This is a genomic window from Salmonella sp. SAL04214 (genome assembly GCF_046550615.1).
Classification (GTDB): Bacteria; Pseudomonadota; Gammaproteobacteria; order Enterobacterales; family Enterobacteriaceae; genus Salmonella; species Salmonella enterica.
In genome coordinates, this window is the sequence record NZ_JBGDXT010000007.1 from 17489 (window position 1) to 75159 (window position 57671).

Below are 57671 nucleotides of genomic sequence, written 5' to 3' on the forward strand. Positions count from 1 at the left end.
GAGAACCTCCGGGGGCAAGAGGTTCGACCCGAGCGAAGCGAGAGAACGTTGCGTCAGCAACGGCCCGCAGGGCGAGCCATCCTCTATCACCGGCAGGTTGACGCTCGCACCACCAGTTCAGGCATGATCCCGTCGCTGTGGCTGACCTTCTTGCCCGCCAGCAAATCAAATAATAGCGTGATTGCCTGTCGCGCCACCTCATCAAGATGCATATTCACAGCCGTCAGCGGCGGCAGCGATTCGCGCGCGCGGATACCGTCATAGCGGGTGACCACGCGCATCCGCTCCGGGATAGCGACTGCCTGTTCCTGAAAAGCGCGTACCGCGCCGCTGGCAAAGGTGTCGATCAGCACCAGCACGCCGTCAACGTCGGGATGCGCCTGTAATAGCTGCTGCGCGGCCTGGTAGCCGGCATTTTCACCCTCGCTTTCATTGAGAGAGTAGACGACGGGGGCCTGGCGCCCCGCGCACCAGCGCTGGTAAGCCGCTTCGCTCTCCAGAACTGATGTTCGCCGAGTGTTACCGACAAATAACGCACATTTGCTGGCGCCGGAGGCCTCCAGATGCGTTAGCAGAAGCTGTGCTGTTGCCGCCGAGTGCAGCTCAACCCACGGCACAGGCGTGTCGGTGCCCGGCGTGCGGCCAATGGTGACGCAGGGAATGCCCGCTTGCGCCAGCGCCTGGAGCTGCGGGTCGTTCTCCGCCGGCTCAATCAGGATCGCCGCGTCAAAGCTGACGGCATCCAGTGGATTTGCCCCCGGCGGCACCAGAATCAGCGCATGCTGTTTTTCCAGCGCCATCATCGCGGACGTTAACGCCACCTCCATCATAAATCCCAGTCGTGACGCGCCGGAGGCAATCGCCAGCGGCACCGAAGAGAGCAAGGCAATGGTATTGGTTTTGCCGGTTCGTAACTGGCGGGCGCGAATATTCGGCGTGTAGTTGAGCGCAACAATGGCCTCTTCAATACGCCGTCGCGTCTGCGGCTCGACAAAGCGGGTGTTGTGCAATGCATTGGATACCGTCCCTGGCGATACGCCTGCATGGCGGGCAACATCAATCAACTTTGCGCGTTTTTTATTTTGAACAGCCATCTGCTTCCTGACCTGCGAAAATTTGCGCACAGGGTAGCATATTTACCAGACGGTAACGTTTGCTTTTTTTCGGTGAGGATCGTAAAAAACTCTTCATTAAAACGTTTTAATGGGGTATTTTGGCGCAAATTTATTCCTCAGGAGGCGATGTGGCACACTTAACTCAGGATTCGACTTTCACCCTTGGACGCCGTCTGGCGGGCCTTATCTACGCTGATAAAGCGAAGAGCTTTGGCGGCTATACGCTTTTTGCGCCGCAAACCGCCGAAGGGCGGGTTTATCTGGTGGACGAGCAGGGCGAAGTCGCGCATCAGTGGCAGCTTCCGGTTCGCGCCGGGCGTGATGCGGTGCTGCTGCCGAACGGTAATCTGGGTTATAACGGCAGCCACCGCACTTCAGCGAACCTCTATCCGGCGTGGGATCTCTGGCACGGCGGCGACTTCTACGAAGTGACGCCGGATAACGAAATCGTCTGGCATTACGAAGATATTTACCATCACCATGATGCGCAATGGTTGGCGAACGGTAATCTGTTGTATACCGCCGCGTCGCCGTTACCTGCCGATATCGCCGCCCGTGTTACCGGCGGCGACCCGCGCCGCGATGCGCCGGACGGCGTGATTCAGAGCGACGTCGTCAAAGAGGTCAATCGCGACGGTGAAGTGGTCTGGGAATGGCGTGCCTGGGAGCATTTGAATCCGGAAGATTTCCCGATTCATGATATTTTCGACCGCCGCCACTGGCCGATGATTAACGGCCTGTCCGTCACCCGTGATGGCCTGGTACTGATGAGCCTGCGTACCACTTCCGGCGTCATTGCCGTGGATAAAGAGAGCGGGAAGGTTATCTGGCATGCAGGGCCGGAAGTCGTAGCGCAGCAGCACACGCCGGTTGAGATGGAGAACGGGTCGATTCTGGTTTTCGATAACGGCAACCTACGTCCCGGCGTCACCTCGCCGCATTCCACGGTGCTGGAGTTCGATCCGCAGACCAAAGCGATTACCTGGCAGTATCGCGATATCTTCCCGCCGGCGTTTTTCTCGCCGTATATGGGGAGCGCGCAGCGGCTGGCGAACGGCAACACCTTTATCTGTGAATCGGCGTTTGGCCGCCTGTTTGAAGTCACCCCGGAAGGCGAAACGGTATGGGAATATATCATTCCGTTCTTTAATGAATATCCGGAGTACCTCAGTAAAGGCATTATTCCTGGAAAACAGAACAGCGCCTTCCGTGCGCATCGCTATGCCGCTGATGCCATTAGTTGGTTGAAATAATACAGACCGCCAGCCCGCGCTGGCGGTTATTTTTTTGATGTTTTATGGGAGTTAATCATGCCGCAACCTGGCCTTACTACGCCGGATAACGATGCATTACCCTGGCAAACCACCTTACTTTTGGCGCTTCAGCATGTGCTGGTCGTTGCCGCCACCCCCATTACCTCCGTCTTTCTGATCGCCAAAGCGCTCCACTTTACCGATACGGTGACCGCCTCGGTACTTAGCGCGACCTTTCTGATGTGCGGTCTGGGCGCTATTTTGCAAAGCCTGGGTGTGAAAGGGGTGGGCGCGCGTTTGCCGTTTATTATGGTACCGGGGGGCGCGCCGATTGCGATTTTCGTTGCGATCGCTTTACAGACCAATATCCAGACCGCGATTGGCGCCGTAATTCTGACCTCGCTGTTCTACTTTATCGCGTTGCCGATTTTCCGCCGCTGCCTGCACCATTTTCCCCCCTTTATCATTGGCATCATGCTGCTAATGGTGTCGATTAACCTTATTCGCCTGTACGGCGGGTTGATCATTGGCCAGCCAGGGAGCGCCGACTTCGCTCATCCAACCAGTATCATTTTATCGCTGGGGACTATCCTGATAACGCTGATTTTCGCGCTGGCGTTTAGCGGTATTTTGCGCCAGTTGGCGGTGATGTTCGGCCTTTTAGCGGGAACGCTGCTGGGAATGGCGCTGGGCAGCACCGATTTTAGCGGTGTTAGTCACGGGCCGCTGTTTAGTTTCCCACAGCTTTTGCCGTTCGGCTGGCCGATTTTTGATCTCTCCGCCTCGCTGCCGTTGCTGATTTACGCGGTCATCTCTATGGCTGAAGCAACCGGGCAAACGATTGCGACCGCGGAAATAGTCAATTCCACGCAAAATGTGCAGCAGGCGATTCCACGTACCATTCGTGGTGATGCGGTAATGTCGCTGCTGGGGGGGATTTTTGGCACCTCCTTAATTATCACCTCCGGCGAAAATATTGGGGTGGTACGCACCACTAATGTGAAATCGCGTTTCGTGACTGCGGCTGCCGGAGGATTGTTAATCCTGATTGCCATATTCGCGCCGCTGGTACGTCTGGCGACCTGTCTGCCAGGTTCGGTGGTGTGCGGTACGGCGGTGATTGTCTTCAGCATTATCGGGGTCATCGGCATTGATATGATTGCGCGTGAGCCACTGCATACGCCGGGTAAAACCTATGCGCTGGCGATGGGGCTGGCCATGGGAATGCTACCTATACTGGTACCCGGCCTGTATCAGAATTTCCCGGCGGGCGTACAGATGGTCTTTGGCAACGGCATGGCAGCGGGGACGTTGACGGCGATTCTGGTGAACTCGTTGTTTAACTGGAGCGAAAAGCGCACGCAGGCCAGGGTCAAAAGTTAGTTTTTGTGATCGCGGTAGGCCGCACGACGGCCTACTTATTTACAATTTTGTGACATATTCGATGGTGTTTTTCAATGTCCGTATAACTCTTTTTTGCACACGGCTTATGAATAACCTCAGCATTTTCGCCTGTGCGTTTTAGCGTTAGTGGTATTAATCGCTCAGATAATCAACATATCGAAAGAAATTTTTCAATTAATGTCTAATTGTTAATCACTAACTGTTGCAAAATATTAAGTGAATAACTCTGCCTTTCTGCCTATAGCACAAATTTCCCTGCTGAAAATACCCTTCTGAACTTTTTTTAATCTTTGTTTGTTAATTCTCACCGTTGTTGTAAAAGCTGGTTACCTGTATTGACGTTTTGACATTCTATTGACAGATTGTAGGGAATGAGGGGCATTTTATGGAGAATCCGCACTGCAACTCAGTCGATTATGCGAACGGAATCCCCACCTCTCACTACTGACCTGACCAGGTAAAAAACAAAAAAGGCCGGGCGGTAAAAGCCTTTGCAAAGGGCAAAACAACATACATCACAATTGGAGCAGAAGAATGAGTATTTCCTTGAAGAAGTCAGGGATGCTGAAGCTTGGTTTGAGCCTGGTGGCCATGACCGTTGCAGCAAGCGTGCAGGCCAAAACCCTGGTTTATTGTTCAGAAGGCTCGCCGGAAGGCTTTAACCCACAGCTCTTTACGTCTGGCACCACCTATGATGCCAGCTCCGTACCTATCTATAACCGTCTGGTTGAATTCAAAACCGGCACCACGGAAGTGATCCCGGGTCTTGCTGAGAAGTGGGATATCAGCGAAGACGGTAAAACCTATACGTTCCACCTACGTAAAGGGGTGAAATGGCAATCCAGCAAGGATTTCAAACCCACGCGCGAGCTGAACGCCGATGATGTCGTGTTCTCTTTTGACCGGCAGAAAAACGAGCAGAACCCGTACCATAAAGTGTCTGGCGGCAGCTATGAATACTTTGAAGGCATGGGGCTGCCGGATCTGATTAGCGAAGTGAAGAAGGTAGACGATCACACGGTGCAGTTTGTGCTGACGCGTCCGGAAGCGCCGTTCCTTGCCGATTTAGCCATGGACTTCGCCTCTATTCTTTCCAAAGAATATGCTGACAACATGCTGAAAGCCGGTACGCCGGAAAAAGTGGATCTGAACCCGGTCGGCACTGGCCCGTTCCAACTGGTGCAATATCAGAAAGACTCCCGCATTCTCTACAAAGCCTTTGACGGCTACTGGGGCACGAAGCCGCAGATCGACCGTCTGGTCTTCTCCATCACCCCTGACGCCTCTGTGCGTTACGCCAAACTGCAGAAGAACGAATGTCAGGTGATGCCGTATCCGAACCCGGCGGATATTGCGCGCATGAAAGAAGATAAAAACATCAACCTGATGGAGCAGGCTGGTCTGAACGTGGGTTATCTCTCCTATAACGTACAGAAAAAACCGCTGGATGATGTCAAAGTTCGCCAGGCGTTGACCTATGCCGTGAATAAAGAGGCCATCATCAAAGCCGTTTATCAGGGCGCGGGCGTTGCGGCGAAAAACCTGATCCCGCCGACAATGTGGGGCTACAACGACGATATTAAAGACTACGGCTACGATCCGGAAAAAGCCAAGGCGCTGCTGAAAGAAGCCGGTCTGGAAAAAGGCTTCACCATCGATCTGTGGGCGATGCCGGTACAGCGTCCCTATAACCCGAATGCGCGTCGTATGGCGGAAATGATCCAGGCGGACTGGGCGAAGATTGGCGTTCAGGCCAAAATTGTCACCTATGAATGGGGCGAATACCTCAAGCGCGCTAAAGATGGCGAGCACCAGACGGTGATGATGGGCTGGACCGGCGATAATGGCGATCCGGATAACTTCTTCGCCACGCTGTTCAGCTGCGATGCCGCCCAGCAAGGCTCCAACTATTCAAAATGGTGCTACAAGCCGTTTGAAGACCTGATTCAGCCTGCGCGTGCGACCGATGACCACAACAAGCGTATTGAACTCTATAAACAGGCCCAGGTCGTGATGCATGACCAGGCGCCAGCGCTGATCATCGCTCACTCCACGGTTTATGAGCCAGTGCGTAAAGAAGTTAAAGGCTATGTGGTTGATCCATTAGGCAAACATCACTTCGAAAACGTCTCTGTCGAATAATTAAAAGAGCGCTGCGCCCCGGTGTTGTGTAGGCCGGATAAGCGCAGCGCCATCCGGCGTAATGCTTTATCCGCGATGCAGTTTGCGTGGGATAAGATTTGTGAGCAATACAGACTTACGGTTCCAGGCCGTGGGTCATGAGAGAGAATTCGGGTTATGTTGCAGTTCATTCTCCGACGTTTGGGACTCGTTATCCCGACGTTTATCGGTATTACCCTTCTCACCTTTGCCTTTGTCCACATGATCCCCGGCGATCCGGTGATGATCATGGCGGGTGAGCGAGGTATTTCCCCTGAGCGTCATGCTCAACTGCTGGCTGAACTCGGTCTTGATAAACCGATGTGGCAGCAGTACCTCCATTATATCTGGGGGGTGATGCATGGCGATTTAGGCATCTCGCTGAAAAGCCGAATCCCTGTATGGGACGAGTTTGTGCCTCGCTTTAAAGCGACGCTGGAACTTGGCGTCTGCGCCATGATTTTTGCCGTCGCCGTGGGGATTCCGGTGGGCGTGCTGGCCGCAGTGAAGCGCGGTTCTATCTTCGATCACACTGCTGTTGGCCTGGCGCTGACCGGTTACTCTATGCCTATCTTCTGGTGGGGCATGATGCTGATCATGCTGGTCTCCGTCCACTGGAACCTGACGCCGGTTTCCGGGCGCGTGAGCGATATGGTGTTCCTTGATGATACCAATCCGTTGACGGGCTTTATGCTGATCGACACCGCTATCTGGGGCGAAGAGGGTAACTTTATTGATGCGCTGGCGCATATGATCCTGCCTGCGATGGTGCTCGGCACAATCCCGCTGGCCGTCATTGTGCGTATGACCCGTTCGTCGATGCTGGAAGTGCTGGGGGAGGATTACATCCGTACCGCACGCGCCAAAGGGTTGACCAGGATGCGCGTCATTATCGTCCATGCTCTGCGTAACGCCATGCTGCCAGTCGTCACCGTGATCGGCCTGCAGGTCGGGACGCTGCTGGCGGGCGCGATTCTGACAGAAACTATCTTCTCGTGGCCCGGTCTGGGGCGCTGGCTGATCGATGCGCTGCAACGCCGCGATTATCCGGTAGTGCAGGGCGGCGTGTTACTGGTAGCGACGATGATTATTCTCGTCAACCTGCTGGTAGACCTGCTGTACGGCGTGGTGAACCCGCGTATTCGGCATAAGAAGTAAGGGGCCATCATGTCACAGGTTACTGAAAATAATGTTAATGCCGCACCGGCGCCCATGACGCCATTGCGGGAGTTCTGGCACTATTTCAAACGCAATAAAGGCGCGGTCGTCGGGCTGGCGTATGTTCTCATCGTGATCCTGATTGCGGTGTTTGCCAACTTTATTGCGCCGTACAACCCGGCAGAGCAGTTCCGCGATGCGCTGCTGGCGCCGCCGGTCTGGCAGGAAGGCGGCAGTTGGGCGCATATTCTGGGAACGGATGATGTTGGTCGCGATGTCCTCTCGCGCCTGATGTATGGCGCGCGTTTGTCACTGCTGGTCGGCTGTCTGGTGGTCGTCCTGTCGCTGGTAATGGGGATTATTCTCGGCCTGGTCGCGGGCTACTTCGGCGGTCTGGTCGATAACATCATCATGCGCGTGGTCGATATTATGCTGGCCCTGCCGAGCCTGCTGCTGGCGCTGGTGCTGGTGGCGATCTTCGGCCCCTCCATCGGCAACGCGGCGCTGGCGTTGACGTTTGTGGCGCTGCCGCACTATGTCCGCTTAACCCGCGCGGCGGTTCTGGTAGAGGTGAACCGCGATTATGTGACTGCCTCCCGCGTGGCGGGCGCAGGCGCAATGCGTCAGATGTTCGTCAATATTTTCCCGAACTGCCTTGCGCCGCTGATCGTTCAGGCATCGCTCGGTTTCTCTAACGCCATTCTCGATATGGCCGCCCTCGGCTTTCTTGGCATGGGCGCACAGCCGCCTACGCCGGAATGGGGCACCATGCTCTCTGACGTATTGCAGTTCGCGCAAAGCGCCTGGTGGGTCGTGACCTTCCCGGGGCTGGCGATTCTGCTGACGGTACTGGCATTTAACCTGATGGGTGACGGTCTGCGTGACGCGCTCGATCCCAAACTGAAGCAGTAAGAGGTTCGAGATGGCGTTATTAAATGTAGATCAATTATCGGTGCACTTCGGCGACGAAGGGACACCGTTCAAAGCCGTCGACCGCATTAGCTACAGCGTGAAGCAGGGTGAGGTGGTCGGTATTGTCGGCGAGTCTGGTTCCGGCAAATCCGTCAGCTCGCTGGCGATTATGGGGCTTATCGATTACCCAGGCCGCGTGATGGCGGAAAACCTGCTCTTTAACGGACAGGATCTGAAGCGCATTTCCGAGAAGGAACGTCGCAACCTGGTGGGCGCTGAAGTGGCGATGATTTTCCAGGACCCGATGACCAGCCTCAATCCTTGCTATACCGTTGGCTTTCAGATTATGGAAGCCATCAAGGTACATCAGGGCGGGAACAAGAAAACCCGTCGTCAGCGAGCGATTGACCTGTTGAACCAGGTGGGTATTCCCGATCCGGCTTCTCGTCTGGATGTCTATCCGCACCAGCTTTCTGGCGGCATGAGTCAGCGCGTGATGATTGCGATGGCAATAGCCTGTCGACCAAAGCTGTTAATTGCTGATGAACCGACCACGGCGCTGGATGTGACCATTCAGGCGCAAATCATTGAGCTGCTACTGGAGTTGCAGCAAAAAGAGAACATGGCGCTGGTGCTGATTACCCATGACCTGGCGCTGGTGGCGGAAGCGGCGCACAAAATTATCGTCATGTACGCCGGGCAGGTCGTCGAAACCGGCGCTGCGCAGGATATTTTCCGCGCGCCGCGTCATCCGTATACCCAGGCACTGCTACGCGCGTTACCAGAGTTTGCGCAAGATAAAGCGCGTCTGGCGTCGCTGCCGGGCGTGGTGCCGGGGAAATATGACCGACCGACGGGCTGTCTGCTTAACCCGCGCTGCCCCTACGCCACGGACAGATGTCGTGCGGAAGAACCTGCTCTCAACCAACTGGACGATGAACGTCAGTCAAAATGTCATTACCCACTCGATGATGCCGGGAGGCCCACACTATGAGCACGCATGAGGCCACCTTGCAACAGCCGCTGTTGCGGGCTATCGACCTGAAAAAACACTATCCGGTGAAGAAGGGGATCTTTTCTCCGGAACGGCTGGTAAAAGCGCTGGATGGCGTGTCGTTTAATCTCGAACGCGGTAAAACGCTGGCCGTAGTGGGGGAGTCCGGTTGTGGAAAATCCACACTGGGTCGCCTGCTGACGATGATTGAAGTGCCAACCGGCGGCGAGCTTTATTACCAGGGGCAGGATCTGCTCAAACACGATCCGCACGCGCAGAAACTGCGGCGGCAGAAAATTCAGATTGTGTTTCAGAACCCCTACGGTTCCCTGAACCCACGCAAGAAAGTGGGGCAAATTCTGGAAGAGCCGTTGCTGATCAATACCAGCCTGAGTAAAGCGCAGCGTCGTGAAAAAGCGCTGGCGATGATGGCGAAGGTGGGGCTGAAAACCGAGCACTACGACCGCTATCCGCATATGTTCTCCGGCGGCCAGCGTCAGCGTATCGCTATCGCCCGCGGTCTGATGCTTGATCCGGACGTAGTGATTGCCGACGAACCGGTCTCCGCGCTCGACGTGTCGGTGCGCGCCCAGGTGCTGAACCTGATGATGGATTTGCAACAGGATATGGGGCTGTCTTATGTCTTTATCTCGCACGACCTGTCGGTGGTGGAACACATCGCCGATGAAGTGATGGTCATGTACTTAGGCCGCTGCGTGGAGAAAGGGACCAAAGAGCAGATTTTTAACAATCCACGTCATCCCTATACCCAGGCGTTACTCTCCGCCACGCCGCGGCTGAATCCGGACGATCGCCGTGAGCGGATTAAGCTGACCGGCGAGTTGCCGAGCCCGCTGAACCCGCCGCCGGGCTGCGCCTTCAACGCCCGCTGCAGCCGTCGCTTCGGACCCTGTACGCAGTTACAGCCGCAGCTTAAAGAGTACGACGGCCAGTTGGTGGCCTGCTTTGCCGTCGATCAGGATGAAAATCCGCAGAAACCGCTGAGTTAATTGCGTTTTATGCCGGATGGCGGCTGCGCCTTATCAAGCCTACACCGTACCTGTAGGCCTGGTAAGCGTAGCGCCACCGGGCATGGCTCTCCGGTACGACTTATTCAATCAATTTTAATAACGGCGACAGGCACAACAATATTCCATATAACAGAATAAGCCAGGTTTTCAGGCCGCGTAATTTTTCCAGTTGCGCTACTTTATAAATCAGGAAAAAGGGAATAATACACGCGACAATGCCATAAAGCGGACTGCCTAACTGGAAAAAGACCAATACTGAGACGCGAAACGAAACCCAGATAACCAGAGTCACCACGATAAAGACACAGATTCCAGATGTCAGTAACAGTGGGTTGACGTTTTTGACATCCATAATACGACTCAATACATTCAGTACAATACCTTTAAGCGCTTCGTGAAAACCTAAATAAATACCAAAGAACGCGGTAAGTACGGCAAAAATATTGAGGATGGTAGAGGTAATGTGGATGATATGGCCAGGGATTACCTGAGCTGCCAGCGCAAGGGCGGAAATATTCTGCTCGAACGCTGATACCGCCTCTTCATGGCTAATCGAAAAGGTAAACGAGAACGAGAAAAAGAGAATAATGGCAATCAGCGTAATATAGCTAATGCGATGCGTGCGAATCGCCATCCGGGTGGCCAGCACACGGTCAGGTTCGCGCTTACGATAGGCGATGTTCATTGGGTTTAGCACCTGAATGAAGACCGCAGAAAAGAAGCAAAATGGGATAGTGAGCAGTACGTCGCGAAAGAAAACCGATGCGGCGGGAAAGGCGGAAATATTATCAAGATTCCAGTGTGGGATCATCGCGAAACCGAATATCAGAATGATCCCGACTTTTACCACCACCATCGGGCCGGAAATTTTAAATAATAACTTTTCCCCGCCGGAGGCAATCGCCACCAGCACGGCGAAAATCGCGACTTTATAGATAATAGACTGCGAAAGATCGGCCTCAGTAAGGCCGAAGGTTTTGATATAGGAGGCGCTATCAAACACCACCGACAGGGAGTAAATAAACACCCCGTGGATAATCATAAGAAAATAGATTACACCGAGAAAAATGCCCCAGTTTTTGCCAAGATAGTGACTGATAATATCCGTATAATCGTCACAGGTTTCGCTTTCAGATAACGTTTTTAGATAAATATCCTGCACAATATAGGTAGCGGGATAGGCGATGATAAAAGCGGTAATAAATACCCAGATCCCCTTGAGACCTATTTGCACTGGCATTAAGACGGTACCTGCGCCGATCGCCATTCCGATACACAAGAGCACCCAGCCAAAATCATATTTTGTAAACGGTAATCTCGTTGAAAGCGGTGTGGTCGTAGCGTTACTGTTATTTAATGGTAATATGTCGTCCTGCATAGAGCCCCCTGCCCAAAATATAGGCAGCTCTCTCATAAAGAATGCTGCCTATAACCAGGCTATAGTGCCTTGATACCCGATGCGGCAAACCGGTGACAGCGGTTCGCCGAGCAATCTGGCAAAATCGGCTTTGCCGAGGCGAATAGCTGGCGTTTTAACCCAAGCTATCTGCCGCCGCAGTTGGCGCAATACTTTAGCCGTTTTGGCGCGCCGTGGTCGACGTTACGGGAAACCAATTTGCGGCTTTTGCTGGAAACCGCGCCGAAAGGTTTCTCGCCGGACTGGGTGCGTTATGAAAGCAAGCAAGGCTGGCAGTTGAAAGCGGAAAAGACGCTGATCAGTAGCTACGATGCGATTCGCGTCTATTTATGGGCGGGAATGATGCATGATGGCGATCCGCAAAAAGCGCGTTTACTGGCGCGATTTAAACCGATGGCGACGTTAACGATGAAAAACGGCGTTCCACCGGAGAAAGTGGATGTCGTCAGCGGGAACGCGCAAGGGACGGGGCCGGTCGGGTTTTCCGCCGCTTTACTGCCTTTCCTGCAAAATCGCGACGCCCAGGCCGTGCAGCGACAGCGGGTCGCAGACCATTTTCCTGGCAGCGATGCCTATTACAACTATGTGCTGACTCTCTTTGGACAAGGCTGGGATCAGCACCGTTTTCGCTTCACCGTCAAAGGTGAATTATTACCTGACTGGGGCCAGGAATGCGTAAGTTCACGTTAAGTCTCATGCACGCTTTTTTGCCGGCTGGCGGTCGAAATGCCTTACCTGGCAAAAGGGGCGTTTCTCGGGCATTGTTGGGTTTATCGCTTGGTATGGCGCTAACACCGCTTGCCGGCGCAGCGACCTCCGCGCAGCAACAGTTGCTGGAGCAGGTTCGGCTGGGCGAGGCCACGCACCGTGAGGACTTAGTCCGTCAGTCGCTCTATCGCCTGGAGCTGATCGACCCCAATGATCCACAGGTTATCGCCGCCCGTTTCCGCTATCTGTTGCGCCAGGGGGATAGCGATGGGGCGCAGAAGCTACTTGACCGGCTGGCGCAACTGGCGCCGGAGTCGACGGCGTATCAATCTTCCCGCACCGCGATGCTGCTCTCCACGCCGCAAGGACGTCAGTCTTTGCAGGAGGCGCGTTTACTGGCGACGACCGGCCATACTGAACAAGCGATCGCCAGCTACGACAAGCTGTTTAAAGGTTATCCGCCGGAGGGCGAACTGGCGGTCGAATACTGGACGACCGTGGCGAAATTGCCCGCCCGCCGTCACGAAGCGATTAACCAGCTACAGAAAATCAATGCCGTCAGTCCGGGTAATAACGCTCTGCAAAATGCGCTGGCGCAACTGTTGTTCGCCAGCGGGCGGCGCGATGAGGGATTTGCGGTGCTAAAACAGATGGCGAAATCCAGTACGGGACGCAGCGCGGCCTCCGCCATCTGGTACCAGCAGATAAAAGATCTCCCGGTGAGCGACGCCAGCGTAAAAGCGTTGCAAGACTATCTGACGCAGTTTAGCGAAGGCGATAGCGTGTCTGCCGCCCGCGCCCAGCTTAGCGAGCAGCAAAAACAGTTAGCCGATCCGGCGTTTCGCGCGCGCTCGCAGGGCATCGCGGCGGTTAATGCCGGAGAAGGCGGCAACGCTATTGCGCAATTGCAGCAGGCGGTGAGCGCCCGGCAGGACGACAGCGAGGCGGTCGGCGCGCTGGGGCAGGCATACTCACAGCGTGGCGATCGCGCCCGCGCCGTCGCGCAGTTTGAAAAAGCGCTGGCGATGGCGCCGCACAGCAGCAGCCGCGATAAGTGGGAGAGTCTGCTGAAGGTCAATCGCTACTGGCTGTTAATTCAGCAGGGCGACGCGGCCTTAAAAGCGAATAATCTGGCCCAGGCGGAGCGTTTCTATCAGCAGGCGCGAGCAGTGGATAACACCGACAGCTACGCGGTGCTGGGGCTGGGGGATGTGGCGATGGCGCGCAAAGATAATGCCGCCGCCGAACGTTATTATCAGCAGACGCTGCGTATGGATAGCGGTAATACCAATGCTGTACGCGGGCTGGCGAATCTTTATCGCCAGCAGTCGCCGCAAAAAGCCGCCGCGTTTATCGCTTCTCTTTCCGCCAGCCAGCGGCGCAGTATCGACGATATCGAACGCAGTCTGGAAAATGACCGTCTGGCGCAGCAGGCGGAAACGCTGGAAAGCGAGGGCAAATGGGCGCAGGCCGCAGAACTGCACCGTCGTCGGCTGGCATTAGATCCGGGGAGCGTGTGGGTGACGTACCGACTGTCACGCGATCTGTGGCAGGCCGGGCAGCACGCCCAGGCCGATGCGCAAATGCGCTCTCTGGCGCAGCAGAAGCCAAACGATCCGGAACAGGTCTATGCTTATGGACTTTATCTTTCCGGCAGCGATCGGGACCGGGCGGCGCTGGCGCATCTCAATACCCTACCGACCAGCCAATGGAACAGCAATATTCAGGAACTGGCGGGCCGATTGCAAAGTAACCAGGTGCTGGAAAGCGCTAACCGCTTGCGCGATAGCGGCAAAGAACGCGAAGCGGAAGCGTTGTTACGTCAGCAGCCGCCCTCTACGCGCATTGCGTTAACGTTGGCGGACTGGGCGCAGCAGCGTGGCGATAATGCGGCGGCCCGCGCCGCTTATGACGCCGTTCTGGCGCGGGAACCGGGTAATGTCGATGCCATGCTGGGGCGGGTGGAAATCGACATCGCACAGGGCGATAACGCTGCGGCGCGCGCTCAACTGGCGGCGCTGCCTGCGTCGCAAATCACCTCTATTAACATGCAGCGCCGCGTCGCGCTGGCGCAGCTCCAGCTTGGCGATATTACGGCGGCGGCGCGGACCTTTAACCGCATTACGCCGCAGGCAAAAGCACAGCCGCCATCAATGGAAAGCGCGATGGTATTGCGTGACGCCGCCGCTTTTCAGGCGCAAACGGGCGAGCCGCAGCGGGCGCTGGAGACCTACAAAGACGCAATGGTCGCCGCGGCGATTACGCCGGTTCGTCCCCAGGATAACGATACCTTTACCCGCCTGACGCGCAATGATGAAAAAGATGACTGGCTAAAACGCGGCGTGCGTAGCGATGCGGCGGAGCTGTACCGTCAGCAGGATCTCAATGTCACGTTGGCGCACGATTATTGGGGGTCGAGCGGGACTGGCGGTTACTCCGATCTGAAGGCGCATACCACGATGCTTCAGGTGGATGCGCCCTGGTCGGACGGACGGGCGTTCTTTCGTACTGATATGGTGAATATGGATGTTGGCCGCTTCTCTACGGATGCTGATGGAAAATACGATAATAACTGGGGTACCTGTACGCTGGAGAAATGCAGCGGACATCGTAGCCAGGCCGATACGGGCGCGAGCGTGGCGGTCGGCTGGCAGAATGAGACCTGGCGCTGGGATATCGGCACGACGCCGATGGGCTTTAATGTCGTTGATGTGGTCGGCGGCGTCAGCTACAGCGACGATATCGGGCCGTTGGGTTATACCCTGAACGCGCATCGTCGCCCGATCTCCAGCTCGCTGCTGGCGTTTGGCGGACAAAAGGACGCCAGCAGCAATACCGGCACCAAATGGGGCGGCGTGCGGGCCAACGGCGGCGGCGTCAGTCTCAGCTATGATAAAGGCGAAGCAAACGGTGTCTGGGCGTCGCTCAGCGGCGACCAGTTGAGCGGTAAAAATGTGGAAGATAACTGGCGCGTGCGCTGGATGACCGGTTATTACTATAAGGTGATTAACGAGAATAACCGCCGCGTTACCGTCGGGCTGAATAACATGATCTGGCATTACGACAAAGATTTGAGCGGTTATTCACTGGGTCAGGGCGGTTATTATAGCCCGCAGGAATACCTGTCGTTTGCGGTGCCGGTGATGTGGCGGCAGCGTACGGAAAACTGGTCGTGGGAGCTGGGCGGCTCGGTATCCTGGTCGCACTCCCGCAACCGTACCATGCCGCGTTATCCGCTGATGAATTTGATCCCGGCGGATTATCAGGAGGATGCGCGTGACCAGACCAACGGCGGCGGCAGCAGTCAGGGATTTGGCTATACCGCGCGGGCGCTCATTGAACGCCGGGTCACTGCCAACTGGTTTGTGGGTACGGCTGTCGATATTCAGCAGGCGAAAGACTATACCCCCAGTCATCTGCTGCTGTATGTCCGTTATTCCGCGGCGGGCTGGCAGGGGGATATGGATTTACCGCCGCAGCCTCTGGTGCCTTACGCTGACTGGTAATCATTGCGTCAGGCCTACGAATTGACAGGCGTCGTAGGCCTGAGAAGCGCAGCGCCATCAGACGCTATCATTAACCGTTATTCAGAAAAGTCCTTTTCAGATACAGCCTCTCTTAATGCCGCTGCAATCGGGTATACTCAGGCGGCAGTCCGGGATATCCAGGGAGAGTCAATTTGCGCGTCAGCCGCTCGTTAACAATTAAACAGATGGCAATGGTTGCGGCCGTTGTCATGGTGTTTGTTTTTGTCTTTTGCACCGTTTTGTTGTTCCATCTGGTACAGCAGAACCGCTACAACACGGCTACGCAACTGGAAAGCATCGCGCGATCTGTTCGGGAACCTCTTTCTTCCGCGATTTTAAAAGCGGATCTCCCCGGCGCGGAAACCATTCTGGAAAGTATTAAACCTGCGGGCGTGGTGAGTCGCGCCGATGTGGTATTGCCGAATCAGTTCCAGGCGTTGCGTAAGCGCTTCATTCCTGAACGCCCCGTCCCGGTTATGGTGACGCGTCTCTTCGAACTGCCGGTACAAATTTCTTTACCGGTTTATTCGCTGGAGCGTCCCGCCAATCCGCAACCGCTGGCCTACCTTGTATTGCAGGCGGATTCGTACCGTATGTACAAGTTCGTCATGAGCGCGCTCTCTACGTTAGTGACCATTTACTTACTTTTATCGCTGATCCTGACGGTGGCCATCGCCTGGTGCGTAAACCGCCTGATTGTGCATCCGCTGCGCAAAATCGCCCGCGAGCTGAACGACATTCCGCAGCAGGAGCTGATCGGACATCAGCTGGCGTTGCCGCGTCTGCATCAGGATGATGAAATTGGGATGCTGGTACGCAGCTATAACCTCAACCAGCAGCTTATGCAGCGTCAACGCGAGGAGCAAACGGACAATGCGATGCGTTTTCCGGTTTCCGAGCTGCCCAATAAAGCCTTTTTAATGGCGCTGCTGGAACAGGTTATCACCCGCCAACAGACCACCGCGCTTATCATCGTGACGTGCGAAACGTTGCGTGACACGGCAGGCGTGCTGCAAGAAACGCAGCGGGAGATTCTATTACTGACGCTGGTTGAGAAGCTGAAGTCGGTGCTGGCGCCGCGCATGGTGCTTACGCAGGTCAGCGGGTATGACTTTGCCATTATCGCCCACGGCGTTAAAGAGCCGTGGCACGCCATCACATTAGGTCAGCAAATACTCACTATCATTAATGAACGACTGCCCATCCAGGGTATTCAACTGCGCCCAAGCTGCAGTATTGGCATTGCGATGTATTATGGCGATCTGACCGCCGAAGAGCTCTATGGTCGCGCCGTCTCCGCCGCCTTTACCGCGCGCCGAAAAGGTAAAAATCAGATCCAGTTCTTTGACCCGGCGCAGATGGAGGCCGCTCAACAGCGCCTTACCGAAGAGAGCGATATCCTTACCGCGCTGGATAACCATCAGTTTGCCATTTGGCTGCAGCCGCAGGTCGAGATGCGCAGCGGCAACGTATTAAGCGCCGAAGCCTTGTTACGTATGCAACAGCCGGACGGTAGCTGGGAATTGCCGGAGGGGCTGATTGAGCGCATTGAATCCTGCGGCCTGATGGTCACGGTGGGCCATTGGGTGCTGGAAGAGTCCTGCCGCCAGCTTGCCGCCTGGCAGGAGCGCGGCGTGACATTGCCGCTCTCCGTCAATCTTTCCGCGTTACAGCTCATGCACCCTGGCATGGTGTCGGATCTGCTGGAATTGTTAAATCGCTATCGTATTCAACCGGGTACGCTGATTCTTGAGGTCACTGAAAGCCGCCGTATCGACGATCCACACGCTGCCGTCGCTATCTTACGTCCGTTACGTAATGCTGGCGTGCGTATCGCACTGGATGATTTTGGCATGGGTTACGCGGGGCTGCGCCAGTTACAGCATATGAAGTCGCTACCGGTCGATATCCTTAAAATTGATAAAATGTTTGTCGATGGGTTACCGGATGATCACAGTATGGTGACGGCGATTATTCTGATGGCCCGCAGTCTTAATTTACAATTGATTGCCGAGGGCGTGGAGAACGAGGCGCAACGCGCGTGGCTGGAACAGGCCGGAGTCAACGTCGCGCAAGGCTTCCTGTTTGCTCGGCCCGTTCCCGCGGATATCTTTGAAGAACGGTATCTGTCGCACGAAAATCCTGATTACAAAAGTTAAAAAAGGTCGCGCTTGTGCGAGCCAGCTCAAACTTTTTAACATTTTTGTTTCAATTATGATCCTGGCGCATTTCTGTCATGTTGTGTGGGTGTTATTTTAAGGCCGCAGGTTACTCATAACCTTACAAGACCTGTGGTTTTTACTTCAAGGACACCCTATGAAAACCTCTCTGTTCAAAAGTCTTTATTTTCAGGTCCTGACAGCAATCGCCATTGGTATTCTCCTTGGCCATTACTATCCTGAACTGGGCGCACAAATGAAACCGCTTGGCGACGCGTTCGTTAAGCTCATTAAGATGATCATCGCTCCTGTCATTTTCTGTACTGTCGTGACGGGCATCGCAGGCATGGAAAGCATGAAGGCGGTGGGGCGTACCGGCGCGGTCGCGCTGCTTTACTTTGAAATTGTCAGTACGATTGCGCTGATTATCGGTCTTATCATCGTCAACGTTGTGCAACCTGGCGCCGGGATGAACGTCGATCCGGCAACGCTGGATGCGCAGGCGGTGGCCGTTTATGCCGCACAAGCCAAGGAGCAGGGCATTATTGCCTTCCTGATGGATGTCATACCGGGCAGCGTGATCGGCGCGTTTGCCAGCGGCAACATTCTGCAGGTCTTATTGTTTGCGGTGTTGTTTGGTTTTGCGCTGCACCGTTTGGGCAGCAAAGGCCAGCTCATTTTCAATGTGATTGAGAGTTTTTCACAGGTCATTTTCGGCATCATCAATATGATCATGCGCCTGGCGCCGATTGGCGCATTCGGCGCGATGGCCTTCACCATCGGTAAATACGGCGTCGGTTCTCTGGTGCAACTGGGGCAGCTCATTATCTGCTTCTATATCACCTGTATTCTCTTCGTGGTGGTGGTGCTGGGGACGATTGCACGGGTAACGGGCTTTAGCATTTTTAAATTTATTCGCTATATCCGGGAAGAATTACTCATTGTGCTCGGCACTTCCTCTTCCGAGTCAGCGTTGCCGCGTATGCTCGATAAGATGGAAAAACTGGGGTGCCGTAAATCGGTGGTGGGGCTGGTGATCCCGACGGGGTATTCGTTCAACCTTGATGGCACCTCTATTTACCTGACGATGGCGGCGGTGTTTATCGCCCAGGCGACCAACAGCCATATGGATATCTTCCACCAGATAACGCTGCTGGTCGTGCTGCTGCTATCGTCAAAAGGCGCTGCGGGCGTGACCGGAAGCGGCTTTATCGTGCTGGCGGCCACTATCTCCGCCGTAGGCCATTTACCGGTTGCGGGCCTGGCGTTAATCCTCGGTATCGACCGCTTTATGTCCGAAGCGCGCGCGCTGACTAACCTGGTGGGTAACGGCGTGGCGACGGTGGTGGTTGCCAAATGGGTGAAAGAGTTAGATCACCAAAAGCTGGACGATGTGCTTAATAATCGTGCGCCGGATGGCAAAACGCACGAAATTTCCTCCTAATCTCGCCACTTATGCCCGTAGTCCCTTCCAGGACTGCGGGTGTTTGCGCATAATTGACCCCTGCGCCCAAAGCATACAGCATGATGCTTAGGGATTATTTCACTTCTTCCGTGACATTTTTAGGTTCTCGCGGTCTAACACGAAGTGTTTTTACGTCATATTCAGACATCCCTGCCGGGGCTGTCTTTTTATTACCAGGATTGTTGATCAGGGGTTCACATGCAGGGCACAAAAATTCGACTCTTAGCGGGCAGTCTGTTGATGTTGGCCTCTGCCGGCTATGTGCAGGCAGATGCGCTCCAGCCCGATCCGGCATGGCAACAGGGGACGCTGGCTAATGGGTTACAGTGGCAAGTGTTGGCTACGCCTCAGCGCCCCAGCGATCGTATTGAAGTTCGTCTACAGGTTAATACCGGTTCGCTCACCGAAAGTACGCAACAGAGCGGGTTCAGCCATGCGATTCCCCGTATCGCGCTAACGCAAAGCGGTGGTCTGGATGCCGCACAGGCACGTTCTTTATGGCAGCAAGGGTTTGATCCGAAACGTCCCATGCCGCCCGTTATTGTTTCTTATGATTCCACGCTCTATAACCTCAGTTTACCCAATAACCGTAACGATCTGCTGAAAGAAGCGCTGACCTATCTGGCTAACGTCTCCGGTAAATTAACCATTACGCCAGAGACGGTGAATCATGCGTTAAGCAGCGAAGATATGGTTGCGACGTGGCCAGCAGATACTAAAGAGGGCTGGTGGCGTTATCGGCTGAAAGGGTCGGCGTTATTGGGGCACGATCCCGCGGAACCGTTAAAGCAGCCGGTAGACGCAGCCAAAATTCAGGCTTTCTATGAAAAATGGTACACCCCGGATGCCATGACGCTGATTGTTGTCGGCAACATTGATGCGCGCTCCGTCGCCGAGCAGATCAATAAAACGTTCGGTACGCTGAAAGGTAAACGCGAAACGCCCGCCCCGGTGCCGACGCTTTCGCCGCTGCGGGCGGAATCAGTGAGCATTATGACCGATGCGGTGCGCCAGGATCGTCTCTCCATTATGTGGGATACGCCGTGGCAACCGATTCGCGAATCGGCGGCGCTGTTGCGCTACTGGCAGGCGGATCTGGCGCGTGAAGCGCTGTTCTGGCATATCCAGCAAGAGCTGACTAAAAATAACGCGAAAGATATTGGCCTGGGGTTTGACTGCCGGGTTCTGTTCCTGCGCGCGCAGTGCGCCATCAACATTGAATCACCTAATGATAAGCTCAATACCAATTTGAGCCTGGTGGCGAATGAACTGGCGAAAGTACGCGATAAAGGTTTGTCGGAAGAGGAGTTTACTGCTCTGGTGGCGCAGAAAAATCTCGAATTGCAAAAGCTGTTCGCGACCTACGCGCGTACCGATACTGACATTTTGACTGGACAGCGTATGCGCTCGCTGCAGAATCAGGTGGTGGATATCGCGCCGGAGCAGTATCAGAAGCTGCGTCAGAATTTCCTCAACAGTCTGACCGTCGACATGCTCAATCAGAATCTACGTCAGCAGCTATCGCAGGAGATGGCATTAATTTTGCTGCAACCGCAAGGCGAGCCGGAATTTAATATGAAGGCGTTAAAGGCGACGTGGGATGAAATCATGGTCCCGACAACTGCCGCCGCTGTTGAAGTAGATGAGGCGCATCCGGAAGTGACGGAAACACCGGCGGCACAGTAAGCTGCCGCCTGTCGGCCCGGTAAGCGTAGCGCCACCGGGCAAGAGCAAATGACTTACTGCGGCATCGCGTCGTGCGGAATAATGGCCCCACGGTACTGAATCACCGTGCTGGCCGTCAGGTGTCCGCGCTTCGCGGCATCCGTCGCGCTGCCGCCCGTCAAACGAACGGCCAGATAACCGGCGCTGAAGGAGTCGCCTGCGGCAGTGGTGTCTATCACTTTCTCTTTCGGCAGTTTTACTGCCGGAACGTCAATGAGCGCCTCGCCCTGAATCGAGACCAGGCATGAGTCCGCCCCGCGTTTTACCACCACTTCCTGCACGCCTGCCGCATGGGTGCGGGCAATGACCTCTTCCACCGGTTGCTGACCCCATAGCGCGTCTTCATCGTCCAGTGTCAGGAAGGCGATATCAGTACATTCCAGCATCTTTTGATAGACCTGCTGCGTTTCTTCGCGACTTGTCCATAAACGCGGGCGATAGTTATTATCAAAAATGACTTTCCCGCCGTTGGCCCGGCATTCACGCAATAAAGACAACAGCTTATCACGGCTGGTTGGGCTTAAAATCGCGAGGCTAATGCCGCTCAGGTAGAGATAATCGAAGGTCGCCAGCGTCTCGCAGATAGCCGCTGACTGTTCGCTCTCCAGCCAGAATTTCGCTGCCGCTTCGTTACGCCAGTAGTAGAAGGTACGCTCGCCAGTGTCATCGGTTTCGATGTAATAGAGGCCTGGCAGGCGATTTTCCATCCGCTGCGTTAGCGAGGTATCCACATTTTCATGCTGCCACGCCTCCAGCATCTGTTGGCTGAAACTGTCGGTACCCAGCGCCGTCACATAGTGAACGGCCAGAGCGGCAGAATCGACCTGACGGGCAATATAAACGGAGGTATTCAGCGTGTCGCCGCCGAAGCCGCGCTGAACATCAGCGCCTTTCTGCGACAGCTCAATCATGCATTCGCCAATCACGGCAATCTTTTTAGACATAGTCGTGAACCTGATCTGTAAAAATTAGCGTTAGTGTGCGCTGTGGATGTTTAGTGGTCAATAATATTAAAACATCGGTCCATTATTTTTTTGAGCAAGTGCGTATTTTTGACAAGTTTCGGGGTCTGTTTTTATTTTGCCAGGGACCGAGGGTAAAGTTCTCTGCCTGAACGCCGATAACCTTTGACGAGTCCGGACAGTCACACTCCCATTAACAGGACAACTGAGATGATAAAGCAGGTTATCCAGCAGCTACGCGTTCCTGATGCAGGTATAGAGAATTTGCAGGAACGGCGCTATTGGCTGCAATGCGAGCGTGCCTATACTTACCAGCCGATATACCAGACGGATGGCCGTCTGATGGCGGTTGAACTTCTCACTGTCGTCACCCATCCTGATAACCCTTCCAGACGTATTGCCCCGGATCGTTATTTCGCGGAGTTAGCGGTTCGACACCGCATTGACGTAGTGAAAGAACAACTTCATCAGCTTGAACAAAAAGCGGATTTTTTCACTCGCCATCACTTATTGGCATCGGTCAATGTCGATGGCCCTACGCTAATTGCCATGCGACGACAGCCGGACATTCTGGCCGCGATGGAGCGCTTACCCTGGCTGCGTTTCGAACTGGTGGAACATATTCGTTTGCCGAAAGACTCCTCTTTCGCCTCGATGTGTGAGTTCGGCCCGCTGTGGCTGGATGATTTTGGTACTGGTATGGCCAATTTTTCAGCGCTGAGCGAAGTGCGTTATGACTACATTAAAGTGGCGCGCGAGCTGTTCGTCATGCTGCGTCAGTCCCCGGAGGGACGCAACCTGTTCACTCTGCTGCTGCAACTGATGAACCGCTACTGCCGCGGCGTTATTGTCGAGGGCGTGGAGACGCTGGAAGAGTGGCGTGATGTGCAGCGTTCGCCCGCCTTTGCCGCCCAGGGCTATTTTCTTTCTCGACCCGTGCCGCTGATATCGCTCGAAGAGGTGATTCTGACCCTGTAACGCCAGACTGTTCCCGTAATACATGGTATTACGAGGCGCGGTCATCCTCCTTTTTCGTCTGGCTGAACTATCTTTAGGACAGGCAAGGGAAGAAGTGAGGAAATAACACATGACTAAAGCAGGCAAAATAACCGCCGCCATCACAGGGACTTTCTTGTTGTTGATCGTCATAGTGATTTTGTTGATCGCAACATTTGACTGGAACCGCCTCAAACCGACCATCAACCAGAAAGTCTCTACCGAATTGAACCGGCCTTTCGCTATTCGCGGCGATTTAGGCGTGGTGTGGGAACGCCAAAAACAGGAGACTGGCTGGCGAAGCTGGGTACCGTGGCCGCATGTTCACGCGGAAGATGTCATTCTCGGCAATCCGCCGGATATTCCGGAAGTTACGATGGTACATCTGCCACGCGTTGAGGCGACGCTTGCTCCGCTGGCGCTCCTGACCAAAACCGTCTGGCTGCCGTGGATCAAACTGGTGAAACCCGACGCGCGTCTTATTCGTCTGTCCGAGAAAACCAATAACTGGACCTTTAACCTCGCGCAAGACAAGAATACGGACCCCAATGCTAAACCTTCCGCCTGGTCCTTCCGGCTGGATAATATTCTCTTCGACCAGGGGCGAATCGCGATCGATGATAAGGTCAGCAAGGCGGATATCACTATTCTGATCGATCCGTTAGGCAAACCGTTGCCGTTCAGCGAAGTGACGGGAACGAAAGGCAAAGCAGACAAATCCACCGTGGGCGACTATGTCTTCGGCCTGAAAGCGCAGGGGCGTTATAACGGGGAACCGTTGACCGGTACGGGCAAAATAGGCGGTATGCTGGCGCTACGCAGCGAAAGTACGCCTTTTCCTGTGCAGGCCGATTTCCGCTCTGGCAACACGCGGGTGGCTTTTAGCGGCGTGGTGAACGAGCCGATGAAAATGGGCGGCGTCGATCTGCGGCTTAAATTCTCTGGCGATTCACTGGGCGATTTATATGATTTAACCGGCGTGCTGCTGCCGGATACGCCGCCGTTTGAGACCGATGGGCGACTGGTGGCGAAAATTGACGCCGAAAAGTCATCTGTATTTGATTATCGCGGTTTTAACGGGCGCATTGGCGACAGTGATATCCACGGCTCCCTCACTTATACCACCGGTAAACCGCGCCCTAAACTGGAAGGCGATGTCGAATCGCGCCAGTTACGACTGGCCGATCTTGGGCCGCTGATTGGCGTGGATTCCGGGAAAGACGTTGAGCAGTCGAAACGGTCTGAACAGCGCAAAGGCGAGAAGAATGTTCAGCCGGCGGATAAAGTGTTGCCTTACGATCGCTTTGAAACCGACAAATGGGACGTTATGGACGCCGATGTCCGGTTTAAAGGCCGACGTATTGAGCATGGCGGCAGTCTACCGATTAGCGATCTTTCGACCCATATCATCCTGAAAAATGCCGACTTACGTCTACAGCCGCTGAAGTTTGGTCTGGCAGGCGGCAGTATTGTCTCCAACATCCATCTGGAAGGGGATAAAAAGCCAATGCAGGGGCGGGCGGATATACAGGCGCGTCGGCTGAAGCTTAAAGAACTGATGCCGGATGTGGAGCTGATGCAGAAAACGCTGGGCGAGCTGAACGGCGATGCGGATATTCGCGGGACGGGCAACTCGGTCGCCGCGCTGCTTGGCAACAGTAACGGCAATCTGAAATTATTGATGAATGATGGATTGATTAGCCGCAACCTGATGGAAATCGTGGGGCTGAACGTCGGCAACTATATTGTCGGGCAGATTTTTGGCGATGACGAAGTGCGGGTTAACTGCGCGGCGGCGAATCTCAATATTGCGAACGGCGTGGCGCGACCGCAAATTTTTGCTTTTGATACAGAAAATGCGTTGATTAACGTGACCGGTACGGCGAGCTTCGCCTCTGAACAGCTCGATTTAACCATTGATCCGGAAAGTAAGGGGATTCGTATTATTACGCTGCGATCGCCGCTGTACGTGCGTGGGACATTTAAAAATCCGCAGGCGGGCGTCAAGCCCGGCCCGCTGATTGCGCGCGGCGCGGTTGCGGCAGCGCTGGCGACGTTGGTAACGCCCGCCGCCGCGCTATTGGCGCTCATTTCGCCCTCTGAAGGCGAAGCCAATCAGTGCCGGACGATTTTAACGCAGATGAAGCAGTAACGTGAAACGTAGCGCCGGATGACGCCATCCGGCGCCCTATTACAACGCCTGATGACGCGTCTCATGGGTTAACAGCAGTGCAATCAGCGTCAGCGCCGCCATTGACGCCAGGTAAACCCCTACCGCCGCCAGCCCGTAGTGGCTTTGCAGCCATGCGGCAATATACGGCGCGACGGAAGCGCCCAGAATCGATGACACATTGTAGGAAAACGATGCGCCGGTATAGCGCACTTCCGTCGGAAATAGCTCCGGCAGCAGCGCTCCCATTGGGCCGAAGGTCAGCCCCATCAGGCTCAGGCCCAACAACAGGAACACGAATACCAGCGCTGGATTGCCTGAACCCAGCAGCGGGGTAAAGGCGAACAACGCGAAGAGAATGATGAGCGTGGTAATGATGACCATGCTTTTCCGACGGCCAAATGCGTCCGCCAGCAGGCCGGCGACGGGCACCATCACGCCGAAACCAATCACCGCCATCATCAGCATCCACAGTATTTCATTGCGCGGCAAGCCAAGCCCCACCGGCGCGGCGGCAGTGCTGTAAGTCATGGAATAGACGGTCATGATATAGAACAGCGTGTAGGTCGCCAGCATAATAAACGTGCCGAGAATGGTTACGCGGACATGCTTCGTCAGCAACGTGCCCAGCGGTATTTTTACCTGTTTTTTCGCTGCGGCGACTTTCGCAAACACCGGCGTTTCATGCAGCGACACGCGCACATACAGGCCGATAATCACCAGCACCGCCGAGAAGATAAACGGCACGCGCCAGCCCCAGCTCATAAACTGCTCGTCGGTCAGCAGCCAGGAGAGCAACAGGAAGGTGCCATTGGCAAAGAAGAAGCCGATCGGCGCGCCCAACTGCGGGAAGGAGCCATACAGCGCGCGTTTGCGCGGCGGCGCATTCTCCGTCGCTAATAACGCTGCGCCGCCCCATTCGCCACCCAGCCCTAGTCCCTGACCGAAACGCGCCAGCGCCAGCAGCAGCGGCGCGAAAATACCTATCGTCGCGTAGCCCGGTAACAGACCGATAATGACCGTGGAGATCCCCATCGTCAGCAGCGAAGCCACCAGCGTGACTTTGCGGCCTACCCGGTCGCCGAAGTGGCCGAATAGCGCAGAGCCAATCGGACGCGCCACAAACGCGATAGCGAAGGTGGCGAGCGATTGTAGCGTTGCCGCAGTGGGATCGCCCTGGGGGAAGAAGATAAGGGGGAACACGATCACCGCAGCGGTGGCGTAAATATAGAAGTCGAAGAACTCAATCGCGGTGCCGATAAGCGAGGCAATAACGACTTTATTGCGTGAGTTTACCGGAACATGTTCCTGTTCATGGTCGAGCGTTGTGGCGGTTGCTTGCATACTATTTTCTTATTTTTAGCGAACGAATAGCCATATTACGCACAGCAAAAGTTATATTTCAATGTGTAACAAAAGCCAAAAATGGTCAAAAAAAGCGCAAAAAGGGGATAATGTTTAAGCCAGCCATTTTGCGTCTATGAAATGCTTCACATAATTTTAGAATTAGTGGATAAAACTGGTTTCAGGTTAAATAAAAGTTAATTACTGGATTTATATGCTGAAACAATGAGATGAGGCGGAAGGACGTGCCTGATTGTACCGCCGGGTACGCTTTGCATGCCCGGCCTGGGTCCACACAGCAGTAGGCCGAATGACGACGCCGTGCGTGCCATCCGGCAGCAAGCCGCAGACTAGCGTTGCGTTTTACCCGGCATTCGCGGGTCGTCCTTATATTCGGCGGTGGCTATCCAGGCCGCGCAGAATAACGTCAGGCGGGCAAAAAAGTAGAAGAATGCCATCAGACCGAGTACGGAGCCAAACGCCGCGCCGGAAGGCGATTTCACCAGTGACGGCAGCGTATAGGTCATAATGATTTTAATCACCTCAAAACCGATAGCGGCGATAAATGTCCCGCGAATCAACGCTTTTTTACGGGGACGATGGCGAGGCAGTCGCCAGAAAATCCAGAAGAAAAGCAGATAGTTGGCAAAAATAGAGATGGCCAGACCGATCAAATGCCAGGCCGGTTTTAACCATTCGATGCTGTCGAGATACAAGGCGGAGATGATCATCTGCTGGGCGGAACCGGCAATGGAAGTAATGGACAGCGTAATGATTAAAGCGATTAATAATCCAATCAGCGAGATAAAATCGCGCAGATATTTGAGCCAGATTTTCTCCTGATCCTGCGGCTTGCGCTCCCAGACGTCCCGTGACTGGGCGCGAATCGCTTCCCGCAGGTTGCCCATCCAGTTAACGCCGGAATAGAGCGCGATACCCAATCCGACCAGCCCTACCGTGGTACGCTGTTGAACCGCCGTATTAATCGTATTTTTAAGCGTGGACGCCAGCGTAGGATCGCTCACATTCATCAATATCTTGCTGAAAATATCTTCCAGTAGATTAGGGTGCGAGGCGAGGATAAAACCTGCCGCGGCAAAGGACACCATCATTATCGGGATCATCGACAGAAACGAAAAGTAGGTGATAGCCGCGCCAAACTGATTACCCAGTCGATCGTTAAAACGTTCGGTCGCGCGAATGAGGTGGGCCACCATTGGTTGACGCTGAATTTTTTGCATCAGGGTGGTGACGGAATGCAACGCCTGATTTGCCTTTTCGTTTTTTTCCGGGGCGTCATGCGGCTGCGTTTCTATTTTTTGTATCGGGTCGTGCTCCAGTTCCTGAATAGGGCGTTTTACGTCATTTTCCTGCGTCATCAGGTCGGTAGTCCTTCATCATTAATAGAATATGTCAGTATAGCTTCTCCCCGGTGGATGCTGAAAATGCGGCTACTCTGCGGCCTCTTTAATGGTTTCCGTCAGCCATACCATAAACAGGTGTACCCGGCGGGAAAGATTACGGCGATGGGGATAATGCAGCGTCACCGGCAGTGGAGCGGCGCGATATTGCGGTAAAATTTCAATGAGCGTTCCGGCGCGTAACGCCTCCCGTACAGCAATGCGTGGCGTCTGAATGATCCCTAATCCTGCCAGACAGGCCGTATGCCAGGTCTCCGTACTGTTTACCGTTAGCATTCCGCCGGTTTTTACCCACTGCATACCGTGGGGAGTTTCAAAGGCAAAACCCGGTGAAGAAACTCCCGGGGTCAATGAATAATGCACCACCGCATGTGAGGCGAGGTCGTCAAGGTTTTCTGGATACCCAAAGCGCGCCAGGTATTGTGGGCTGGCGCAGTTCACCATCCTCAGTTTGCCAAGCGGGCGCGTCAGTATCCCTGGCGCATGTAGCGGCTCTGTGCGCACCACGCAGTCGAAATCTTCCCGTAGTAAATCGACCTGTCGATCGCTACTACAAAGTTCCAGCGCAATGCCGGGATACTGATGCAAAAAAGTGGGCAGGCGCGGCATGATAAGGCTGTTTGCGAGACATGGCGGTATATCTACCCGTATTTTGCCACTGATACTGGCGGGATCAGGCTGGAAAAGACCCTCCAGTTCATCCAGGTTACTCAACAGATCTTTTGCCCGTTCGTAGTAAACCATTCCGTCCTGAGTAAGCTGTACCCGCCGGGTGGTGCGGTGGAGCAGGCGGATGCCCAGTTGATGTTCTAACGCTTGTATTTGCCGTGAGACGCTGCCTTTGGGAAGGCCGATATCCTCTGCTGCGCGGGAAAAACTTTCCCGTTCCGCCACGCGTACAAACAATTTCATTGCATATATTTTATCCATCATCAGGCTCTATTATTGTTCTTATTGAAACAGTGACGCTGAAGCGGCTGGTTTTATTGATTTTCTAGCACCTAATAAGCCCTTTCGCAATCATTGCTCGCGTGACGAATACGTCTGATCACGTTGTGCGGCGGATTTATCGCCTTCCGACCAGACATTTTAGCGCCAACAAGCCGATAAACGGGACGAGGACGGTAAAACACGCCGATAACAGCGGGTGCAGTGGGAGAGAGAAATGCATGTACATACACGGTATTGTCATTGACCCATCGTCGCGGTTTTCAGGCGGATTGGCTATTTTTTAACATAATGTGCTACTTTATTTTTTGTAACACATAAGGTGAAAAGCAGATATTTCCTTTGTGACGCGCCAGGCGTACTCTTCATTAAATTAATATTCAAATTAGCCTTGGCTGTTCGCGCTAATAAGATATTCCTTACTTTAAAAGGCTAATTTTAGCGAATTCTGTAATCCCGATGTTGAAGCTGTAAATATTCATAACCTTTCCCTTCCTCAACCAATGACTATCGGTAAAATGGCCTATACCAAATGGCGACTTCTTATTTTACCCTACGGGTAATACCCTTCCTCATCTTAAGACTATTATCTTACCCAGGTGGAGAAAAGTAATGCAGGTAATCATGTTTGACAGGCAGTCAATATTTATTCATGGAATGAAAATCAGTTTGCAGCAGCACATTCCAGGAATAAGTATCCAGAGTGTCGGTCAGGCAGAAGAACTCTGGCAAAAAATAGAAAGCGCGCCGGATGCGCTGGTCATGCTGGATAGCGGCCTCGATGCTGAATTTTGCCGCGAGGTGTTACAAAGAATCGCGCAGCAATTTCCGGAGGTGAAGATTATTATCACGGCGATGGATGGCAGTCAAAAGTGGCTGCATGAAGTCATGCAATTTAACGTTCAGGCCGTGGTGCCACGCGATTCTGATGCCGAAACCTTTGTCCTTGCGCTCAATGCTGTCGCTCGCGGGATGATGTTTTTACCGGGGGATTGGTTAAATTCAACGGAGCTGGAGTCCCGTGATATAAAAGCGTTAAGCGCCCGCCAGCGGGAAATTTTACAGATGCTTGCCGCAGGAGAATCAAATAAACAAATTGGGCGGGCGTTAAATATTAGTACCGGGACGGTTAAAGCGCATCTGGAGTCGCTTTACCGGCGGTTGGATGTAAAAAATCGTACCCAGGCCGCCATGATGTTAAATGAATCGAATTAACGACGTTAAATTCGCAGTCCGCTTATTTCTGGCTGTGAAATATCACCCGTATTGATTAATGATAAAAAACGCTGATGTCCGATGCTGAACATCAGCGCAATAAGCGTTTCGCGTTGAAACCGATCATTAAGTTCCGGCAAACAATTCTGTAGCAGCATATCGCAGCTATTGAGGTCATCCAGCAAGAATGCCTCCGCCTGGTCGGGCGTAATGAACGTCAGCGTCTCATCCGGCGTCAACATATGCCCGTAACCAATCACCCAGTTACCCTGCCGATCGCGATACTTTTCCAGCGACAGACCCTGCCACTGTTTAATAAACGCGATGCAGGCGGAGCTAAAGCGAGATGAAATGTGCGGCATGGCATCTTTCTCATAAAAAGCGCGATTATAAAGTGTGCTGCACGCGTGGCTAGCGGTCAGACGGCCAAACGCAGGCAGGGAAAAGGTCTATGCCGTTCAGCGTCACGCCGCGTTGACAGAATGAAAAACTGATGTTTTTGGTTAGTAACCGATCTTCTTATAAATTTGCAATCATTAAGATTAAGTCACTGAAATGTGGCTAAATCTGTTATATCTATGAAAAAACATAATTAAAAGAAAACGAAGATCTCGTCGCGGGATCGTCTTTTTAGGGAAGATAATGACGAATAGCGCTTCGCAGGCGACACGCGCGCCTTTTGAACATAGCCTGGGGATTATCCGCCAGGCATCAATAGAAATCCTGCTGCTGCTGGGTATTCATACCACCGAGGGAAAAGAGCCCCGGTGGTTCATGGAACAACTTGAGCAGGCGCGTCTTAACCTGGGCGGTTGGGGCGCGGTGGCGAAAAAATTGCGGATAAATGACGCGCAGTTGAGCCAGTTTATGCTGCAACTGCGTCACCTTCAGCAGCATGTTCCCCAGTATGACAGCGGGCAAGAGGTGAGCGAAAATCAACTCCTTGCCGCGTTGCGTTTTGTCACCTCGCTGGAACATCTACGTCAGCAGCAGCCGCTACTGACGTATCAAACTGAGCTGGAAGAACCCGACCAGGAGGCGCATCTTGAGGCGCAGCGTCAGCTTCGGGCGATAGAACTGACGTTAAAAGCGCTTATTGCGCGCGCATGGCCGGATCGGGCGTCGCTGAATCACTACCTCAAGCAACATTTTGGCCCGGACCGTTTGCGCCAGTGGTTAAAACAGGGAGAAGATCAACATGCGCTGGAGGGCATGTTGTTCAGCGAACTGGCGCTTATGGTGGTTGATAAAAAATTGTTTGCCCGTCATTACGTCAGAATTTTTAATGACGCCTCAGCGTTAACGCTGTTCGCCGAGTCGCGCACCACTCTGCGTATGTTTCTGGATGATTGTCGCCTCGCGCGAAACGAGGTTATCGCCAGGCAGCCGCTCACCTCAGCGCAGCTTATGCTGCTAAACGTTCAGTATCAGCAAATCGTTCGGCCCATCCAGCGCGCCTATGCCGAAAAACGTACCCGCGTGAATCCCGCTTCGTTTCTGCTGGCGGATGAACGTGAATTGCGCCAGTTCTGGGAAACCGCGCGGCTTAAAGATCGGCAGGCCGGGGGAGATAAGCATGAGATTAGCGAGAGCATAGAACCACCGCGTAAGCGGCCTCCGCGTACGCCTGAAGAGCGTGAGCAACTTATTTCCGGCGCTTTGTGGGGCGCGGTTGGCGTCATGACGCTGGCGATACTGGCGGGCGCGTTCTGGCTATTTAGTTCGTCGTCGCCAGGCTCCGATAACGGGCAAGCTCCCGCAATGGCGCAGGATGAACCGCCGCGCGAGGCGCCTTCCGCGCGGGAAACGCTCAATCATATGGGGATTACCTGGGATGCGTTTACCATGCGGGCGGCGATAGAGCGCAATGATACGCGGGTGACGGCGCTGTTCCTCCAGGGCGGAATGAACTGGCAGCTCGCGTGGACGGAGCAGGCGTTTGCGGCAGGACATACCGAGGTGCTGCAACTGTTGTTGCGTTATCCCGCGCTGATGGATGAGGTCAAACCCTGCCGACGATTTATCACAACGTTAAGTCATGACATGTCGAGCGGCGCGCCGCTGACCGCGATGCATAAAACCTATTTGCAAACGTTTTGCACCGTTCCGGCTGTTGTGACGCGCCAGCAGTACGATACGGAGCAGGCCCGGCTGCGCGCTCAGGCCCGGCCCAGCGCAGACAATAAAAAATGGCTGAAAATTCAGTCAGCCATTTATGATGCGATTCACTGAGCCCGGAGCAGGTTAAGGCTCTCCGTAAAGGCCAATCAGGCGGCGCACCACGCCATTGGTCCAGCCGAACCCATCCTGTAGCGGATACTCGCCCCCGCCGCCTTCGCGGGGCGTACCGCCGGAAATATGGTATTTCTCGATCAGTTTATGGTGCTCCTGATAAAAATGGTTCACTGTTTTTAACCAGTTATGGGCGATTTCATCGCCCAGCATATCGTCGCCATACAGTTTGAAGCCCTGAATCGCCATCCATTGCAGCGGTGCCCAGCCGTTCGGTTTATCCCACTGTTCGCCGGTTTCGTATTCGGTCGCCATAATCCCGCCGGGCGTTAACAGACGGCTGCGTACCACGTTTGCCAGACGGTCGGCCTGCTCATGGTTCGCCATACCGACATACAGCGGCACGATACTGGCGGCGGAAAAGAGCGCCATTTCTTCGCGTCGCCAGTCATAGTCCCGATAACAGCCGTTTTCATCATCCCACAGATAATGGTTCACGGCGGCGCGTCGATCGCTGGCTTTCTGGCGAAATAGCGCCTCGGTGTCACGTTCGCCTTTCAGTGCTGAAATATTGGCGATAGCGCTCTCCAGTTTATACAGAAAAGCGTTCAAATCGATAGGGATAAACTGGGTCGTACGTATGCTGGCAAGCCGGCCCGCATCGCGTAGCCAGCGTGAAGAATAGTCCCAGCCGGACGCCGCCCCGGCGCGCAAATCCCGGTAGACTTCATTGGGTGGACGACCGGAATGTTTTGCGGTTTCGACATCTTCCAGCCAGGACTCGTCGCGCGGCGTGTCGCGATCGTCCCAGTAGCGGTTCAGCAGGGAACCGTCCGGCATCCGCACAACGTGGCGATAAGCCTGGTTGAGTGCCAGCGATTCGGCGCCGTCCATCCAGAAGGCGTATTCCATTTTGAGATGGTCGAGATAACGCCGTGCGCCGCGCACGCCATCTTCTTCGAACAGTTCAACCATCAGGGCGAAAACCGGCGGCTGCGAGCGGCTCAGATAATAGGTCCGGTTGCCGTTGGGAATATGGCCATAGTTTTCAATCATCCAGGCGAAATTATCCGCCATACATTTAAGTAAGTCTTCGCGCCCGCTTTCCGCCAGACCCAGCATGGTAAAATAAGAGTCCCAATAATAGGTTTCGCTAAAACGGCCTCCCGGCACGATATAGGATTGCGGCAGCGCCAGCAGCGAAGACCACGGAATATGATCCTGCGGTTCGCGCGTCAGTATCGGCCAAAGCTGGTCAATATGTTCTTTGAGCGAGTTTTCGGGGTTAGAGACATACTCGCTGGATAAGGTTTCCGGTAGCCAGAAATGGTTCTCGACGAAGCGGCGTAAGTCAAAATCACGGTGGCGTCTGACCTTACGGTAGCGGATCAGGATATCAAGCGGGTCCATCTTCGGCGCGCAGTCCGGGAACGTTTTACTGTCTGGAAACAGTTTTGTTGACTGTACATGCTCGAACAGTTCGAGATACCGATCGGCAGGGGTCAGGGCGTCAGAGGCGGGAAGCCCCTCGATCATCTCCGGCTCCGGTTCCGCCTCGATCATTTCATCCAGCTTTAACTCGCACGGGTCTGTTTCATAAAGCAGATCGACATCAATAGTCAGATCTTCAGAAGGCGTGGGGTTTAATTTCTGGTTGAGCATAATGACAAGGACCTCCGGCTTGCGTCGTAAAAGATACGGGTGTTGCCCGGCTGTCTATTAAGCGTAGACATTCGCTTCGATACCTGAGTGGCAAAGTGTGCGATAGATCACATTTTGCAATTTGTCTCTCAAGAAAAACACTTCATAACTTACTGAATAGTATTGCGAAAATCCTATTTTCATGACGCCCGCCCCAGACCTAAAATCAGAACATTCGTTTCATAGCGGTATCACTACGTCACCGCATGGCGTGGATTCACAAGCAAAGGTAACGTAAATAGTTATAATACAAGCTATGGCACCATGATAATACAAACGGATACAAATGATCGAGCAACCCGACAGTAAAAGCGCCAAACCGCTTTATAAGCAGCTTGAAGCCGCCTTAAAAGAGGCCATTGCGCGTGGAGAGTATAAACCAGGCCAGCAGATCCCGACGGAAAATGAACTGAGCGCGCGCTGGCAGGTGAGCAGGGTCACGGTCCGTAAGGCGTTGGATGCGCTGACGCGTGAAAATTTGCTGACCCGTGTCTCCGGCAAAGGCACCTTTGTCTCTGGTGAGAAATTTCAGCGCAGCATGACCGGCATCATGAGTTTCAGCGAGTTATGCCAGTCCCAGGGACGTCGCCCGGGGTCACGCACCATCAAATCCGTTTTTGAATCGGTAGACGATGAGACAAAAGCGTTACTGAATATGAACGATGGCGAAAAAGCGGTCGTCATTGAACGTATCCGCTATGCCGACGATGTGGCGGTATCGCTGGAAACCGTACATCTTCCCCCACGTTTTGCGTTTTTGCTGGATGAAGATCTTAATAATCACTCTTTGTATGAATGCTTACGCGAGAAACACCACTTATGGTTTACCCACTCCCGTAAGATGATCGAACTGGTTTATGCCAGCTTTGAAGTCGCCCATTATCTTGGCGTCAACGAGGGTTATCCGCTGATCCTGATAAAAAGTGAAATGATTGATAACAAAGGAGAACTCTCCTGCGTTTCGCAACAGTTGATTGTCGGCGATAAAATACGGTTTACCGTATAATGTCAGCATTACGCTAACGAAGAGCAGGCTGAATCGGGATCCAGATCGCGGATCCCGATTTTTTTTGGTTTCCATCTTGATCAAATGTCTTTAAATGTCATATAAAAATAATAATACATTATGAGTCATTTATGGCGAATATGGCGAATCCTCGCCTGTATCATTGATGGAACCAGAGGAAAGCATGATGGGTATGAAAGAGACAGTTAGCAATATTGTGACCAGCCAGGCAGAGAAAGGAGGCGTTAAACATGTCTATTATGTGGCGTGCGGCGGTTCTTATGCGGCGTTCTATCCGGCGAAAGCATTTTTAGAAAAAGAAGCGAAAGCGTTGACTGTCGGTCTGTATAACAGCGGAGAATTTATTAACAACCCGCCGGTAGCGCTGGGAGAAAATGCCGTTGTGGTTGTCGCCTCCCACAAAGGTAATACGCCAGAGACAATTAAAGCGGCTGAAATCGCCCGTCAGCACGGCGCGCCGGTTATTGGTTTAACCTGGATAATGGATTCACCGTTGGTGGCGCATTGCGACTATGTGGAAACGTACACGTTTGGCGACGGTAAAGATATTGCCGGAGAGAAAACGATGAAAGGCCTGCTGAGTGCGGTCGAACTGCTCCAGCAGACGGAAGGGTATGCGCACTATGACGATTTTCAGGATGGCGTCAGCAAAATCAACCGTATCGTCTGGCGCGCTTGCGAGCAGGTTGCGGAGCGTGCGCAGGCGTTCGCGCAGGAATATAAAGACGATAAAGTCATTTATACCGTCGCCAGCGGCGCGGGCTATGGCGCTGCCTACCTACAGAGCATCTGTATCTTTATGGAAATGCAATGGATACATTCCGCCTGTATTCATAGCGGTGAGTTTTTCCACGGGCCGTTTGAAATTACCGATGCGAATACACCTTTCTTCTTCCAGTTTTCCGAGGGCAATACGCGGGCGGTGGATGAACGCGCGTTAAACTTCCTGAAAAAATATGGCCGCCGGATTGAAGTTGTCGATGCGAAAGAACTGGGGCTATCGACCATTAAAACCACGGTTATTGATTACTTTAACCACTCTCTCTTTAATAACGTTTATCCCGTTTACAATCGGGCGTTAGCTGAGGCGCGCCAGCATCCGTTAACGACGCGCCGCTATATGTGGAAAGTGGAATATTAATTACATCAGGATGGATAAAAAAGCAGGGACGCTTTTTATTGTAAAGACAAACAAGGAATAATGATGAGCATCAGCGTATTGGGTATTGGCGACAACGTTGTCGATAAATACCTGCATTCCGGCATCATGTACCCCGGCGGTAATGCATTAAATTTTGCTGTCTATGCGAAATTAGCAGACATCCCCAGCGCGTTTATGGGGGCGTTTGGCAATGACGACGCCGCGCAGCACGTACAGGATGTATTACACCAGCTACAGATAGACATCTCTCACAGCCGCCATTATACCGGCGAAAATGGTTATGCCTGTATCCGTCTCTCGCATGGCGATCGGCAATTTGTCGCCAGCAACAAAAACGGCGTATTGCGGGAACATCCTTTTAGTCTGTCTGACGACGATCTTCGCTATATATCACAATTTACCTTAGTCCATTCCAGTATTAACGGCCACCTGGAATCGGAACTGGAGAAAATTAAACAACAAACCGTCTTACTCTCTTTTGATTTTTCCGGGCGCGGTACAGACGACTATTTTGAAAAGGTATGCCCGTGGGTAGATTATGGATTTGTCTCCTGTAGCGGGTTATCGCCAGATGAAATCAAAATAAAACTCAATAAACTTTATCGTTATGGCTGTCGGCATATTATTGCCACCTGCGGGCATGAAAAAGTTTATTATTTTTCCGGCGCGGATTATCTGGAGTGGCAACCTGCTTATATCGAACCTGTCGATACGCTGGGCGCAGGCGACGCCTTCTTAACCGGTTTTTTGCTTTCCATTTTGCAATCGGGTATGGCGGAACCCGATAAAGAAAGCGTGCTACGCGCCATGCGGCAGGGCGGGAAATCGGCGGCGCAGGTGTTATCTCATTACGGCGCATTTGGTTTTGGTAAACCGTTTGCACAATAGGTTACGTCCCTCAATGTAAAGCGACACTCACTCCAGATAACCCAGGAGGAAGTATGTTTTGGACGGAATTATGTTTTATCCTTGTGGCCCTGATGATAGGCGCCAGGATCGGCGGCGTATTTTTAGGGATGGTCGGCGGGTTAGGCGTCGGCGTGATGGTTTTTATTTTTGGCCTGACGCCTTCTACGCCACCGATTGATGTTATTCTGATTATTCTTTCTGTTGTCCTGGCGGCCGCATCTTTACAGGCCTCCGGCGGGCTGGATTTACTGGTCAAACTGGCGGAAAAAATTCTGCGTCGCCACCCTCGTTACATTACGTTATTAGCGCCGTTTATCTGTTATATCTTCACTTTTATGTCAGGAACGGGGCATGTCGTTTATAGCTTGCTACCGGTTATTTCTGAAGTTGCACGGGATTCAGGTATTCGACCGGAACGTCCTTTATCTATTTCCGTTATCGCATCGCAACAGGCGATCACCGCCAGTCCTATATCTGCCGCCATGGCGGCGATGATTGGTTTAATGGCGCCGTTGGGCGTCTCTATTTCAACCATTATGATGATTTGCGTGCCCGCCACGTTAATCGGCGTAGCGATGGGGGCAATAGCGACCTTTAATAAAGGAAAAGAGTTAAAAGACGATCCGGAATATCAACGTCGGCTTGCTGAAGGGTTAATTAAGCCTGCGCAGAAAGAAAGTAAAAATACGGTGGTCACTTCGCGCGCCAAATTGTCGGTGGCGTTATTTCTGACCAGCGCGATCGTTATCGTTCTGTTAGGACTGATTCCGGCGCTGCGGCCCATGGTGGAGACAGCGAAAGGGCTACAACCGCTTTCGATGTCCGCCGCTATCCAGATTACGATGCTCTCTTTTGCCTGCCTGATTGTGTTGTTATGCCGGCCGCAGGTCGATCAGATTATCAGCGGTACGGTATTTCGGGCGGGCGCGCTGGCGATTGTCTGCGCCTTCGGCCTGGCCTGGATGAGTGAGACGTTCGTGAATGGTCATATCGCGTTGATTAAGGCAGAAGTGCAAACTCTATTGCAACAGCATACCTGGCTTATCGCCATTATGATGTTTTTCGTGTCCGCTATGGTCAGCAGCCAGGCGGCAACGACGTTAATTCTGTTGCCGCTGGGGCTGGCGTTAGGGTTGCCCGCTTATGCGTTAATCGGCTCCTGGCCTGCCGTTAACGGCTATTTCTTTATTCCGGTGGCGGGGCAGTGTCTGGCGGCGCTGGCGTTTGACGATACCGGTACGACGCGTATCGGCAAATATGTGCTTAACCATAGTTTTATGCGTCCGGGATTAGTTAACGTGATTGTCTCGGTCATTGTCGGGCTGTTAATAGGAAAAATGGTTCTGGCCTGATTGTTATTAAATTTTTTATAGCACACGTCACTTATTATTTTTAATTCAGAGGAAGAAAATGAAAATCAGAGTTTTCATGGCCACCGTGTTGCTGCTCATCAGCCACTGTGTATTTAGCACAACGTCACTACCGCATATTGTTATTCTCGCGACAGGCGGTACTATCGCCGGGACGGCAGCCAATAATACGCAAACCGCCGGATATAAATCCGGTGAACTTGGCGTGCAAACATTAATAAATGCCGTGCCGGAAATGAATAATATCGCTCGCGTTGACGGCGAGCAGGTGGCGAATATTGGTAGCGAAAATATGACCAGCGATATCATCCTGAAACTTTCACAGAAGGTGAATGCGTTATTGGCGCGGGACGATGTTGACGGTGTGGTTATTACTCATGGCACTGACACGCTCGATGAAACCGCCTACTTTCTTAATTTGACCGTGAAAAGCGACAAACCGGTGGTGTTTACCGCTGCAATGCGGCCCGCGTCGGCAATCAGCGCCGATGGTGCAATGAACCTGCTGGAAGCGGTCACGGTGGCTGCTGACCCGAATGCGAAGGGACGCGGTGTAATGGTCGTTTTAAACGATCGTATTGGTTCGGCGCGCTTTGTGACGAAAACCAATGCCACGACTCTGGATACCTTTAAAGCGCCGGAAGAGGGCTATCTGGGGGTCATCGTTAATGGTAAGCCACAGTTCGAAACGCGGGTGGAAAAAATTCATACCCTGCGATCTGTTTTTGACGTACGTAATATCAAAAAATTACCCAATGTGGTGATTATTTACGGCTATCAGGACGACCCGGAATATATGTATGATGCGGCGATCGCCCATCACGCGGACGGTATTATTTATGCCGGAACCGGCGCAGGTTCGGTCTCGGTACGCAGCGACGCGGGGATTAAAAAAGCGGAGAAAGCCGGGATTATCGTGGTGCGCGCTTCCCGCACCGGAAACGGCGTCGTACCGTTGGATAAAGGGCAGCCAGGGCTGGTGTCTGACTCGCTCAACCCGGCGAAGGCGCGAGTCTTGCTGATGACGGCATTAACTCAGACGCGTAATCCGGAACTGATCCAGAGTTATTTCAGTACGTATTAATCATGCAGGCTTGTGCGCCCACCCTTGAAGATGGGCGCACAAGATATTAACGCATGGTCACAAACTCTTCCGATGCGGTCGGGTGAATAGCGACGGTATTATCGAAGTCTTTCTTGGTAGCGCCCATCTTCAGCGCCACTGCGAAGCCCTGCAACATTTCATCCATGCCGAAGCCGATACCGTGGATACCCACAATTTTTTCTTCCGGCCCGACGCAGACCAGCTTCATACGGCACGGCTGGCGGTGCGTCGTCACCGCGGTATACATAGCGGTAAACGATGATTTATAGACTTTCACCTGCTCGTCGCCGTACTGCTCGCGCGCCTGCGGCTCGCTTAACCCGACGGTGCCGATAGGCGGATGGCTAAAGACCACGGTCGGGATGTTGCTGTAGTCCAGATGCTCGTCCGGCTTGTTGTTAAACAGGCGTTCGGAGAGACGGCGACCGGCGGCGACGGCGACTGGCGTTAACTCCACTGCGCCGGTGTTATCGCCAACGGCGTAAATGCCTTCAACGTTGGTATTCTGGAATTTATCGACAATGATGTAACCTTTTTCATTGGTTTTCACGCCCGCTGCCGCCAGATTAATATTGTCGGTCGACGGTTCGCGACCAATGGCCCAGATCAGGCAATCAACGGTTTCACTGCGGCCATCTTCCAGTTCCAGAGTCAGACTGCCGTCGGCGTTTTTTACCACCGCTTTCGGCACGGCGTGAGTATGCAGTTGCGGGCCTTCGGCGTTCATCACCTCAACCAGCGTTTCGCTAATCATCGGGTCAAAACTGCGCAGCGGCGCATGTTTACGGACAAACAGATGCGTTTTCGCCCCTAGCGCGTTGATAACTCCAGCCAGTTCAACAGCGATATAACCTGCGCCTACCACCGCGACGCGCTCCGGCAAGGCAGACAGCGCAAAGAAACCGTCGGAATCAATGCCGTATTCCACGCCTGGAATGCTCGGATGGCTCGGACGGCCGCCGGTAGCGATCAAAATATGGTCGGCGGTGATGGTTTCGCCGTTCACTTCAATGGTTTTGGCATCGACAAAGCGGGCAAAGCCTTTAATCACATCCACGTTATTTTTGCCCAGCACGTTGTCGTATGAAGTATGGATGCGGTCAATATACGCGGTACGGCTGGCAATCAGCTTGCTCCAGTCGAACTGATTAATCGTGGCGTCAAAACCGTAGTCCGGGCCATACAGATGAATCGCTTCACGAATCTGCGCGGCATGCCACATCACTTTCTTCGGCACGCAGCCCACGTTAACACAGGTGCCGCCCAGCTCTTTGGCTTCGATGAGCGCGCATTTCTGGCCGTACATAGCGGCGCGGTTAATCGAGGCGATACCGCCGCTGCCGCCGCCGATAGCGATGTAATCATAGTGTTTGGTCATGACCGCTCCTTTATGTTCGTTGTCGGACGGATAGATTCTGCGCTACCCGCCAAAATATTCGCGATTGTATACCTGAAGGTGAAAGGTTCCACCGATGGCTGTGATTACTCCGGCACGATCCAGCTTACCGAAGTGTGTCCGTGACCGTTTGGCGCCAACCTGTTGTGCAGCCACGGTAGCACGTTGTTCATCTGCTGCTCCAGTTTCCACGGCGGGTTAACCACGACCATACCGGACGCCGTCATCCCGCGCTGATCGCTGTCCGGGCGGATCGCCAGCTCAATTTGCAGGATTTTACGGATGCCGGTGGCCTCCAGCTCATGAATCATGCGCTTAATTTGCTGGCGGAGCACCACCGGATACCATAGCGCGTATGTACCGGTGGCGAAACGTTTATAACCCTCGCTGATGCCGCTGACTACCGCCTGGTAGTCGGTTTTCATTTCATAAGGCGGGTCAATGAGAATCAGACCGCGGCGGGAAACCGGCGGCAATTTGGCTTTCAGTTGCTGATAGCCGTCAGCGCGTTCCACGCGGGCGCGGTTGTCTTTTTGAAACTCCGCGCGCAACAGTGGGAAGTCGCTGGGATGCAATTCCGTGAGTTGCAGACTGTCCTGCTCACGCAGCAACTGGCGGGCGATTAACGGGGAGCCCGGGTAGTAGCGTAACTGCCCGCTGCGGTTGAAATGTTTTACGACGCTAATATACGGTTCCAGTTCGGCGGGCAGATCGTCCTGCTGCCAGATACGGGCGATGCCTTCCAGATACTCTCCGGTACGTTCAGCATGTTCGCTGCCCAACTGATAACGCCCCGCGCCCGCGTGCGTGTCCAGATAGAGAAACGGTTTTTCTTTCTCTTTTAGCGACTCGATGATCAGGCTCTGAACGGTATGTTTAAGGACGTCGGCGTGGTTGCCAGCGTGAAAGCTGTGACGATAACTGAGCATGGATGCAGATATTCCGGGAAGTAAACAAGTTAGCCGATAGTTTACCGCAGATCCGTAGAGATTACCGCTCTTGCGCTTTTATCGCCGTTGGCCAGGAGGAAAAACAAGTAGGCTGTGGCCTCAGAGCGTAAATAACGTCAATGAAGTGATGCAGGCGTCTGGATTGGCCTGTTTCACGGTCTTAAGGAAGGTGGCAAAATTTCGATTGAATAGGGTGTAGTTATGAAGGAAGCGCGTCTGTTTTTTTTGCCCTTCCGCTGTTATCCAGTCGACTGACCAGACTGAACGACCACTGACTCTCGTTGTTCCCGGTTTCGCCTCAATGATGCTGGTGAGTGGTATCGCGGTGGTGATACCGTCCGCGACTTCATAGAGGTACTGCATGTCAAAGTAGTAATCCGCGTTATAGCCGCGAGAACTGCCAAATTTTCGCAGCATCAACGAAGAAGATGAAATTAATTTACGGCCATCTTGCAGATGCTTACTCCGACGGAAAATTTTTCGCCCAGGGAAAATAAAGAAAACAATAAATATCAGTACAATAACCTGTAATAACGTGGTCATATACAATTCTTGTATTCCAGAAACGAAAAAGTTGAGAATATTATACATGGGCAGTTTGCGCAAAAATGACAGCGATTGATGCCACGGCCCTGTTTTCAGAAAAACGCCCATGAAAAACCTATCTGAATTTAACGCTAATCATGCCGCGACGCGTCCACCGACTTACCCCTGTCGGGTCTTATTCTGAAATCGTTTTTATTATGATGATAGTGCTGGTTTTACCTTGTTTATTTGATTAAAACGATAGCGCTAATAATAGAAAAGAAAGGATTCATTGATGTTCCATTATGGAAAATGTGTCGTTCGCACGCTGTTTTTATTACTGGTTTGCTGTTCGCTGTCGGGCTGTCTTTCATTTGGGCTGATACTTGCCACCGATAAAGATGGCAATCGTCATCAGTCTACCTGGAAATCGGATACCGTTACCGCGCTTTCCTTAGGTAAAGATAGCAACGGGAAAACGGGCTGGGTGTTTGTTGGCGAACATTTTGACTACCTGTTGACCCAGGGCGGCGATAATGTGGTGGCGCTGTTAAAAGATGCGACTATTCGCCGGGATAAAATGCGAGTAAAGGATGGTGTTAAATTCCTGATTGATACAGATAAGAAGGAGTTTACGGGTGAAGTCAATGTGACTTACGCCTGGGTGGACGAGAAAGATAAACTGGCGGCGGTAGGCTATGGGTTTATTTGTGCAGACGGCGCGGTAAATTGCACGCTATCCGTCATGGACCTGAAGGGGACTATCCATCAGAAAAATAAAGATCAGAGCGTTACTCAGCAGCTAGCGTTTTACCATCCTTTCACCGTTGAGTTCTATCAGTATCAGCGCAGTATGTCCGGGGCAAAATTTGGCAGAGTGTTGCTGCCGGTAACTTTGGCGCTGGATATTGTCACTATGCCGCTACAGCTACTGATCTTCAGTCGTTAAAATTGGATTCAGCAGCAATGCCTACGTTCGGATGCTGGCGTTGCTGCACGGGTGAAATGAGCGCCCACCATCATTGAAATTCCCCCAACTATCCCCCATTCTAGATCCATAGCGAAAGCGCGATAGAGCGCTTCATTTCTTTTTTAGACCAGGACTGCGCATATGACCAATCCATTACTAACGTCTTTTTCACTGCCGCCTTTTTCTGCAATTAAACCGGAGCATGTGGTGCCTGCGGTCACCAAAGCGTTGGCCGATTGCCGGGCGGCGGTAGAAGGCGTTGTGGCGCATGGCGCGCCGTATAGCTGGGAAAACCTCTGCCAGCCGTTGGCGGAAGCCGACGATGTTCTGGGGCGTATTTTCTCGCCAATTAGCCACTTAAACTCGGTGAAAAATAGTCCGGAGCTGCGTGAAGCCTACGAACAGACGCTGCCGCTGCTGTCTGAATACAGCACCTGGGTTGGGCAACATGAAGGACTGTACAACGCGTACCGCGACCTGCGCGACGGCGATCATTACGCCCCTCTGAATACCGCGCAGAAGAAAGCGGTTGATAACGCGCTGCGTGATTTTGAACTGTCCGGCATCGGCCTGCCGAAAGAGAAACAGCAGCGTTACGGCGAAATCGCCACTCGCCTGTCTGAGCTGGGCAACCAGTACAGCAACAACGTGCTCGATGCCACCATGGGCTGGACGAAGCTCATCACCGACGAAGCCGAGCTGGCGGGAATGCCGGAAAGCGCTCTGGCGGCAGCAAAGGCCCAGGCGGAAGCCAAAGAGCAGGAAGGTTACCTGCTGACCCTGGATATCCCGAGCTATCTGCCGGTCATGACCTACTGCGACAACCAGGCGTTGCGTGAAGAGATGTATCGCGCCTATTCCACTCGCGCCTCCGACCAGGGGCCGAACGCCGGTAAGTGGGATAACAGCCCGGTGATGGAAGAAATTCTTGCGCTGCGCCATGAACTGGCGCAACTGCTGGGCTTCGAAAATTATGCCCATGAATCGCTGGCCACCAAAATGGCGGAAAATCCGCAGCAGGTGCTCGACTTCCTGACCGATTTGGCGAAACGCGCCCGTCCGCAGGGGGAAAAAGAGCTGGCCCAGCTGCGCGCCTTCGCCAAAGCCGAATTTGGCGTTGAGGAGCTGCAACCGTGGGATATCGCGTACTACAGTGAAAAGCAAAAACAGCACCTGTACAGCATCAGCGATGAGCAGCTACGCCCGTACTTCCCGGAAAACAAAGCCGTGAACGGCCTGTTTGAAGTGGTGAAACGTATTTACGGCATCACCGCCAAAGAGCGTACTGACGTTGATGTCTGGCACCCGGAAGTGCGTTTCTTTGAACTGTATGACGAAAATAACGAGCTGCGCGGCAGCTTCTACCTTGACCTGTACGCGCGCGAACACAAACGCGGCGGGGCGTGGATGGACGACTGTGTCGGCCAGATGCGTAAAGCGGACGGCACATTGCAAAAGCCGGTCGCTTATCTGACCTGTAATTTCAACCGTCCGGTGAACGGTAAACCCGCTCTGTTTACCCATGACGAAGTGATCACCCTGTTCCACGAGTTTGGTCATGGCCTGCATCATATGCTGACCCGCATTGAGACCGCCGGGGTCTCCGGTATCAGCGGCGTGCCGTGGGACGCGGTCGAACTGCCAAGTCAGTTTATGGAAAACTGGTGCTGGGAGCCGGAAGCGCTGGCGTTTATCTCCGGCCACTATGAAACCGGCGAGCCGTTGCCGAAGGAACTGCTGGATAAAATGCTGGCGGCGAAAAACTATCAGGCGGCGCTGTTTATTCTGCGTCAACTGGAGTTCGGCCTGTTTGATTTCCGTCTGCATGCGGAATTTAACCCGCAGCAAGGGGCGAAAATTCTTGAGACGCTCTTTGAAATTAAAAAACAGGTCGCCGTGGTGCCGTCACCGACATGGGGCCGCTTCCCACATGCATTCAGCCATATCTTTGCTGGCGGCTATGCGGCAGGCTACTACAGCTATCTGTGGGCCGACGTACTGGCGGCGGACGCTTATTCCCGCTTTGAGGAGGAAGGCATTTTCAACCGTGAGACCGGTCAGTCGTTCCTTGATAACATCCTGACTCGCGGTGGTTCTGAAGAGCCGATGGAACTCTTTAAACGCTTCCGTGGCCGTGAACCACAACTGGACGCGATGCTGGAGCATTACGGGATTAAAGGCTGATTTTACGTGCAAATCTGCTTAATGGATGAAACGGGCGCCACAAACGGCGCCTTATCTGTTCTGGCTGCCCGCTGGGGACTGGAGCATGACGAAGACAACCCGATGGCGCTGGTATTGACGCCGCAACATCTGGAGCTGCGCAAGCGCGACGAACCGAAGCTCGGCGGTATTTTCGTCGATTTTGTCGGCGGGGCGATGGCGCACCGGCGTAAGTTCGGCGGCGGGCGCGGCGAAGCGGTGGCGAAAGCCGTCGGTATCAAAGGCGATTATCTGCCGGATGTGGTTGATGCCACGGCCGGACTGGGGCGCGATGCGTTTGTGCTGGCGTCCGTCGGTTGCCGCGTGCGGATGCTGGAGCGTAATCCGGTGGTCGCCGCGTTGCTCGATGACGGTCTGACGCGCGGCTACGCCGATGCGGATATTGGCGGCTGGCTTCAGGAGCGTTTGCAGTTGATTCATGCTTCCAGCCTGACGGCGTTGACTGATATCACGCCGCGCCCGCAGGTGGTCTACCTCGATCCGATGTTTCCTCACCGGCAGAAAAGCGCGCTGGTGAAGAAAGAGATGCGGGTGTTTCAGTCGTTGGTGGGGCCGGATTTAGACGCCGACGGACTGCTGGAACCGGCGCGTCAGTTGGCGACCAAACGCGTGGTGGTCAAACGTCCCGATTATGCGCCGCCGCTGGCGGATGTCGCGACGCCCAACGCCATCGTCACCAAAGGGCATCGGTTTGATATTTATGCCGGAACCCCTCTGACGGAGTAACGGATTGCCCGATGGCGTTGCGCTTATCGGGCCTACGATTCTCAATTATTTGTAGGCCGGATAAGGCGTAAGCCGCATCCGGCACTGAGTATTACTGTTCGGTACCTGGCGTATTAATCATTCGGTTTAACCACGGCACCATAATGGCCATCACCACGGTGACCGCCAGCGTTACCAGACCAATTTTGCTAAAGACGCCGGTATAAATTGGCAGCGTCTGTAATGGATCGGTGATGTTTTCCGGTACGGCAGTGAAGGTCGCCACATAACCGCCGAGCAGGAAGGCGGCGGCCTGGGTCAGGAACCACATTCCCAGAATAAAGCCCATCAGATGCTGCGGCACCAGAGCGGCGACCATTGCCAGTCCCAGCGCGCTAATCAGCAGCTCGCCCAGACTCTGGAACAGATACACCAGCACGATAAACCACGGCGACGTCAGTCCTTGCGCATCGGCAAACCACATCCCGGCGGCGGCGGCGGTCAGAAAACCCAGCGCGCAGAGGAACATACCGAGCGTAAACTTCATCGGCATAGTCAGATCTTTGCCTTTGCTACCCAGTCGGGTGTAAATCGCTGCCAGTACCGGACTGGCGACGACCACCCAGAATGGGTTCAGCGCCTGAAAACTCACCGGGTTAATGGCGAATCCAAGAATTTCATGATGCACATTATTAATCGCAAAGAAGTTCAGCGAGGTAGGCATCTGCGCATACAGAATGTAAAACAGAACGGCTTCAATCATCAGAATAAACGCCACGAACATTTTATTGCGGCCGGTTTTATCCAGACGAAACGCTTCGCGAAAGAAGAAAATAGTGACGACGATAGAAAGGACGATGAGCACCAGATTGGCAATCTTAACGTTGTGCATCAGCCAGGCGCAGAGGAAAATCATGACGACGGTGCCGAGCAGTACCAGCAGCAAATTGCGAAAACGTAGCGGTTTATGATCCGGTTCAGAACCGATATTTTTCACCATGCCACGGCAGGCGAAGTACACCAGAAGCGCAACAATTAAACCAGCGCCGCACAGATTATAGGTCACCGCATAGCCAAATTTATCGGCAATCACCGGCGCCAGCGATAGCGATAACAAAGAACCGATGTTAATCGACATATAAAACAGGGTGAAAGCGCCATCCAGCCGGGGATCTTTAGGCTGATAGCATTTAGAGAGCAGGCTGGCGGGATTGGCTTTAAATAACCCGTTGCCCACGGCAATCGTACCCAGTGCGATAAAAATCAGATCGGGATTTAATAGCGACATGCCGGTCATAAAATAGCCAATCGCCAGCACAATCGCGCCCAGGACCAGGGTGCGTTTAGTCCCTAACAGATGGTCGCCAACATAGCCGCCGATAGAGATCAGGCCATAAACCAGCGCCGCAAAAGCGCCAAAAGTAATAAAGGCCTGTTCCTGAGAAAACCCCAATTGTTTAACGAAAAAGACCGCCAGGATGCCCTGGACGCCGTAATAGCCAAATCGTTCCCATAATTCTACAAAAAAGATCATGAAAAATGGACGAGGTTGCTGCAGCAAGCCCGTAGGTGCAGTTGTATTCATATTCCTTCGCCTTTTAATGCCATCCCGAAACGTATGAGCGCGTATATCAAAACGCGCCGAAAAGACTTACCCTGATATAGACTGCGGTTATTAGCCTGATCAATAGGTTATTATACAAATGATACGCAAACTAATTAGTGGATCACACTAATTATGTTTGGTGTGATGGAATGATGTACTGAGTACTGCGAAGAAGGGGGGATAAACAAAACGCCCACATAAGCGGGCGTTGTTGTTGATAGCCGGAATTTGCCTGATGGTTCAGGCCAACCTGATTGACTATAGACCAGACGCGGTCTTAGCCGCCAGCCGGCACGGCAAGTATTACTCTTCTTCGTCGCGCAGCGGCACAATCAGCATGTCAACGTGAACGGTGTTGATCAGCTGGCGCGCAGAAGACATCAGTTTGCTCCAGAAGTCCTGGTGATGACCGCAAACGACCAGATCCATATCGTATTTCTTGATGGCATCAACCAGCACCTGGCCCAAATCGCCGCTACCGCTCAGGGTTTCAGTGATAGGGTAGCCAGCGTTGGTAGACAGCTCGGTCAGCGCGTGGTGGGTTTCTTCGGAGATACGTTTCTGCATATCGCCCAGATTGACGTCAATCAGACCGGTGTACAGGTCTGAATAATTCACGTCAACGTGGATGAGGGAGATTTTCGCGTTGTAGGGGCGCGCCATAGAGACCGCTTTTTCAACCAGAACTTTACTTTCCGGGGAGAGATCAACTGCGATAAGAATGTGTTTATAAGCCATAGTGTTACTCCTTCCATAAGTTGTCGATGACCATTGAGCTACTGGCGTTTCTTATGCCGCCGCGTCACCCGCGTCCTGCGAACTCTATGCGCGGGGCTAGCTCAGCCGTTTACCATAACTATCCTTACATTATAGTGACCAGGATAATCCGTCAATCTGCCTTGCTTGCCAGTTAGTTAAACAAAATTTTCAGGGAATTGCATTGATAGTGATTAACCTTCTGGTAAAAAAATTAACTGATCTCCTACAATGTGTATAAGAGCCGTTCGAATGCGGAGCGCTAATATGGACGGCTTTCGTAGTACTCTTTCACTGATTGTCTGGCAGGGTATCGGGGAGCGGTAGTCCCGGAGAGGAACTCCGTGGGCGGGTCGCCGGGGAGGAGATATGATAAGCACCGTCTCACTATTCTGGGCTTTATGTGTCGTTTGCATTGTTAATATGGCGCGCTATTTCTCATCGCTACGCGCACTGTTAGTGGTACTTCGTGGTTGCGATCCTTTGCTCTATCAATATGTCGATGGCGGCGGCTTCTTTACCACGCATGGTCAGCCCAACAAACAGGTGCGCCTGGTATGGTATATCTACGCTCAGCGCTATCGCGATCATCATGATGAAGAATTTATTCGCCGTTGTGAACGCGTGCGCCGCCAGTTTCTGCTGACCAGCGCGTTATGCGGTTTGGTGGTGGTGAGCTTGATTGCGCTCATGATTTGGCACTGAATGAAAAAAGCGGGCCAGTTTCCTGACCCGCTCGTGTTAGATAAGCCTCCCGGATGACGCCGCTTGTAGCGGCCTGTCAGGCCTGTGTCGTTTCATCCTGACAGGCCGGATTAGCGACAGCGCTATCTGGTCCATTTGGCTTAAATAATCTTCAGGGAAAGCCAGTACAGCACGCCGGAAAGAATAATCGCCGCCGGTAACGTAAATACCCAGGCCATCAGAATGCTGGTCACGGTTTTACGCTGCAACCCGCCGCCATCAACGACCATGGTTCCCGCCACTGAAGAGGAGAGTACGTGAGTGGTAGAAACTGGCATACCGGTGTAGCTGGCAAGACCGATAGAGACTGCCGCCGTCATCTGCGCCGACATTCCCTGCGCATACGTCATGCCTTTTTTACCAATTTTCTCGCCGATAGTGGTCGCCACGCGACGCCAGCCGATCATCGTACCAATACCCAGCGCCAACGCCACTGCCATAATGATCCACACCGGCGCATACTCAATGGTGCTTAACATATCGGTCTTCAGCTTTTTCAGCAGGCGCTGGTCATCGCTGCTTACGCCAGGCAATTTCACGACTTTGTCGGTCGTGTCGGAAATGCACAGCATAATGCGACGCAACTGACTACGCTGTTCAACGCTTAACTTGTCGTAGCTTTCCACGTTTGCCAGCATCCCTTTCGCACGGTTAAGCGCGTTAATGGTGTTAGCCGGATGGCAGTGGAATTCAGTCGGTTCAGTCGCGCCCGGTTCCGGAGAGGGAATCAGTTGGTCAACGCCGGTGACGGCTTTCAGCAGGTCAGGACGCTGCTCAAAGTACGTTTCGACATTGTTGATAGCATCGCGCGTACGGGTGATTTCGTAGCTGGAGGCATTCATATTGACCACGAAACCCGCAGGCGCGACGCCAATCAGCACCAGCATGACCAGGCCAATGCCTTTCTGACCATCGTTCGCGCCATGCGAAAACGCCACGCCGATAGCTGAGAGGATCAGCGCGATACGCGTCCAGAATGGCGGCTTTTTCTTGCCGTCTTTCTTTTCACGTTCGGCTGGCGTCAGGTGGATACGGGCGCGTTTCTTAGTACCGCTCCAGTAGCGGCGCAGCAAGAAAATCAGACCGCCGGCGAATACCAGACCGACAATAGGGGAGATAATGAGTGAACCGAAAATATTGATAACTTTCGGGATGTTAAGCGCATCCACCACTGACGTGCCGGTCATCATCGCATTGGTTAAACCGATGCCGATAATGGCGCCAATCAGCGTGTGGGAACTGGACGCCGGCAACCCGAAATACCAGGTACCGAGGTTCCAGATAATCGCCGCCAGCAACATGGAAAAGACCATAGCGAGGCCGTGCGCGGAACCCATGTTGAGCAGGAGATCCGTCGGTAGCATATGCACAATGGCATACGCCACGCTGAGACCCCCCAGCAAAACGCCAAAAAAGTTAAACACCGCCGCCATGACAACCGCCAGCTGCGAACGCATCGCACGGGTGTAAATCACGGTTGCGACTGCATTGGCTGTGTCATGGAAGCCGTTAATCGCTTCGTAGAACAGCACAAAAGCCAGAGCAAGCAATAATAAAAGCCCGGTATGTAAATCCAGGCCAGCAAACAAATGTAGCATAGGACGTTACGCCATTTTGAGGACATGAACGCGGCGCATTATCAGTGACTTTGGCGGCGCGGGCAAAGTGAAATATAGACTTTTTTTGATGTACTTCGTGCTTTGTTTGATATCACTAAAGAATTATCTTATATATTTCAGATAAATACCATTTTCAGGCGCTTTTCGCGCTGGTGCGACCACTGAGGAAACTTTACAATTCCCGCCCGAATTTGAGAGAGGAAGGCGACGTGGAAAGGTTTGATGCCGTTATTATAGGCGCTGGCGCAGCGGGCATGTTTTGCGCCGCGCAGGCAGGACAGGCGGGTAGCCGCGTGCTGCTCATCGATAATGGCAAGAAGCCAGGACGTAAAATCCTCATGTCCGGCGGTGGACGCTGCAACTTTACTAATCTTTATGTTGAGCCTGCTGCGTATTTGAGCCAGAACCCCCATTTTTGCAAATCAGCATTAGCCCGCTATACCCAGTGGGACTTTATCGATCTGGTCGGCAGGTATGGGATAGCCTGGCATGAGAAAACGCTGGGACAGCTTTTTTGCGATGATTCCGCCCAACGCATTGTCGATATGCTGGTTGCCGAGTGCGACAAAGGCGGCGTAACGATGCGCCTGCGTAGCGAGGTACTGAGCGTCGAGCGTGATGAGTCGGGTTTCGTACTGGCGTTGAACGGCGAGACGGTGACTACGCAAAAGCTGGTGATTGCCAGCGGCGGCCTGTCGATGCCGGGGCTTGGCGCATCGCCGTTTGGCTATAAAATCGCCGAACAGTTTGGTCTCAAGGTGTTGCCGACGCGCGCCGGGCTGGTGCCCTTTACGCTGCATAAGCCGCTGTTAGAACAGCTCCAGACGCTGTCTGGCGTCTCTGTGCCCTGCGTGATTACCGCCCGCAATGGCACGGTATTTCGGGAAAACCTACTTTTTACCCATCGTGGGCTGTCCGGCCCCGCTGTTTTACAGATTTCCAGCTACTGGCAACCGGGCGAGTTAGTGAGCATTAACTTATTGCCGGACCTCTCGCTGGAAGACGTTCTCAATGAACAGCGTAACGCGCACCCGAACCAGAGTCTGAAGAACACGCTGGCGATGCATTTGCCGAAACGGTTGGTGGAGTGTTTACAACAGTTGGGGCACATCCCGGATGTATCGCTCAGGCAGTTGAACGTTCGTGACCAGCAGGCGTTAGTTGACACGCTTACGGCCTGGCAAGTGCAGCCTAACGGCACCGAAGGCTATCGGACAGCGGAAGTGACGCTGGGCGGCGTGGATACAAACGAACTATCATCGCGGACTATGGAAGCGCGCCGCGTGCCGGGTCTCTATTTTATCGGCGAAGTGATGGACGTCACCGGCTGGTTGGGCGGCTATAACTTCCAGTGGGCGTGGTCGAGTGCCTGGGCTTGCGCGCAGGATTTGGCGGCAAAACGCTAAGTACCATTACAAACAATAAGCGAATAGACATCCCGGACAGAGGTGTTAGTATCGATTTATAGCAGTTATGAGTATGCGTGTTTCATTTACGGCCAGGAACGCTGATGATGACAACATTACTCCCTCTTTTCCGGGTACCTACATCATTCACTCCCTTTGACGGCGAGCGCTTCATCGGCGTCTGTTCGTCGGCTGGCCCCTTTTCTTTTTTCATTCTTATCCCGAATGGAAACCCCCGCTGAGCGCACGCCCGGCGGACTTTGTGACACGCATGGTTAGACAACAGGGATTACGGCGGGTCGATTATGGACAAAATGAAGCGTCATCTGGTGTGGTGGGGAGCGGGGATTCTTGTGGCGGTGGCCGCGATAGCCTGGTGGATGCTGCGCCCTGCGGGAATACCGGAGGGGTTTGCCGCCAGCAACGGCAGAATTGAAGCCACCGAAGTGGATATTGCCACTAAGATTGCCGGGCGTATTGATACCATCCTCGTTTCGGAAGGGCAGTTCGTTCGTCAGGGCGAGGTGCTGGCGAAAATGGATACCCGCGTATTGCAGGAGCAGCGGCTGGAGGCGATTGCGCAGATTAAAGAGGCCGAAAGCGCGGTTGCCGCCGCCCGCGCCTTGCTGGAGCAACGCCAGAGTGAAATGCGCGCCGCGCAGTCGGTCGTCAAACAGCGGGAAGCTGAGCTGGACTCCGTCTCTAAACGTCACGTGCGTTCTCGTTCGCTGTCGCAGCGTGGCGCGGTATCTGTACAACAGTTAGATGACGATCGCGCGGCGGCGGAAAGCGCGCGCGCCGCCCTGGAGACCGCCAAAGCGCAGGTATCTGCGGCAAAAGCGGCGATTGAGGCGGCGCGTACCAGTATTATCCAGGCGCAAACGCGCGTGGAAGCGGCGCAGGCGACCGAGCGGCGTATTGTCGCCGACATCGACGACAGCGAATTAAAAGCGCCGCGCGATGGACGTGTGCAGTACCGCGTTGCGGAGCCGGGCGAAGTGTTATCGGCTGGCGGCCGGGTGTTGAACATGGTCGATCTCAGCGATGTTTATATGACATTTTTCCTGCCGACCGAACAGGCGGGGTTGTTGAAGATCGGCGGCGAAGCGCGACTGGTGCTGGACGCCGCGCCGGATCTGCGTATTCCGGCGACGATCAGTTTTGTCGCCAGCGTGGCGCAGTTCACACCCAAAACCGTGGAAACCCACGATGAACGGCTGAAGCTGATGTTCCGCGTCAAAGCGCGTATTCCGCCAGAGCTGCTGCGACAGCATCTGGAATATGTCAAAACCGGTTTGCCGGGAATGGCCTGGGTTCGTCTGGATGAGCGCGTGCCCTGGCCTGACGATCTGAACGTGAGGTTGTCGCAATGACGTCACTGACGCTGGTGCCTGTTCCTCCCGTGGCGCAGCTTGAGGGGGTGAGCCAGCATTACGGAAAAACGGTCGCGCTGAACAATATCACGCTGGACATTCCCGCCCGTAGTATGGTCGGGCTGATTGGTCCGGACGGGGTGGGTAAGTCGAGCCTGCTGTCGCTGATTTCTGGCGCGCGGGTGATTGAGCAAGGGAGCGTTATCGTCCTGGGCGGCGATATGCGCGATGCGAAACATCGCCGCGACGTCTGTCCGCGCATCGCCTGGATGCCGCAGGGGTTGGGGAAAAACCTTTATCACACGCTATCGGTTTATGAGAACGTCGATTTTTTCGCTCGTCTCTTTGGTCATGACAAAGCTGAACGCGAAGCGCGTATTACCGAGCTGCTGAACAGCACCGGCCTGGCGCCGTTTCGTGACCGTCCTGCCGGGAAGCTGTCCGGTGGGATGAAACAAAAGCTGGGGCTGTGCTGTGCGCTGATTCATGACCCGGAATTGCTGATTCTTGATGAGCCTACCACCGGCGTGGACCCGCTCTCCCGCGCTCAGTTCTGGGATTTAATCGACAGTATCCGCCAGCGCCAGACCAATATGAGCGTGTTGGTCGCAACGGCCTATATGGAAGAGGCGGAGCGTTTTGACTGGCTGGTGGCGATGAATGCGGGCGAGATACTGGCAACCGGCAGCGCGCAGCAACTGCGGGCAAAAACCCATAGCGCGACGCTGGAACAGGCGTTTATCGCCCTGTTGCCAGAAGCGCAGCGCCAGGCGCATAAGCCAGTGGTGATCCCCCCCTATCACGCTGAGCAGGAAGAGATTGCCATTGAGGCGAAAGATCTGACCATGCGCTTCGGTAAGTTCGTCGCGGTTGACCATGTTAATTTCCGCATTCCGCGCGGCGAGATTTTTGGCTTCCTCGGTTCAAACGGTTGCGGCAAATCGACCACCATGAAAATGCTGACCGGTCTGCTTCCCGCCAGCGAAGGCCAGGCCTGGCTATTTGGCCAGCCGGTAGACCCGAACGACATCGATACCCGTCGCCGGGTCGGGTATATGTCGCAGGCTTTTTCGCTCTATAACGAACTCACCGTGCGGCAGAATCTGGAACTTCATGCCCGCCTGTTTCATATTCCGCCAGCGGAGATCCCGGCGCGCGTCGCGCAGATGATCGAACGCTTTATGCTAACGGAGGTGGAAGATACGCTCCCCGCTTCGTTGCCGCTCGGTATCCGCCAGCGTTTATCGCTGGCGGTAGCGGTGATCCATCGCCCGGAAATGCTGATTCTTGATGAGCCAACGTCCGGCGTTGATCCGGTCGCCAGGGATATGTTCTGGCAGCTTATGGTCGATCTTTCGCGTCAGGATAAGGTGACGATTTTTATCTCGACCCATTTTATGAACGAAGCGGAACGTTGCGACCGAATGTCATTGATGCACGCCGGTAAAGTGCTCGCCAGCGGTACGCCGCAGGAATTGGTGCAACAGCGGGGCGCGGCCAATCTGGAGGCGGCGTTTATTTCCTGGCTACAGGAAGCTGCGGGAGCGGCGCCTGAAACCCCAATACCGCCATCCCAGACGCCCGCCGCGTCAGGTAAACCGTCGCGGCAGGGATTGAGCTTCCGGCGTTTGTTCAGCTACAGTCGCCGCGAAGCGCTGGAGCTACGCCGCGATCCGGTACGTTCCACGCTGGCGCTGCTGGGAACGGTAATTCTGATGCTGATTATGGGCTATGGCATCAGTATGGACGTGGAGAATCTGCGTTTTGCCGTACTCGACCGCGATCAAACCGTCAGCAGCCAGGCATGGTCGCTCAATCTGGCGGGATCGCGCTATTTTATCGAACAGCCGCCGCTCGCCAGCTATGACGAGCTTGACCGGCGGATGCGTTCGGGAGAGCTGGCGGTTGCCATTGAGATCCCGCCTAATTTTGGCCGCGATATTGCTCGCGGTACGCCAGCGCAGATTGGCGTCTGGGTGGATGGCGCCATGCCCAGCCGCGCCGAGACGGTGAAGGGGTACGTTCAGGCGATGCACCAAAGCTGGCTGCAGGAGGCGGCAAGTCGTCAGCCGAACCCGGTTAAACAGACCGGGCTGCTCAACATTGAAACGCGCTATCGTTATAACCCGGATGTGAAAAGTCTGCCCGCTATCGTTCCGGCGGTCATTCCGCTGCTGCTCATGATGATCCCGTCAATGCTTAGCGCCCTGAGCGTGGTGCGGGAGAAAGAGCTGGGGTCGATGATTAATCTGTACGTAACGCCGACGACGCGCAGCGAATTTTTGCTGGGTAAACAACTGCCGTATATCGCGCTGGGTATGCTGAACTTCTTGCTACTGTGCGCGCTGTCGGTCTTTGTGTTCGGCGTGCCGCTGAAAGGCAGCTTTCTCACGCTTACCCTCGCGGCGCTACTTTACGTCATCATCGCCACCGGTCTGGGGCTGCTGATCTCCACGTTTATGAAGAGCCAAATCGCCGCTATTTTTGGGACGTCGATTATTACCCTCATTCCGGCAACACAATTTTCCGGCATGATCGATCCGGTGGCTTCGCTGGAAGGACCGGGAAGATGGATCGGCGAGATCTACCCGACCAGCCATTTTCTGACGATCGCGCGCGGGACGTTTTCCAAAGCGTTGGATCTGTCCGATCTCTGGCCGTTATTTATGCCGTTACTGATTGCCGTCCCGGTGGTGATGGGTCTGAGCATTCTGCTGCTGAAAAAACAGGAGGGGTAATGCACGGATTACGTAATATTTATAACCTCGGAGTCAAAGAACTGCGCAGTCTGCTGGGCGACAAAGCGATGCTGGCGCTGATCGTCTTCGCCTTTACGATTTCGGTTTACTCCTCCGCTACCGTCCTGCCCGGTTCGTTGCATCTTGCCCCTATCGCCATCGCCGATATGGATCAGTCACAGTTGTCGAACCGTATTGTGAATAGTTTTTACCGCCCGTGGTTTCTGCCGCCGGAGATGATTACGGCAACGGAAATGGATGCCGGACTGGATGCCGGACGCTATACCTTTGCGGTCAATATTCCGCCGAATTTCCAGCGTGATGTGCTGGCCGGACGTCAGCCTGATATTCAGGTTAACGTCGATGCGACGCGCATGAGCCAGGCGTTTACCGGCAACAGTTATATCCAGAATATTATTAGCGGCGAGGTCAACAGCTTTGTGGCGCGCGCGCGGGGAGATAACGTTCAGCCGGTGTCGCTGGAGATTCGGATGCGCTTTAACCCGAATCTGGACCCGGCGTGGTTTGGCGGCGTGATGGCGATTATCAACAACATTACCATGCTGGCGATAGTGCTGACCGGATCGGCGCTGATCCGCGAGCGAGAACACGGCACGGTAGAGCATCTGTTGGTGATGCCGGTCACGCCCTTTGAGATCATGATGGCAAAAGTATGGTCGATGGGGCTGGTCGTGCTGGTGGTTTCCGGTTTGTCTTTGATGCTGATGGTGAAAGGCGTACTTGGCGTACCGATTGAAGGATCGATCCCATTGTTTATGTTGGGCGTGGCGCTGAGCCTGTTCGCCACCACTTCAATTGGGATTTTTATGGGCACCATCGCCCGTTCGATGCCGCAGTTGGGGTTATTAATGATTCTGGTACTGTTACCGCTACAAATGCTTTCCGGCGGTTCCACGCCGCGCGAAAGTATGCCGCAGGCGGTGCAGGATATTATGCTGACCATGCCGACGACGCATTTTGTCAGCCTTGCCCAGGCTATTCTTTATCGCGGCGCAGGTTTGAGTATCGTCTGGCCGCAGTTCCTGACCCTGCTGGCGATAGGCGGCGTG

At 53.8% G+C, this 57671-nt stretch carries 42 protein-coding genes, 1 other RNA gene and 1 pseudogene (1 of these 44 cut by a window edge); 30 read left to right on the forward strand and 14 right to left on the reverse strand.

Features of this window, described 5'->3' with window-relative positions:
• Positions 1 to 89, forward strand: a non-coding RNA gene (locus tag ACLJQD_RS13255) — RtT sRNA.
• Here ACLJQD_RS13255 and ACLJQD_RS13260 read toward each other — a convergent pair.
• Positions 87 to 1094, reverse strand: a complete 1008-nt coding sequence (locus ACLJQD_RS13260; RefSeq protein ID WP_017441628.1) for a substrate-binding domain-containing protein — start codon at positions 1092 to 1094, stop codon at positions 87 to 89. The two genes, ACLJQD_RS13255 and ACLJQD_RS13260, sit on opposite strands and share 3 nt — an antisense overlap.
• Positions 1095 to 1243: 149 nt before the next feature.
• Between ACLJQD_RS13260 and ACLJQD_RS13265 the strand changes: the two genes are divergently transcribed.
• The 7 genes from ACLJQD_RS13265 to dppF all read left to right on the forward strand — a co-directional run bounded on the left by ACLJQD_RS13265 (position 1244) and on the right by dppF (position 10006).
• The gene (locus ACLJQD_RS13265) at positions 1244 to 2368 is read left to right on the forward strand and encodes an aryl-sulfate sulfotransferase (RefSeq protein ID WP_017441627.1); all 1125 of its coding nucleotides are present in this window, start codon (positions 1244 to 1246) and stop codon (positions 2366 to 2368) included.
• Positions 2369 to 2425: 57 nt separating this feature from the next.
• A complete protein-coding gene (locus ACLJQD_RS13270) occupies positions 2426 to 3751 on the forward strand; it encodes a uracil-xanthine permease family protein (protein ID WP_001136079.1) in 1326 nt (441 codons plus the stop codon).
• Positions 3752 to 4306: 555 nt separating this feature from the next.
• Positions 4307 to 5914 (forward strand): dipeptide ABC transporter periplasmic-binding protein DppA, encoded by a 1608-nt coding sequence (gene dppA / locus ACLJQD_RS13275; RefSeq protein WP_000028047.1) that lies wholly within the window; start codon positions 4307 to 4309, stop codon positions 5912 to 5914.
• A gap of 156 nt (positions 5915 to 6070) precedes the next feature.
• Positions 6071 to 7090 carry a dipeptide ABC transporter permease DppB gene (gene dppB, locus ACLJQD_RS13280; RefSeq protein WP_000938843.1) on the forward strand — a complete coding sequence of 340 codons (1020 nt, stop codon included), beginning with the start codon at positions 6071 to 6073 and terminating at the stop codon, positions 7088 to 7090.
• Between the two features lie 9 nt (positions 7091 to 7099).
• Positions 7100 to 8002, forward strand: a complete 903-nt coding sequence (gene dppC, locus ACLJQD_RS13285) for a dipeptide ABC transporter permease DppC (RefSeq protein ID WP_000084690.1) — start codon at positions 7100 to 7102, stop codon at positions 8000 to 8002.
• 10 nt (positions 8003 to 8012) lie between these two features.
• Positions 8013 to 8996: a dipeptide ABC transporter ATP-binding protein gene (dppD, locus tag ACLJQD_RS13290; protein WP_023242771.1), complete on the forward strand. Its 984-nt coding sequence runs from the start codon at positions 8013 to 8015 to the stop codon at positions 8994 to 8996.
• Positions 8993 to 10006 carry a dipeptide ABC transporter ATP-binding subunit DppF gene (dppF, locus tag ACLJQD_RS13295; RefSeq protein WP_023242770.1) on the forward strand — a complete coding sequence of 338 codons (1014 nt, stop codon included), beginning with the start codon at positions 8993 to 8995 and terminating at the stop codon, positions 10004 to 10006. Before dppD ends, dppF begins: the two co-directional genes overlap by 4 nt.
• A gap of 100 nt (positions 10007 to 10106) precedes the next feature.
• Here the strand turns inward: dppF and ACLJQD_RS13300 are convergent, their stop codons facing one another.
• Positions 10107 to 11405, reverse strand: coding sequence for an aromatic amino acid transport family protein (locus ACLJQD_RS13300; RefSeq protein WP_017441626.1), 1299 nt, complete (start codon positions 11403 to 11405; stop codon positions 10107 to 10109).
• Between the two features lie 117 nt (positions 11406 to 11522).
• Here ACLJQD_RS13300 and ACLJQD_RS13305 point away from each other — a divergent pair.
• The 5 genes and pseudogenes from ACLJQD_RS13305 to ACLJQD_RS13325 form a co-directional block, all read left to right on the forward strand.
• Positions 11523 to 12134, forward strand: a pseudogene (locus ACLJQD_RS13305) (glycosyl hydrolase family 8); the annotation flags it as partial.
• Positions 12116 to 15658 (forward strand): cellulose synthase complex outer membrane protein BcsC, encoded by a 3543-nt coding sequence (gene bcsC, locus ACLJQD_RS13310; RefSeq protein ID WP_017441624.1) that lies wholly within the window; start codon positions 12116 to 12118, stop codon positions 15656 to 15658. The pseudogene ACLJQD_RS13305 and the gene bcsC, both read left to right, overlap by 19 nt.
• A gap of 173 nt (positions 15659 to 15831) precedes the next feature.
• Positions 15832 to 17838: a biofilm formation regulator HmsP gene (gene hmsP / locus ACLJQD_RS13315; protein ID WP_001266361.1), complete on the forward strand. Its 2007-nt coding sequence runs from the start codon at positions 15832 to 15834 to the stop codon at positions 17836 to 17838.
• 157 nt (positions 17839 to 17995) lie between these two features.
• A complete protein-coding gene (gene dctA / locus ACLJQD_RS13320; RefSeq protein WP_000858228.1) occupies positions 17996 to 19282 on the forward strand; it encodes a C4-dicarboxylate transporter DctC in 1287 nt (428 codons plus the stop codon).
• A 219-nt stretch (positions 19283 to 19501) separates the two neighbouring features.
• Positions 19502 to 20989 (forward strand): M16 family metallopeptidase, encoded by a 1488-nt coding sequence (locus ACLJQD_RS13325; RefSeq protein WP_410967616.1) that lies wholly within the window; start codon positions 19502 to 19504, stop codon positions 20987 to 20989.
• A 53-nt stretch (positions 20990 to 21042) separates the two neighbouring features.
• Here ACLJQD_RS13325 and ACLJQD_RS13330 read toward each other — a convergent pair whose 3' ends face one another.
• Positions 21043 to 21972, reverse strand: a complete 930-nt coding sequence (locus ACLJQD_RS13330; RefSeq protein WP_000037583.1) for a sugar kinase — start codon at positions 21970 to 21972, stop codon at positions 21043 to 21045.
• A 228-nt stretch (positions 21973 to 22200) separates the two neighbouring features.
• On the opposite strand from ACLJQD_RS13330, the gene pdeH reads away from it, so the two are divergent.
• Positions 22201 to 22968 carry a cyclic-guanylate-specific phosphodiesterase gene (gene pdeH, locus ACLJQD_RS13335; protein WP_000595626.1) on the forward strand — a complete coding sequence of 256 codons (768 nt, stop codon included), beginning with the start codon at positions 22201 to 22203 and terminating at the stop codon, positions 22966 to 22968.
• Positions 22969 to 23077: 109 nt separating this feature from the next.
• Positions 23078 to 25138, forward strand: coding sequence for an AsmA family protein (locus tag ACLJQD_RS13340; protein ID WP_017441623.1), 2061 nt, complete (start codon positions 23078 to 23080; stop codon positions 25136 to 25138).
• 39 nt (positions 25139 to 25177) lie between these two features.
• Here ACLJQD_RS13340 and ACLJQD_RS13345 read toward each other — a convergent pair whose 3' ends face one another.
• The 3 genes from ACLJQD_RS13345 to ACLJQD_RS13355 form a co-directional block, all read right to left on the reverse strand.
• Entirely contained in the window at positions 25178 to 26500 is a 1323-nt protein-coding gene (locus ACLJQD_RS13345) for an MFS transporter (protein WP_001148981.1), read from the reverse strand.
• A 350-nt stretch (positions 26501 to 26850) separates the two neighbouring features.
• Entirely contained in the window at positions 26851 to 27879 is a 1029-nt protein-coding gene (gene yhjD / locus ACLJQD_RS13350) for an inner membrane protein YhjD (protein ID WP_000191231.1), read from the reverse strand.
• A 72-nt stretch (positions 27880 to 27951) separates the two neighbouring features.
• Positions 27952 to 28851 carry a LysR family transcriptional regulator gene (locus tag ACLJQD_RS13355; RefSeq protein WP_000358040.1) on the reverse strand — a complete coding sequence of 300 codons (900 nt, stop codon included), beginning with the start codon at positions 28849 to 28851 and terminating at the stop codon, positions 27952 to 27954.
• Positions 28852 to 29481: 630 nt separating this feature from the next.
• Here ACLJQD_RS13355 and ACLJQD_RS13360 point away from each other — a divergent pair.
• A complete protein-coding gene (locus ACLJQD_RS13360) occupies positions 29482 to 30084 on the forward strand; it encodes a response regulator transcription factor (protein ID WP_001196081.1) in 603 nt (200 codons plus the stop codon).
• A gap of 5 nt (positions 30085 to 30089) precedes the next feature.
• Here the strand turns inward: ACLJQD_RS13360 and ACLJQD_RS13365 are convergent, their stop codons facing one another.
• Positions 30090 to 30446: a glycoside hydrolase family protein gene (locus ACLJQD_RS13365; protein WP_001120251.1), complete on the reverse strand. Its 357-nt coding sequence runs from the start codon at positions 30444 to 30446 to the stop codon at positions 30090 to 30092.
• Between the two features lie 280 nt (positions 30447 to 30726).
• On the opposite strand from ACLJQD_RS13365, the gene ACLJQD_RS13370 reads away from it, so the two are divergent.
• Positions 30727 to 32316, forward strand: coding sequence for an STY4199 family HEPN domain-containing protein (locus ACLJQD_RS13370; RefSeq protein WP_017441622.1), 1590 nt, complete (start codon positions 30727 to 30729; stop codon positions 32314 to 32316).
• 12 nt (positions 32317 to 32328) lie between these two features.
• Here ACLJQD_RS13370 and ACLJQD_RS13375 read toward each other — a convergent pair whose 3' ends face one another.
• Entirely contained in the window at positions 32329 to 33978 is a 1650-nt protein-coding gene (locus ACLJQD_RS13375) for an alpha,alpha-trehalase (protein WP_000934254.1), read from the reverse strand.
• Positions 33979 to 34303: 325 nt separating this feature from the next.
• On the opposite strand from ACLJQD_RS13375, the gene ACLJQD_RS13380 reads away from it, so the two are divergent.
• The 5 genes from ACLJQD_RS13380 to fraE all read left to right on the forward strand — a co-directional run bounded on the left by ACLJQD_RS13380 (position 34304) and on the right by fraE (position 39569).
• On the forward strand, positions 34304 to 35023 hold the full coding sequence (locus ACLJQD_RS13380) for a GntR family transcriptional regulator (protein ID WP_000572565.1): 720 nt from the start codon (positions 34304 to 34306) through the stop codon (positions 35021 to 35023).
• Positions 35024 to 35207: 184 nt separating this feature from the next.
• Positions 35208 to 36185 carry a 6-phosphofructose-aspartate deglycase gene (gene fraB / locus ACLJQD_RS13385; RefSeq protein ID WP_010989080.1) on the forward strand — a complete coding sequence of 326 codons (978 nt, stop codon included), beginning with the start codon at positions 35208 to 35210 and terminating at the stop codon, positions 36183 to 36185.
• A gap of 63 nt (positions 36186 to 36248) precedes the next feature.
• Positions 36249 to 37094: a fructose-aspartate kinase gene (fraD, locus tag ACLJQD_RS13390; RefSeq protein WP_000028430.1), complete on the forward strand. Its 846-nt coding sequence runs from the start codon at positions 36249 to 36251 to the stop codon at positions 37092 to 37094.
• 53 nt (positions 37095 to 37147) lie between these two features.
• Positions 37148 to 38467, forward strand: a complete 1320-nt coding sequence (locus ACLJQD_RS13395; RefSeq protein WP_000498935.1) for an anaerobic C4-dicarboxylate transporter family protein — start codon at positions 37148 to 37150, stop codon at positions 38465 to 38467.
• 58 nt (positions 38468 to 38525) lie between these two features.
• The gene (gene fraE, locus ACLJQD_RS13400) at positions 38526 to 39569 is read left to right on the forward strand and encodes a fructose-asparagine asparaginase (protein ID WP_000702752.1); all 1044 of its coding nucleotides are present in this window, start codon (positions 38526 to 38528) and stop codon (positions 39567 to 39569) included.
• Between the two features lie 46 nt (positions 39570 to 39615).
• On the opposite strand, the gene gorA is transcribed toward fraE, so the two are convergent.
• From gorA to ACLJQD_RS13415, 3 genes are all read right to left on the reverse strand, one after another.
• Entirely contained in the window at positions 39616 to 40968 is a 1353-nt protein-coding gene (gene gorA, locus ACLJQD_RS13405; protein WP_017441621.1) for a glutathione-disulfide reductase, read from the reverse strand.
• 104 nt (positions 40969 to 41072) lie between these two features.
• Positions 41073 to 41915 (reverse strand): 23S rRNA (adenine(2030)-N(6))-methyltransferase RlmJ, encoded by an 843-nt coding sequence (locus ACLJQD_RS13410; protein ID WP_017441620.1) that lies wholly within the window; start codon positions 41913 to 41915, stop codon positions 41073 to 41075.
• 120 nt (positions 41916 to 42035) lie between these two features.
• On the reverse strand, positions 42036 to 42479 hold the full coding sequence (locus tag ACLJQD_RS13415; RefSeq protein WP_031615652.1) for a hypothetical protein: 444 nt from the start codon (positions 42477 to 42479) through the stop codon (positions 42036 to 42038).
• A 277-nt stretch (positions 42480 to 42756) separates the two neighbouring features.
• Here ACLJQD_RS13415 and ACLJQD_RS13420 point away from each other — a divergent pair, with 277 nt between their 5' ends.
• The 3 genes from ACLJQD_RS13420 to rsmJ all read left to right on the forward strand — a co-directional run bounded on the left by ACLJQD_RS13420 (position 42757) and on the right by rsmJ (position 46380).
• Positions 42757 to 43410 carry a hypothetical protein gene (locus ACLJQD_RS13420; protein ID WP_000469190.1) on the forward strand — a complete coding sequence of 218 codons (654 nt, stop codon included), beginning with the start codon at positions 42757 to 42759 and terminating at the stop codon, positions 43408 to 43410.
• 162 nt (positions 43411 to 43572) lie between these two features.
• Positions 43573 to 45615 (forward strand): oligopeptidase A, encoded by a 2043-nt coding sequence (gene prlC / locus ACLJQD_RS13425; protein ID WP_017441618.1) that lies wholly within the window; start codon positions 43573 to 43575, stop codon positions 45613 to 45615.
• A gap of 6 nt (positions 45616 to 45621) precedes the next feature.
• On the forward strand, positions 45622 to 46380 hold the full coding sequence (gene rsmJ / locus ACLJQD_RS13430; protein WP_017441617.1) for a 16S rRNA (guanine(1516)-N(2))-methyltransferase RsmJ: 759 nt from the start codon (positions 45622 to 45624) through the stop codon (positions 46378 to 46380).
• Positions 46381 to 46471: 91 nt separating this feature from the next.
• On the opposite strand, the gene dtpB is transcribed toward rsmJ, so the two are convergent.
• Together dtpB and uspA are read right to left on the reverse strand one after the other, a co-directional pair.
• Positions 46472 to 47944, reverse strand: a complete 1473-nt coding sequence (gene dtpB / locus ACLJQD_RS13435; protein ID WP_001098275.1) for a dipeptide/tripeptide permease DtpB — start codon at positions 47942 to 47944, stop codon at positions 46472 to 46474.
• 324 nt (positions 47945 to 48268) lie between these two features.
• The gene (gene uspA, locus ACLJQD_RS13440; RefSeq protein WP_000323565.1) at positions 48269 to 48703 is read right to left on the reverse strand and encodes a universal stress protein UspA; all 435 of its coding nucleotides are present in this window, start codon (positions 48701 to 48703) and stop codon (positions 48269 to 48271) included.
• A 387-nt stretch (positions 48704 to 49090) separates the two neighbouring features.
• Between uspA and uspB the strand changes: the two genes are divergently transcribed.
• Positions 49091 to 49426, forward strand: a complete 336-nt coding sequence (gene uspB / locus ACLJQD_RS13445) for a universal stress protein UspB (protein WP_000626193.1) — start codon at positions 49091 to 49093, stop codon at positions 49424 to 49426.
• Between the two features lie 140 nt (positions 49427 to 49566).
• Here the strand turns inward: uspB and pitA are convergent, their stop codons facing one another.
• Entirely contained in the window at positions 49567 to 51063 is a 1497-nt protein-coding gene (gene pitA / locus ACLJQD_RS13450) for an inorganic phosphate transporter PitA (RefSeq protein ID WP_000902764.1), read from the reverse strand.
• 230 nt (positions 51064 to 51293) lie between these two features.
• Between pitA and ACLJQD_RS13455 the strand changes: the two genes are divergently transcribed.
• The 4 genes from ACLJQD_RS13455 to ACLJQD_RS13470 form a co-directional block, all read left to right on the forward strand.
• On the forward strand, positions 51294 to 52490 hold the full coding sequence (locus ACLJQD_RS13455) for an NAD(P)/FAD-dependent oxidoreductase (RefSeq protein WP_000439230.1): 1197 nt from the start codon (positions 51294 to 51296) through the stop codon (positions 52488 to 52490).
• 305 nt (positions 52491 to 52795) lie between these two features.
• Complete coding sequence (locus tag ACLJQD_RS13460; protein WP_000359837.1) at positions 52796 to 53863, forward strand: HlyD family secretion protein; 1068 nt, start codon at positions 52796 to 52798, stop codon at positions 53861 to 53863.
• Positions 53860 to 56601: a ribosome-associated ATPase/putative transporter RbbA gene (gene rbbA / locus ACLJQD_RS13465; RefSeq protein ID WP_017441616.1), complete on the forward strand. Its 2742-nt coding sequence runs from the start codon at positions 53860 to 53862 to the stop codon at positions 56599 to 56601. The genes ACLJQD_RS13460 and rbbA overlap by 4 nt, the downstream gene beginning before the upstream one ends.
• Positions 56601 to 57671: the 5' portion of an ABC transporter permease gene (locus ACLJQD_RS13470; RefSeq protein ID WP_017441615.1), read on the forward strand. Its footprint extends 54 nt past the window's final position; only the first 1071 of its 1125 coding nucleotides appear in the window; the start codon lies at positions 56601 to 56603; the stop codon falls past the right edge of the window. The genes rbbA and ACLJQD_RS13470 overlap by 1 nt, the downstream gene beginning before the upstream one ends.

Excerpts from the sequence above, each read along its gene's own strand:
- ACLJQD_RS13260 (WP_017441628.1), bottom strand. The coding sequence starts at position 1,094 with ATGGCTGTTCAAAATAAAAAACGCGCAAAGTTGATTGATGTTGCCCGC.
- ACLJQD_RS13270 (WP_001136079.1), top strand. The coding sequence starts at position 2,426 with ATGCCGCAACCTGGCCTTACTACGCCGGATAACGATGCATTACCCTGG.
- dppA (WP_000028047.1), top strand. The coding sequence starts at position 4,307 with ATGAGTATTTCCTTGAAGAAGTCAGGGATGCTGAAGCTTGGTTTGAGC.
- dppB (WP_000938843.1), top strand. The coding sequence starts at position 6,071 with ATGTTGCAGTTCATTCTCCGACGTTTGGGACTCGTTATCCCGACGTTT.
- dppC (WP_000084690.1), top strand. The coding sequence starts at position 7,100 with ATGTCACAGGTTACTGAAAATAATGTTAATGCCGCACCGGCGCCCATG.
- dppD (WP_023242771.1), top strand. The coding sequence starts at position 8,013 with ATGGCGTTATTAAATGTAGATCAATTATCGGTGCACTTCGGCGACGAA.
- dppF (WP_023242770.1), top strand. The coding sequence starts at position 8,993 with ATGAGCACGCATGAGGCCACCTTGCAACAGCCGCTGTTGCGGGCTATC.
- ACLJQD_RS13300 (WP_017441626.1), bottom strand. The coding sequence starts at position 11,405 with ATGCAGGACGACATATTACCATTAAATAACAGTAACGCTACGACCACA.
- bcsC (WP_017441624.1), top strand. The coding sequence starts at position 12,116 with ATGCGTAAGTTCACGTTAAGTCTCATGCACGCTTTTTTGCCGGCTGGC.
- dctA (WP_000858228.1), top strand. The coding sequence starts at position 17,996 with ATGAAAACCTCTCTGTTCAAAAGTCTTTATTTTCAGGTCCTGACAGCA.
- ACLJQD_RS13325 (WP_410967616.1), top strand. The coding sequence starts at position 19,502 with ATGCAGGGCACAAAAATTCGACTCTTAGCGGGCAGTCTGTTGATGTTG.
- ACLJQD_RS13330 (WP_000037583.1), bottom strand. The coding sequence starts at position 21,972 with ATGTCTAAAAAGATTGCCGTGATTGGCGAATGCATGATTGAGCTGTCG.
- pdeH (WP_000595626.1), top strand. The coding sequence starts at position 22,201 with ATGATAAAGCAGGTTATCCAGCAGCTACGCGTTCCTGATGCAGGTATA.
- ACLJQD_RS13340 (WP_017441623.1), top strand. The coding sequence starts at position 23,078 with ATGACTAAAGCAGGCAAAATAACCGCCGCCATCACAGGGACTTTCTTG.
- ACLJQD_RS13345 (WP_001148981.1), bottom strand. The coding sequence starts at position 26,500 with ATGCAAGCAACCGCCACAACGCTCGACCATGAACAGGAACATGTTCCG.
- yhjD (WP_000191231.1), bottom strand. The coding sequence starts at position 27,879 with ATGACGCAGGAAAATGACGTAAAACGCCCTATTCAGGAACTGGAGCAC.
- ACLJQD_RS13355 (WP_000358040.1), bottom strand. The coding sequence starts at position 28,851 with ATGGATAAAATATATGCAATGAAATTGTTTGTACGCGTGGCGGAACGG.
- ACLJQD_RS13360 (WP_001196081.1), top strand. The coding sequence starts at position 29,482 with ATGCAGGTAATCATGTTTGACAGGCAGTCAATATTTATTCATGGAATG.
- ACLJQD_RS13365 (WP_001120251.1), bottom strand. The coding sequence starts at position 30,446 with ATGCCGCACATTTCATCTCGCTTTAGCTCCGCCTGCATCGCGTTTATT.
- ACLJQD_RS13370 (WP_017441622.1), top strand. The coding sequence starts at position 30,727 with ATGACGAATAGCGCTTCGCAGGCGACACGCGCGCCTTTTGAACATAGC.
- ACLJQD_RS13375 (WP_000934254.1), bottom strand. The coding sequence starts at position 33,978 with ATGCTCAACCAGAAATTAAACCCCACGCCTTCTGAAGATCTGACTATT.
- ACLJQD_RS13380 (WP_000572565.1), top strand. The coding sequence starts at position 34,304 with ATGATCGAGCAACCCGACAGTAAAAGCGCCAAACCGCTTTATAAGCAG.
- fraB (WP_010989080.1), top strand. The coding sequence starts at position 35,208 with ATGATGGGTATGAAAGAGACAGTTAGCAATATTGTGACCAGCCAGGCA.
- fraD (WP_000028430.1), top strand. The coding sequence starts at position 36,249 with ATGAGCATCAGCGTATTGGGTATTGGCGACAACGTTGTCGATAAATAC.
- ACLJQD_RS13395 (WP_000498935.1), top strand. The coding sequence starts at position 37,148 with ATGTTTTGGACGGAATTATGTTTTATCCTTGTGGCCCTGATGATAGGC.
- fraE (WP_000702752.1), top strand. The coding sequence starts at position 38,526 with ATGAAAATCAGAGTTTTCATGGCCACCGTGTTGCTGCTCATCAGCCAC.
- gorA (WP_017441621.1), bottom strand. The coding sequence starts at position 40,968 with ATGACCAAACACTATGATTACATCGCTATCGGCGGCGGCAGCGGCGGT.
- ACLJQD_RS13410 (WP_017441620.1), bottom strand. The coding sequence starts at position 41,915 with ATGCTCAGTTATCGTCACAGCTTTCACGCTGGCAACCACGCCGACGTC.
- ACLJQD_RS13415 (WP_031615652.1), bottom strand. The coding sequence starts at position 42,479 with ATGACCACGTTATTACAGGTTATTGTACTGATATTTATTGTTTTCTTT.
- ACLJQD_RS13420 (WP_000469190.1), top strand. The coding sequence starts at position 42,757 with ATGTTCCATTATGGAAAATGTGTCGTTCGCACGCTGTTTTTATTACTG.
- prlC (WP_017441618.1), top strand. The coding sequence starts at position 43,573 with ATGACCAATCCATTACTAACGTCTTTTTCACTGCCGCCTTTTTCTGCA.
- dtpB (WP_001098275.1), bottom strand. The coding sequence starts at position 47,944 with ATGAATACAACTGCACCTACGGGCTTGCTGCAGCAACCTCGTCCATTT.
- uspA (WP_000323565.1), bottom strand. The coding sequence starts at position 48,703 with ATGGCTTATAAACACATTCTTATCGCAGTTGATCTCTCCCCGGAAAGT.
- uspB (WP_000626193.1), top strand. The coding sequence starts at position 49,091 with ATGATAAGCACCGTCTCACTATTCTGGGCTTTATGTGTCGTTTGCATT.
- pitA (WP_000902764.1), bottom strand. The coding sequence starts at position 51,063 with ATGCTACATTTGTTTGCTGGCCTGGATTTACATACCGGGCTTTTATTA.
- ACLJQD_RS13460 (WP_000359837.1), top strand. The coding sequence starts at position 52,796 with ATGGACAAAATGAAGCGTCATCTGGTGTGGTGGGGAGCGGGGATTCTT.
- rbbA (WP_017441616.1), top strand. The coding sequence starts at position 53,860 with ATGACGTCACTGACGCTGGTGCCTGTTCCTCCCGTGGCGCAGCTTGAG.